This window comes from Ferrimonas futtsuensis DSM 18154 (assembly GCF_000422645.1).
Lineage (GTDB): Bacteria > Pseudomonadota > Gammaproteobacteria > Enterobacterales > Shewanellaceae > Ferrimonas > Ferrimonas futtsuensis.
The window spans coordinates 55,472-106,915 of record NZ_AUGL01000019.1 but is presented as its reverse complement, the minus strand read 5'-3'; the positions used below and the strand labels follow the sequence as shown (position 1 = coordinate 106,915).

General features: G+C 59.1%; 47 protein-coding genes. 26 read left to right on the top strand and 21 right to left on the bottom strand.

Features of this window, described 5'->3' with window-relative positions:
* The first annotated feature begins 232 nt into the window (after nt 1–232).
* A complete protein-coding gene (locus tag G505_RS0113355; RefSeq protein WP_028110014.1) occupies nt 233–610 on the top strand; it encodes a PH domain-containing protein in 378 nt (125 codons plus the stop codon).
* Between the two features lie 12 nt (nt 611–622).
* Here the strand turns inward: G505_RS0113355 and G505_RS0113350 are convergent, their stop codons facing one another.
* The gene (locus tag G505_RS0113350) at nt 623–1,513 is read right to left on the bottom strand and encodes an AraC family transcriptional regulator (protein ID WP_028110013.1); all 891 of its coding nucleotides are present in this window, start codon (nt 1,511–1,513) and stop codon (nt 623–625) included.
* Nucleotides 1,514–1,637: 124 nt separating this feature from the next.
* On the opposite strand from G505_RS0113350, the gene G505_RS0113345 reads away from it, so the two are divergent.
* Both G505_RS0113345 and G505_RS23465 read left to right on the top strand, forming a co-directional pair.
* On the top strand, nt 1,638–2,027 hold the full coding sequence (locus G505_RS0113345; protein ID WP_035385395.1) for a hypothetical protein: 390 nt from the start codon (nt 1,638–1,640) through the stop codon (nt 2,025–2,027).
* Nucleotides 2,028–2,158: 131 nt separating this feature from the next.
* Complete coding sequence (locus tag G505_RS23465) at nt 2,159–2,386, top strand: zinc ribbon domain-containing protein (protein ID WP_084643990.1); 228 nt, start codon at nt 2,159–2,161, stop codon at nt 2,384–2,386.
* A 59-nt stretch (nt 2,387–2,445) separates the two neighbouring features.
* Here G505_RS23465 and G505_RS0113335 read toward each other — a convergent pair whose 3' ends face one another.
* Genes G505_RS0113335 through G505_RS0113325 form a run of 3 tightly spaced genes read right to left on the bottom strand, consistent with a single transcriptional unit; the run spans nt 2,446 to nt 6,684 of the window.
* Complete coding sequence (locus tag G505_RS0113335; RefSeq protein WP_028110011.1) at nt 2,446–3,186, bottom strand: phosphoadenylyl-sulfate reductase; 741 nt, start codon at nt 3,184–3,186, stop codon at nt 2,446–2,448.
* On the bottom strand, nt 3,179–4,906 hold the full coding sequence (cysI, locus tag G505_RS0113330; RefSeq protein WP_028110010.1) for an assimilatory sulfite reductase (NADPH) hemoprotein subunit: 1,728 nt from the start codon (nt 4,904–4,906) through the stop codon (nt 3,179–3,181). Before cysI ends, G505_RS0113335 begins: the two co-directional genes overlap by 8 nt.
* Nucleotides 4,906–6,684: an assimilatory sulfite reductase (NADPH) flavoprotein subunit gene (locus tag G505_RS0113325; RefSeq protein ID WP_028110009.1), complete on the bottom strand. Its 1,779-nt coding sequence runs from the start codon at nt 6,682–6,684 to the stop codon at nt 4,906–4,908. Before G505_RS0113325 ends, cysI begins: the two co-directional genes overlap by 1 nt.
* Nucleotides 6,685–7,106: 422 nt before the next feature.
* On the opposite strand from G505_RS0113325, the gene G505_RS0113320 reads away from it, so the two are divergent.
* The 6 genes from G505_RS0113320 (at nt 7,107) to G505_RS0113295 (ending at nt 13,074) form a co-directional block, all read left to right on the top strand.
* Nucleotides 7,107–8,276 (top strand): NAD(P) transhydrogenase subunit alpha, encoded by a 1,170-nt coding sequence (locus tag G505_RS0113320; protein ID WP_035385394.1) that lies wholly within the window; start codon nt 7,107–7,109, stop codon nt 8,274–8,276.
* A complete protein-coding gene (locus G505_RS0113315; RefSeq protein WP_028110007.1) occupies nt 8,277–8,555 on the top strand; it encodes an NAD(P) transhydrogenase subunit alpha part 2 in 279 nt (92 codons plus the stop codon).
* 6 nt (nt 8,556–8,561) lie between these two features.
* Nucleotides 8,562–9,941, top strand: a complete 1,380-nt coding sequence (locus G505_RS0113310; protein ID WP_028110006.1) for an NAD(P)(+) transhydrogenase (Re/Si-specific) subunit beta — start codon at nt 8,562–8,564, stop codon at nt 9,939–9,941.
* 529 nt (nt 9,942–10,470) lie between these two features.
* A complete protein-coding gene (locus G505_RS0113305; protein ID WP_157509204.1) occupies nt 10,471–11,118 on the top strand; it encodes a hypothetical protein in 648 nt (215 codons plus the stop codon).
* Nucleotides 11,119–11,130: 12 nt separating this feature from the next.
* Nucleotides 11,131–11,529, top strand: a complete 399-nt coding sequence (locus G505_RS0113300) for a hypothetical protein (RefSeq protein WP_157509201.1) — start codon at nt 11,131–11,133, stop codon at nt 11,527–11,529.
* 354 nt (nt 11,530–11,883) lie between these two features.
* Complete coding sequence (locus tag G505_RS0113295) at nt 11,884–13,074, top strand: carbohydrate porin (protein ID WP_084643989.1); 1,191 nt, start codon at nt 11,884–11,886, stop codon at nt 13,072–13,074.
* Nucleotides 13,075–13,159: 85 nt separating this feature from the next.
* Here G505_RS0113295 and G505_RS0113290 read toward each other — a convergent pair whose 3' ends face one another.
* The 5 genes from G505_RS0113290 to G505_RS0113270 form a co-directional block, all read right to left on the bottom strand.
* Nucleotides 13,160–14,305 carry a winged helix-turn-helix domain-containing protein gene (locus G505_RS0113290; protein ID WP_028110002.1) on the bottom strand — a complete coding sequence of 382 codons (1,146 nt, stop codon included), beginning with the start codon at nt 14,303–14,305 and terminating at the stop codon, nt 13,160–13,162.
* A gap of 108 nt (nt 14,306–14,413) precedes the next feature.
* Nucleotides 14,414–14,662 carry a hypothetical protein gene (locus tag G505_RS0113285; protein ID WP_028110001.1) on the bottom strand — a complete coding sequence of 83 codons (249 nt, stop codon included), beginning with the start codon at nt 14,660–14,662 and terminating at the stop codon, nt 14,414–14,416.
* A gap of 90 nt (nt 14,663–14,752) precedes the next feature.
* Nucleotides 14,753–15,088 (bottom strand): hypothetical protein, encoded by a 336-nt coding sequence (locus G505_RS0113280; protein ID WP_028110000.1) that lies wholly within the window; start codon nt 15,086–15,088, stop codon nt 14,753–14,755.
* A 9-nt stretch (nt 15,089–15,097) separates the two neighbouring features.
* Nucleotides 15,098–15,340 (bottom strand): hypothetical protein, encoded by a 243-nt coding sequence (locus tag G505_RS21550; protein WP_035385393.1) that lies wholly within the window; start codon nt 15,338–15,340, stop codon nt 15,098–15,100.
* A gap of 225 nt (nt 15,341–15,565) precedes the next feature.
* Nucleotides 15,566–16,390 (bottom strand): hypothetical protein, encoded by an 825-nt coding sequence (locus tag G505_RS0113270; RefSeq protein ID WP_028109999.1) that lies wholly within the window; start codon nt 16,388–16,390, stop codon nt 15,566–15,568.
* Between the two features lie 140 nt (nt 16,391–16,530).
* On the opposite strand from G505_RS0113270, the gene lpxL reads away from it, so the two are divergent.
* On the top strand, nt 16,531–17,454 hold the full coding sequence (gene lpxL / locus G505_RS0113265) for an LpxL/LpxP family Kdo(2)-lipid IV(A) lauroyl/palmitoleoyl acyltransferase (protein WP_028109998.1): 924 nt from the start codon (nt 16,531–16,533) through the stop codon (nt 17,452–17,454).
* Nucleotides 17,455–17,570: 116 nt separating this feature from the next.
* On the opposite strand, the gene G505_RS0113260 is transcribed toward lpxL, so the two are convergent.
* The 3 genes from G505_RS0113260 to glnE all read right to left on the bottom strand — a co-directional run bounded on the left by G505_RS0113260 (nt 17,571) and on the right by glnE (nt 21,426).
* Nucleotides 17,571–17,975 carry a PPC domain-containing DNA-binding protein gene (locus G505_RS0113260; RefSeq protein WP_028109997.1) on the bottom strand — a complete coding sequence of 135 codons (405 nt, stop codon included), beginning with the start codon at nt 17,973–17,975 and terminating at the stop codon, nt 17,571–17,573.
* Between the two features lie 98 nt (nt 17,976–18,073).
* Entirely contained in the window at nt 18,074–18,544 is a 471-nt protein-coding gene (locus G505_RS0113255; RefSeq protein WP_028109996.1) for a hotdog fold domain-containing protein, read from the bottom strand.
* Between the two features lie 38 nt (nt 18,545–18,582).
* A complete protein-coding gene (gene glnE, locus G505_RS0113250) occupies nt 18,583–21,426 on the bottom strand; it encodes a bifunctional [glutamate--ammonia ligase]-adenylyl-L-tyrosine phosphorylase/[glutamate--ammonia-ligase] adenylyltransferase (protein WP_028109995.1) in 2,844 nt (947 codons plus the stop codon).
* Between the two features lie 73 nt (nt 21,427–21,499).
* Here glnE and G505_RS0113245 point away from each other — a divergent pair, with 73 nt between their 5' ends.
* Both G505_RS0113245 and G505_RS21545 read left to right on the top strand, forming a co-directional pair.
* Complete coding sequence (locus G505_RS0113245; protein ID WP_028109994.1) at nt 21,500–22,384, top strand: DUF350 domain-containing protein; 885 nt, start codon at nt 21,500–21,502, stop codon at nt 22,382–22,384.
* Nucleotides 22,385–22,391: 7 nt separating this feature from the next.
* Nucleotides 22,392–23,210 (top strand): potassium channel family protein, encoded by an 819-nt coding sequence (locus G505_RS21545; RefSeq protein WP_051216201.1) that lies wholly within the window; start codon nt 22,392–22,394, stop codon nt 23,208–23,210.
* Here G505_RS21545 and G505_RS21540 read toward each other — a convergent pair.
* Complete coding sequence (locus tag G505_RS21540) at nt 23,137–24,051, bottom strand: CYTH domain-containing protein (protein WP_028109993.1); 915 nt, start codon at nt 24,049–24,051, stop codon at nt 23,137–23,139. The genes G505_RS21545 and G505_RS21540 overlap by 74 nt on opposite strands.
* Before the next feature lie 233 nt (nt 24,052–24,284).
* On the opposite strand from G505_RS21540, the gene G505_RS0113230 reads away from it, so the two are divergent.
* From G505_RS0113230 to putA, 4 genes are all read left to right on the top strand, one after another.
* Nucleotides 24,285–24,965, top strand: coding sequence for a TIGR00153 family protein (locus tag G505_RS0113230; RefSeq protein ID WP_028109992.1), 681 nt, complete (start codon nt 24,285–24,287; stop codon nt 24,963–24,965).
* 32 nt (nt 24,966–24,997) lie between these two features.
* Nucleotides 24,998–26,266 carry an inorganic phosphate transporter gene (locus G505_RS0113225; protein WP_028109991.1) on the top strand — a complete coding sequence of 423 codons (1,269 nt, stop codon included), beginning with the start codon at nt 24,998–25,000 and terminating at the stop codon, nt 26,264–26,266.
* 66 nt (nt 26,267–26,332) lie between these two features.
* On the top strand, nt 26,333–26,962 hold the full coding sequence (locus G505_RS0113220; RefSeq protein ID WP_035385392.1) for a TIGR04211 family SH3 domain-containing protein: 630 nt from the start codon (nt 26,333–26,335) through the stop codon (nt 26,960–26,962).
* Between the two features lie 249 nt (nt 26,963–27,211).
* A complete protein-coding gene (gene putA / locus G505_RS0113215) occupies nt 27,212–30,382 on the top strand; it encodes a bifunctional proline dehydrogenase/L-glutamate gamma-semialdehyde dehydrogenase PutA (protein ID WP_028109989.1) in 3,171 nt (1,056 codons plus the stop codon).
* 79 nt (nt 30,383–30,461) lie between these two features.
* On the opposite strand, the gene G505_RS0113210 is transcribed toward putA, so the two are convergent.
* The 3 genes from G505_RS0113210 to G505_RS0113200 all read right to left on the bottom strand — a co-directional run bounded on the left by G505_RS0113210 (nt 30,462) and on the right by G505_RS0113200 (nt 35,969).
* Complete coding sequence (locus G505_RS0113210; protein ID WP_028109988.1) at nt 30,462–33,338, bottom strand: DUF748 domain-containing protein; 2,877 nt, start codon at nt 33,336–33,338, stop codon at nt 30,462–30,464.
* A 223-nt stretch (nt 33,339–33,561) separates the two neighbouring features.
* Nucleotides 33,562–34,425 carry a general secretion pathway protein GspB gene (locus tag G505_RS22490; RefSeq protein ID WP_028109987.1) on the bottom strand — a complete coding sequence of 288 codons (864 nt, stop codon included), beginning with the start codon at nt 34,423–34,425 and terminating at the stop codon, nt 33,562–33,564.
* Nucleotides 34,425–35,969, bottom strand: coding sequence for an ExeA family protein (locus G505_RS0113200; protein ID WP_028109986.1), 1,545 nt, complete (start codon nt 35,967–35,969; stop codon nt 34,425–34,427). Before G505_RS0113200 ends, G505_RS22490 begins: the two co-directional genes overlap by 1 nt.
* Nucleotides 35,970–36,078: 109 nt before the next feature.
* On the opposite strand from G505_RS0113200, the gene G505_RS0113195 reads away from it, so the two are divergent.
* The 4 genes from G505_RS0113195 to G505_RS0113180 all read left to right on the top strand — a co-directional run bounded on the left by G505_RS0113195 (nt 36,079) and on the right by G505_RS0113180 (nt 41,143).
* Nucleotides 36,079–37,293: a multifunctional CCA addition/repair protein gene (locus G505_RS0113195; protein ID WP_028109985.1), complete on the top strand. Its 1,215-nt coding sequence runs from the start codon at nt 36,079–36,081 to the stop codon at nt 37,291–37,293.
* Between the two features lie 118 nt (nt 37,294–37,411).
* Nucleotides 37,412–39,361: a RecQ family ATP-dependent DNA helicase gene (locus G505_RS0113190; protein WP_028109984.1), complete on the top strand. Its 1,950-nt coding sequence runs from the start codon at nt 37,412–37,414 to the stop codon at nt 39,359–39,361.
* Nucleotides 39,362–39,513: 152 nt separating this feature from the next.
* Entirely contained in the window at nt 39,514–40,623 is a 1,110-nt protein-coding gene (locus G505_RS0113185; RefSeq protein WP_028109983.1) for a GGDEF domain-containing protein, read from the top strand.
* A 4-nt stretch (nt 40,624–40,627) separates the two neighbouring features.
* A complete protein-coding gene (locus G505_RS0113180; protein ID WP_157509199.1) occupies nt 40,628–41,143 on the top strand; it encodes a hypothetical protein in 516 nt (171 codons plus the stop codon).
* 58 nt (nt 41,144–41,201) lie between these two features.
* Here the strand turns inward: G505_RS0113180 and G505_RS21530 are convergent, their stop codons facing one another.
* Entirely contained in the window at nt 41,202–41,699 is a 498-nt protein-coding gene (locus G505_RS21530) for a DUF1842 domain-containing protein (RefSeq protein WP_051216199.1), read from the bottom strand.
* A gap of 363 nt (nt 41,700–42,062) precedes the next feature.
* Between G505_RS21530 and G505_RS0113170 the strand changes: the two genes are divergently transcribed.
* The gene (locus G505_RS0113170; protein WP_028109981.1) at nt 42,063–44,045 is read left to right on the top strand and encodes a TonB-dependent copper receptor; all 1,983 of its coding nucleotides are present in this window, start codon (nt 42,063–42,065) and stop codon (nt 44,043–44,045) included.
* Nucleotides 44,046–44,179: 134 nt separating this feature from the next.
* Complete coding sequence (gene yegS, locus G505_RS0113165) at nt 44,180–45,070, top strand: lipid kinase YegS (RefSeq protein ID WP_028109980.1); 891 nt, start codon at nt 44,180–44,182, stop codon at nt 45,068–45,070.
* Between the two features lie 90 nt (nt 45,071–45,160).
* On the opposite strand, the gene G505_RS0113160 is transcribed toward yegS, so the two are convergent.
* Genes G505_RS0113160 through folB form a run of 3 tightly spaced genes read right to left on the bottom strand, consistent with a single transcriptional unit; the run spans nt 45,161 to nt 46,827 of the window.
* Nucleotides 45,161–45,955 (bottom strand): undecaprenyl-diphosphate phosphatase, encoded by a 795-nt coding sequence (locus G505_RS0113160; protein WP_028109979.1) that lies wholly within the window; start codon nt 45,953–45,955, stop codon nt 45,161–45,163.
* Entirely contained in the window at nt 45,956–46,462 is a 507-nt protein-coding gene (gene folK / locus G505_RS0113155; protein WP_028109978.1) for a 2-amino-4-hydroxy-6-hydroxymethyldihydropteridine diphosphokinase, read from the bottom strand.
* Nucleotides 46,459–46,827 carry a dihydroneopterin aldolase gene (gene folB / locus G505_RS0113150; protein WP_028109977.1) on the bottom strand — a complete coding sequence of 123 codons (369 nt, stop codon included), beginning with the start codon at nt 46,825–46,827 and terminating at the stop codon, nt 46,459–46,461. The genes folK and folB overlap by 4 nt, the downstream gene beginning before the upstream one ends.
* A 146-nt stretch (nt 46,828–46,973) precedes the next feature.
* Here folB and plsY point away from each other — a divergent pair, with 146 nt between their 5' ends.
* Nucleotides 46,974–47,585, top strand: coding sequence for a glycerol-3-phosphate 1-O-acyltransferase PlsY (gene plsY, locus G505_RS0113145; RefSeq protein WP_035385391.1), 612 nt, complete (start codon nt 46,974–46,976; stop codon nt 47,583–47,585).
* Here plsY and tsaD read toward each other — a convergent pair.
* Nucleotides 47,563–48,585, bottom strand: a complete 1,023-nt coding sequence (gene tsaD / locus G505_RS0113140) for a tRNA (adenosine(37)-N6)-threonylcarbamoyltransferase complex transferase subunit TsaD (RefSeq protein WP_028109975.1) — start codon at nt 48,583–48,585, stop codon at nt 47,563–47,565. The two genes, plsY and tsaD, sit on opposite strands and share 23 nt — an antisense overlap.
* A gap of 299 nt (nt 48,586–48,884) precedes the next feature.
* Here tsaD and rpsU point away from each other — a divergent pair, with 299 nt between their 5' ends.
* The 3 genes from rpsU (at nt 48,885) to dnaG (ending at nt 51,405) form a co-directional block, all read left to right on the top strand.
* Complete coding sequence (gene rpsU / locus G505_RS22775) at nt 48,885–49,100, top strand: 30S ribosomal protein S21 (RefSeq protein ID WP_084144540.1); 216 nt, start codon at nt 48,885–48,887, stop codon at nt 49,098–49,100.
* A gap of 12 nt (nt 49,101–49,112) precedes the next feature.
* Nucleotides 49,113–49,556, top strand: a complete 444-nt coding sequence (locus tag G505_RS0113135) for a GatB/YqeY domain-containing protein (protein WP_028109974.1) — start codon at nt 49,113–49,115, stop codon at nt 49,554–49,556.
* A gap of 85 nt (nt 49,557–49,641) precedes the next feature.
* Nucleotides 49,642–51,405, top strand: a complete 1,764-nt coding sequence (gene dnaG / locus G505_RS0113130) for a DNA primase (protein ID WP_028109973.1) — start codon at nt 49,642–49,644, stop codon at nt 51,403–51,405.
* Nucleotides 51,406–51,444 lie beyond the last annotated feature (39 nt).

Here is a 51,444-nt window from a genome sequence, read left to right as displayed (position 1 = left end):
ATCACCGACCACCTTACGAAGCCCTGCTCTCTGAGCAGGGCTTTTTCGTATCTGAAGCACAACTACGTTGTGCGGGTCAGAGGCCTAGGCGGCCCAACAGGCCGAACCGACCGACGCCCAAAGGAAGAATGAGGCAACGGAGAGAAAACAGAATGAATTTCAGTTCTTTGAGGAAGAGCTATACTCTTGGTAAATCAGTGCCATATCTATCATTTAACTCAAGGGACAGACCATGATCGACTTTCAGGAATCCTCCGTCTTTAAGCTCAAGCCCATAGAGATCGCCGACTCCAGAGAAGACTTTCACAAGTTCATCATCGAAGGCGAGTCGATCTTCGCCGCCTTCAAGACCATTCGCGATCAGGTGGTGTTCACCGACAAACGCATCATCGCCGCCAATGTGCAGGGGCTGACCGGCTCCAAGGTGGACTACACCTCCCTGCCCTACAACAAAATTCAGGCGTTTTCGGTGGAATCCTCAGGCACCCTGGATATGGATTGTGAAATTGAGGTCTACCTCAGCGGTCTGGGGCGGGTGCGGTTCGAGATCCGAGGCTCCTTCGACCTCATCTCCTTCAACAAGTACATCAGTGAGTGCATCCTGAACTGATATGGATCTGGGTTATCCCCTGCGCCTCGTCTGGCCAGGGGGCTCCCCCATCACGCTGCGGTACGCCTTGCGAAACGCCACCTCCGACTGATAACCGCAGGCCTCAGCAATGTCCAGCATGGAGCGCTCCGTGGTCAGCAGCAGCTCCCTGGCACGTTGCATCCGCCACTGGCTGAGGTATTTCATCGGCGTCTGCCCCACCAGCTGGTGAAAACGCTCGGCGAAACTGGTGCGCCCCATGGCGGCGGCTTGCGCCAGGGTCACCAGGGACCAGTGGGCGTCAGGCCGGGTGTGGATGGCGTCCAGGGCCCGGCTGATGCGGCGGTCAAACAGAGCCGCCAGCAAACCGGTTTCCAGCCCCTTGGCAATCTGCAACCTGAGTACCTGGATGAACAGCAGGTAACACAGTTGATTCACCACCGCATAACTGCCGGGCTCGGAGAGCTCCAGCTCCGCCACCATCAACTGAATCAGGGTGCGAATGTTGGGGTGTCGCCCCTGCTCCCCCAGTTCCAGCACTATCACCTGAGGCAGAGCATCCAGCAATGGCGAGTTCCCCAGGTTGTCGAAATCGAAGAAGCCGCACAGCAGGTTGGTCGCCGGGCCATCGGACTCACTGCCAGGATCATTCAGGCGAGTCTCGGCATTGGGGTGAGGCTCACTGGAAACCCGGTGTTTCACGTCATGGGGAAACAGCACCAGGTCACCGACCCTGAGCAGCCTGGGCTCGCAGCCCTCGATATGGAGCCACCCCTGACCGGACCCCAGCATATGAAAGGGAATTCTTCGCTGGCCCGAGGTATCCACCGCCCAGTGGCCACAGAAGTCGGCGTGAACATAGACCTCCGCCCGCAGCTTGAGGCTGCGCAGCAGTTCACTCAATGAGTCCTGATTCTTTAACATGGCCTTCCGTACTTATGGTTATATTTTGCGAACTAACAGGCATTATTAATACACCGCTATCGAAATATAGTCTCTCTCGAACGGCAACAAATCTACCTGATACCCCTGACGAGAGGACGACTCAATGACCATTTTCAACATCCTGAAACGCGCCACTGCAGTCCTGGCCATCGCCTTCACCGCCGTTGCCGGCGTGCAGGCAGACACCCCCACCACCCGTGCCGATGGCGTAACGGTGATTCACCTGGATGAGTACAACGGCTACTTCTCTGCCAAGGAAACCGTGGCAGGCCTGAAATCCGGTGAGTACGAGTTCGTGATCACCAACAAGGCGGACAAGCTGGTGGGCTTCCAGATCCAGAGCCTGGCCGACCGTGAGACCCTGGACATGTTCCCATTGGAGCCCGGCGAAACCCGCACCAGTCGCGTCACCATTGGTGAAGATGGCGTTCGTTTCCGCTGCCCCATCAACCCCACGCCTTGGTATGACTTGGACGTAATAAAGAAAGGTTAATCTGGCTCCCTGTTCTCACCCCTCCTTTTGCAGCCCGGTGGTTATACCGAGCTGCTTTTTTGTGTCTGAACCACACATCCACACTCCTCACCACCCTCACATGACGCCAAACATTTCATATGTTATGAAAAATATGGATTAATGCATCGCGCCAGGGCAGCGAGCTCAAGTGCGTAAAGTGCGGATTCGGAGGCTGCCAGACATCGGACATCTATGTGTCACTGAGCCGGGAGGAGAGCATCATGGACGTTGAGTCCGGCAAGTTCTTTTCGGTCAGCTGCATAGAGTGTGGCTATACGGAGTTCTACCGGCGGCAAGCCAGCATCGCCGGGGCGATGATGGATCTATTTGTCCGATGACAGAGAAAACAGAGGCTCCCGTAGGAGCCTCTGCTTATTTCGGGACCTGAGGTCTCCGGCTAGATGTCGTAATGGAGTCCGCACTCCCGGCGGAAGCCTGAGAAGCGGCTGTCCTCTTCGCTCATTCCCAGCTCCATGGGACGGCTGGTGTGGATGTCCCCGACCGAGGCATAACCCTGATGCCACAGGGGGTGGTAGGGCAGGCCGTGCTCCTCCAGGTAGTAGTGCACATCCTTGTTGGTCCAGTCCAGAATGGGCAACAGCTTGAACCGGCCTGAGCGGATCTCCAGAAACGGCAGATCCGCCCTGGAACTGGCCTGCTGACGGCGCAATCCGGCAAACCAGCTGCCCACATTCAGCTCGTTGAGCGCCCGCTGCATCGGCTCCACCTTGTTGAGGCGGTTATACTGGTTCAGTCCCTCCTGCCCCTGCTCCCACAGCTGGCCGAAGCGGGCCTCCTGCCAGGCCGGATTCATCTCAGAGCGGTACACCTTGAGATTCAACTTCAGCTTGTCGGTGAGCTCATCGATAAAGCGGTAGGTCTCAGGAAACAGGTAGCCGGTGTCGGTGAGCACCACGGGAATCTCGGGCTTGGCCTGGGTCACCAGGTGCAGCATCACCGCCCCCTGGATACCGAAACTGGAGGAGAGAATCGCCTCACCGTGCAGGTGTTTCAATCCCCAGGCCACCCGTTCCTGAGCGCTGAGCGCCGCCAGGGTGTCATTGGCCCGGGCCAGCCAGGCCTGATGCGCCTCTGCGTCTGGGTTGGCCGCCACGGCGGCCAGGTCGATGTCAGCCATGGAAGTCCACCTTCGCCGTGATCACCTCGGGCACCACCTGGGCACGGATCAGGAAGTCACCGAAGCCCTCACCCTGATGACGTTCACCCACCCAGCGCCCGACCAGTTGGTCCAGCTCGGCCAGGATGCTCTCCTCGTCCAGGTTCTCCTTGTACATCTTGGGGATGCGGGTGCCTTCTCGGTTGCCCCCCAGGTGCAGGTTGTAACGGCCCGGGCCCTTACCCACCAGGCCCACCTCAGCCAGCATGGCGCGGCCACAACCGTTGGGGCAGCCGGTGACCCGGAAGATGATCGATTCATCACCGATGCCGTGGGTCGCCAATACACCCTCGATGCGATCCACAAAGCCGGGCAGGACACGTTCCGCCTCGGCCATGGCCAGGGGGCAGGTGGGCAGGGAGACACAGGCCATGGAGTCTTTGCGCTGATTGGAGACACTGTCATCCATCAGCCCATGCTCCCGCGCCAGGGCCTCAATCTGCGCCTTGTCCTGCTCCGCCACCCCGGCCACCACCAGATTCTGGTTGGCGGTCATTCGGAACTCCCCCTGGTGTATCTGGGCGATGGCCGCCATGCCGCTCTTCAGGGGCTTGCCGGGGAAGTCGAGGATGCGGCCGTTTTCGATAAATAGGGTCAGGTTGTGCTTACCGTCGATGCCAGCGGTCCAGCCGAAGCCGTCGCCTCGGTCAGTCAGCGCATAGGGGCGATTGGGCTCGAAGCGAATGCCGGCGCGGCGCTCCACCTCCGCCTTGAAGGTGTCGACCCCCACCCTGTCCAGGGTGTACTTGGTCTTGGCGTTCTTGCGGTTGACCCGATTGCCCAGGTCTCGCTGGGTGGCCACCACTGCCTCGGCCACCGCCAGGGTGTGCTCCAGGGGCAGGTAGCCGAACTCATCCGCCTTGCGGGGATAGGTGCTGGTGTCGCCATGAGTCATCCCCAGGCCACCGCCCACCAGCAGGTTGAAGCCCACCAGCTTGCCGTTGTCGGCCACGGCGATGAAGTTCATGTCGTTGGCGTGGATGTCCACGTCATTGTGAGGGGGCACCACCACGGTGGTTTTGAATTTACGGGGCAGGTAGGTGCGACCGAGGATCGGCTCCTCCTCCTGGGTGCTCTCCACCTTTTCGCCATCGAGCCAGATCTCCGCATAGGCCCGGGTTTTGGGCAGCAGATGCTCAGAGATCTTCTTCGCCCACTCGTAGGCTTCGGCGTGCAGCTCCGACTGCTCCGGGTTGGAGGTGCACAGCACATTGCGGTTTACGTCGCCGGCGGTGGCGATGGAGTCGATACCGATGCTGTTCAGCATCTGATGCATCGGCTTGATGTGACGTTTGAGCACCCCGTGAAACTGGAAGGTCTGACGGGTGGTCAGCCGGATGCTGCCGGCGTGAGTGTTGCTGGCAGCGAACTCGTCGATGGCCAGCCACTGCTGCGGGCTGATCACCCCGCCAGGCATCCGCGCCCTCAACATCACTGTGTGCAGCGGTTCCAGCTTCTGCTCGTTACGCTCGGCGCGAATGTCACGGTCATCCTGCTGATACATGCCGTGGAAGCGGATCAGCTGGAAGTTGTCGGCGGTGAAGCCTCCGGTGAGGGGATCGGCCAGATCCGCTTCGATGGTGCCCCGAAGCAGGTTGCTCTCGCCCTTGAGGCGTTCGTTGTCCGCCAGCTTACCCTGCACCTGCAGTTCGCTGAGATCTGGGGTTTTCTGGTCACTCATCAGTACACATCCTTCTGGTATCTCTTGCTTGCACGCAGCGCCTCAAGGTATTGCTCGGCCTGCTCGCGGCTCTTGCCACCATGTTCGGTCACCACTTCAATCAGGGCGGCTTCCACATCGACGGCCATGCGCTCGGCGTCACCACAGAGATAGAGGTGGGCGCCCCGCTCCAGCCACTGATAGAGATCGGCGCCGGCTTCCCGCACCCGATCCTGAACGTAGATCTTGTGTGCCTGATCCCGGGAAAACGCCAGGCTGATGCGACTCAGCAGCCCGCTCTTTACATAGCCCTGCCACTCCACCTGATAGAGGAAGTCCTCAGTAAAGGTGGGGTTACCGAAGAACAACCAGTTGTCCCCTTCGGCGCCCTGGGCCTCCCGCTGCTGCATGAAACCGCGGAAGGGGGCGATGCCGGTTCCGGGACCGATCATGATCACCGGAGTGTCGCCGGATTCAGGCAGACGGAAATTCTGGTTAGGCTCCACATAGACCTTCACCTCATCCCCCTCCTGCAGCCTGCGGGCAAAGGCACCGGAGACGGTACCCAGGTGCGACTCGCCGTCGCGCTCCGCTTCCACCAGGGCCACGGTCAGGTGCACCTCCTCCTCCACTTCCGCCTGACTGGAGGCGATGGAGTAGAGGCGGGGGGTCAGCTTACGCAGCAGCCCAACCAGGGTCTCGGCGTCCGGCTTGGCCGGATAGCGTCTGGCCAGGTCCAGCAGCTGGTGCTGGTGGATAAACTGCTTGAGCGCGTCGCCATCGTCGGCGATCTGAGCCAGTTCGCCGCTGCCTGCCAGCTCCGCCCAGCCCTTCACCAGGGCCGGATGCAGCAGGGTCAGCTCAAAGGTCTCGGTAAGGGCCTGGGACAGAGGCACGCTGGCCTCTTTAACCTGGACACTCTCCTCACCGCTGAGGCCGACCGCAGCCAGAATCTCGGCCACCAGGGCGGGATCGTTGTCCATCCACACCCCCAGGGCGTCACCGGGCTGATAGCGGATGCCGGACTCCTCCAGGCTCAGTTCCACATGGCGGGTGTCCTTGATGGAGTCCCGGCCGGTGATCTTCTGGCTGGCCAACAGAGTGGCGCTGAATGGGTTGCTGCGGCTGTAGCTGCTGATGGCGCTGGCCGGGGCTGGCGCCGGCGCACCTGCGGTGGCCGGGGCCAGATCCGCCAGCTTGGCCAGGGCCTGAGCTATCCAGGCCTCGGCGCTGTCTTCGAAGTCCACATCACAGTCTGCCCGCTCGAGCAGACGATTGCCGCCCAGCTCCGCCAGCCGGGCATCGAACTCCTTACCGGTCTGGCAGAAGTGCTCATAGCTGGAGTCGCCCAGGGCGAGCACCCCAAAGTGGACGCCGTCGAGCTTAGGGGCACGGTTGGAGAACAGGAACTTGTGCAGGGCAATGGCGTCATCGGGCGGCTCACCCTCCCCGTGGGTGCTGACCACCACCAGCAGTTGCTGCTCCTCTTTAAGCCTCTTGGGCTTGTACTCGGACATGGAGACCAGGGCCACCTCTCTGCCCTGGCCCCTGGCGGCATCGGCCAGTTGCTGGGCCACAGAGCGGCTGTTGCCGGTCTGGCTGCCATAGAGGATGGTCAGTGAACTCTGGGCCGGTGCCTGAGGCTGCGGCTGGCCACCGGCAAGATTGGCGGACGCGGCCAGGTAACCGCTGACCCAGGCCAGTTGAAGGGGGGAGAGATCGGAGGTCAGCTGCTGTAACTGTGACAGCTTCGCCGGCTCCAATACCCCGGCCCCTGCGTGTAACTCGGATAACTGCATGCTCTGCGCTCGTGACTGTGGACAATTGCAACAGGGTAGGCGCCGGGCTTCTTTATAAAAAAGAATTAAAAAATTTTTTTTATACGATAAATGAATATGCGGGGATCGACGAAAAACTGTTCACATTTCACAAAAAATGCATTAAATGTAATAAGGCCGGAATATTTGATAAAAATGTGATCAATAACAGAGAGGTTGATGACGCCAGTGTGACAGGGGCCCTTTTGGGACCAGCATACTCTGCCATAAATTCCGGCGGCAACGGCGCGATGACACAACGACCTCCATTCATTGAGACGATTGTGGTGATTCATTAAATCGACTTAGCATTGGATTTCTAATAGTCCACAATGCTCAGTGATTTACGCTTTGGTATCACCAAGATAGAACCGATAAACCCAATTCTGCTAGAGGATAGCGTTGTGAAGATCGCCGTGATCAAGGAGCATCTCGTCGGGGAAACCCGCGTGGCCCTGTTACCCGCCAACGTTGCCAAGCTCGCCAAGGCGGGCTGTGAGGTAACGATTGAAACCCAGGCCGGTTTGGAAGCCGGTTTTACCGATCAGGACTATCTCGACAGTGGAGCTCGAATCGGTACCGACCGCGCCCAGACCCTCGAGGGCGCCGAACTGGTGCTGACTCTGCACGCCAAGGGCGAAGAGTTTGACCAACTGCTTAAAGATCTGAAGCCGAACCAGACCCTGATGGGGATGATGGATCCGCTGATGCACCCGGAGAACGCCCAGAAGGCGGCCGAGCTGGGCATCAACACCGTCGCCCTTGAACTGATTCCCCGCATCACCCGGGCCCAAAGCATGGATGTGCTCTCCTCCAACGCCACCATCGCCGGTTACAAGGCAGTGATCCAGGCGGCGGAGCTGACCCCCAGGCTGCTGCCGATGATGATGACCGCCGCAGGCACACTGAAGCCCTCCCGCACCTTCATCATGGGTGCCGGTGTCGCCGGCCTGCAGGCTTGTGCCACCGCCAAGCGCCTGGGCGCGGTGGTGGAAGCCTACGACATCCGCCCTGCCGCCCGGGAGCAGATCCTATCTGTGGGTGCCCGGCCGGTAGAGCTAGAAATTGAGGATGCCGACACCGAATCCAGCGGCGGCTACGCCAAGGAGCAATCCGCCGAGTTCATCGCCAAGCAGCAGCAGGCGATGGCCAATGTGCTGGCTCAACAGGATATCGTCATCACCACTGCCGCCATTCCCGGTCGCAAAGCCCCGACCCTGATCACCAAGGAGATGGTGGCTCAGATGAAGCCCGGTTCGGTGATCGTCGACCTGGCCGCAGAAACCGGCGGCAACTGCGAACTGACTCAACTGGGTAAGGTGATCAACGTCAATGGCGTCATCATCTCCGGCCCGGCCAACATCGTGGCCTCCACCGCCAACCATGGCAGCCAGATGTTCGGCACCAACCTGGAGAACCTGATCCGTCATCTTATCGACGATGAAGGCAAGCTGGTGTTCGACTTCGACGATGAGATTGTCCACGACACCGTCACCGCCTATAAGGGCGAGGTGGTGAACCCTCGCATCCGGGATCTGCTCGGACTCAACACTGAAGTCAAGGAGGAGGCGTAAATGGAAACCCTGCTGTTACTGCTCACCCTGTTCGTGATCGCCATCTTCCTGGGCGTGGAACTGATCACCAAGGTTCCGCCCACACTGCACACCCCGCTGATGTCCGGCTCTAACGCCATTTCAGGCATCACCCTGGTGGGTGCTCTTCTGTCCGCGGGCAGCGGCTCCGGCATTCTGGTGAATGTCCTGGGCTTTATCGCTGTGACCCTGGCCACCATCAACGTGGTGGGTGGCTACATGGTCACCAACCGCATGCTGGGTATGTTCAAGAGGAAGTAACCGACCATGAATACTGCTGTAATTTACCTGGCCTACCTGGTGGCCGCGGTCTTCTTCGTGCTCGGCATCAAGAACATGACCAAGCCCCGTACTGCGGTACGTGGTAACCAGATCTCCTCCGTGGGTATGCTGATCGCCGTAGTGGTCACCCTGCTGGATCAGGCAATCCTGAGCTTCGAGTGGATCATCGCCGGTATGGTGCTCGGTGGCCTGATAGGCGCCACCCTGGCCAAGAAGGTGCAGATGACCTCCATGCCTCAGATGGTGGCGGCCCTGAATGGCTTCGGGGGTGGTGCCTCACTGTTCGTGGCCCTGGCCAATTACATGGATCCGGCAGCAGCCACCTCCCTGGTGGCGCAGATCTCCGTGGGCGCCACCGTACTGATCGGTGCGGTAACCCTGTCCGGCTCCTTTATCGCCTTCGGTAAGCTGCAAGAGATCATCTCCGGCAAATCCATCGCCGTACCCGGCAACACCCTAGTCAACGCCCTGCTGGCCATCGTGTCCGTGGCCCTGGTGGTCGCTCTGGTGATCAGCCCCTCGCCGATGCTGATCTACGCCCTGGTGGCAGTCGCTCTGCTGCTGGGTATCCTGCTGGTGCTGCCCATCGGCGGCGCCGACATGCCGGTGGTAATTGCCCTGCTGAACTCCTACTCGGGTATTGCCGCGGCCACCGCCGGCTTTATCTCCAACAACACCGTGCTGATCGTTTCCGGCTCCCTGGTGGGTGCCTCCGGTCTCATCCTGACCCAGATCATGTGTAAGGCGATGAACCGCAGCCTGACCAACGTTCTGTTCGGTGTGATGGCGGAAGCCGGCGAGATCATCGATGCCGATGAGGTATATCAGGGCAAGGTGAAATCCTCCACGCCGGAGGAGATCTCCATGATGCTGGAAACCGCCGAGCGGGTGGTTATTGTTCCCGGCTTCGGCCTGGCCATGGCCCAGGCCCAGCACGCCGTGCGCGAACTGGCCGACGTACTGGAAGCCCGTGGCACCGACGTGAAGTACGCCATCCACCCGGTTGCCGGTCGCATGCCCGGTCATATGAACGTATTGCTGGCAGAGGCGGAAGTGCCCTATGAGCAACTGGTGGAGATGGACGCCATCAACCCCCAGTTTGAGCAGACCGACGTGGCCATCGTCATCGGCGCCAACGATGTGACCAACCCCATGGCTCGCGAGGACAAGGGCAGCCCCATTTACGGCATGCCTATCCTCAACGTCGACAAGGCCCGTACCGTGGTGGTGGTGAAACGCTCCCTGAGCCCGGGCTTTGCCGGCCTGCCCAACCCACTGTTCGCCAGGGACAACACCCTGATGCTGTTCGGCGACGGCAAGAAGGCGATCATCGATCTGACCTCCAGCCTCAACGAAGCCGACTGATGTTTTGCTAGCGCGGCAACACCCAAAGCGGAGCCAATTGGCTCCGTTTTTTTTGCCCCGTACTGACAAGAAAACAAACCAAACATCAACTACCGCCTCCCCCGATTCTGAAACCCTTTATTCCCAGATTACAATCTATAAACGAACCCTCACAAAGTCGCCAAAGAGTCATTACCTCACATGACTCCTTATGTAAACTGCTCATAGCCAAACTATCTGTCCAAGCATACTTAGGTGCTCAACCTAGGGCGGAGCTTGCCCCAGGGTTTTCTCAAGAACAAGAACAGCCCATTTAAATCAAAAACTTAAATGCTTGTGAGCACTTACATACATGGAGCTGAAAAGGAATCTTTCAACGTATATGCGGTGCCTTAAACAACATTCATCAATGGAATCATGATATTTATCTAGCGAAGATCATTCATAGAAAAATAATCTTGAGTTTTTTCACTGACTCTTTCGATTACCGTCAAGGCACTTGGTCGCTAATCAGCATTTAACATCATCCAATACAGGATCAATGATCTATATGAAAAACTTCATGATAAGAAATTCCCTAATAGCATTATTCCTAATAATCTCAGGTTGCTCTGCAGGTATTAGTGGCCTAGATAGAGACTTTTCTGTCAAGAATGAGAAGATCGAAGCAATTGCTATTATAAAGATAGACTCTTCCAGCGAGGGTGCTGAAGTAACAAAAGTCCGCTTCAAGAAATTCGGCCTAGATAAAGACGGACTGTATGACCGCTTTATATTCACTGACAAAGATAATACTTCCGATGTTGTATCAACAGCGGATGGATATTTTGTTTTCAAGGTTAATGTAGTTTCCGATGGCACCGCCAACACTTTTGACTCCATATATGAGACAAATAAGATCAATTCAAATGAAAAGCTCTATTACAGTACTGATTGTGGAGGAGAAATGATGGCATTTCAAATAAAAGAGCCTGGCATTCATTACCTTGGGGAGTTGTCTTATAAAGAAGAGGTATCACCCATAGGTGAGGTTAAGCTCGAATATAAAGTAAACTATAACCAAACAGAGCTTAAGCAATTTCTAGCAAAACACCACCCGAACATAAACGTCAATAACATCAAAAAGTCGGAAATCAAAAAATACTGGAACAGAACCCAGTGCCCCCCCGGAACAACATATATAACTATTACCATTTAAGAGGAATTTGAAATGAGACTACTTCTAATGGCACTCATGGTTTCCATTTTATCAGGTTGCGTAGGAGTTCATTATCAGTATGGTGACATAAAGCCAAAAGATAATGAAATAGCCAAATTAAGGAAATCTCCAGAAAACAGCATGTGGACCCCACTGCTTGCTGATTATATTGAGTTGGAAAATAAGCCCTCAAAGTGGAAGACGGTTGGCGACGAATGGATAGGGTACCCTGTTGGAATGAACATGTTGCCCGGAAAGTACCGAATCAGGTTCAAGTGTTCAAGTGCGAGCAATTATGCATTCCCATATGCTGATGTTCATGCTGAGGCGGGCAAAACCTATACGGCCAGGTGCTTTAAGGCCGCAAATGACATGGTCGGTGTGGAAATTAAGGAATCACCAAAAACGTAAATTAGTAGCCAAAATATAGAAGACAATGCTCATATGTCTTCATGATCACTGAGCGACTACATGCTCAATGACCGACAGCACAGTTCAACTGGTTGAAAACGGAGCCAACAGGCTCCGTTTTTTTGTCTGATCGGGTCCATTGCGCCGTGTCACCTCTTGAGTCTCGGAAATGAGCATTTAGGGACGATGGTTCGTACCAATTCATCATGGCAATCAAATGCCGAATAACACTCGCTTTCCATGGCAATTTGCCATTCCTCTACTAGGCTTTTTACCCGAGCCCTACTCACTATGGGTTAGTGCACAGCCGCAGCCCCGGATTAAGATCGTCGATCTGCTTATCGAGGACCAGCCATGCTGAATACTCAACGCCTCCCTACTCTGTTGTTCGTCCTGTTGCTGCTTCTGGCCATGCGCCAGGCCTTGGCCAGCGACACCAATTTCGGCGGGCCTGACGCCGTTGACAACCAGATCAGCGCCGACAAAGGGGAGCTGCAAGAACCGCTCAGGGAGCAGTGGTCCGCCAAAGGGGTTGAGTTTGGCCTCGACTATTCGGCAGTCGGCCTGTACAGCGACACCGTCCTGCCCGGCTCGGACAAGGAGGCCTTCAGCGGCATGGTGCGCTTCTATGGCTCCTGGCGCCCTCAGGGGCAGCAGGAGACCGGGGGCGGCTCACTGGTGTGGAAGGTAGAACACAGGCACAGCTTCACCGACACCTCGGTGAAAAACTTCGAGTTTGGCGCTGGCGGCCTGGGGCTGGTCACCCCCAACTTCAGCGATGAAAAGGGGCGACTGACCAACCTCTACTGGAAACAGAAGCTGTCTGATGGCCAGGGCACCCTGATAACCGGCTTTATGGACGTGACTGACTATGTGGATGTGTACGCCGCTGCCAGCCCCTGGACCGGCTTTATGAACTTCGCCTTCAGCACCGGCACCAACACCATCGCCCTGCCCAGTGATGCCACCTTCGGGGTTGCCATGGGTCATATGCTCACCGACAGCCTGTTTGTCATCGCCGGCATCAGCGACATGGAGGCGGACCCTACCAAGCCGTTTAAAAGTGTCGACAATTTCTTCAGCGACAACCGCTACTTCAAGAGCCTTGAGCTTGGCTGGACTTCCTCTCAGGAGCAGATCTACCTCAATAACCTTCACCTGACACTGTGGGAGTCGGACCGCAGCGACTTCCTCAACCAGGCCTCCGACAAGGGATTCAACCTGTCGGCCTCGATGATGAAAGACAACTGGCTGCCCTTTATTCGCTATGGCAACGCCCAGGATGGCAGCCTTTTGGGCATCAAGGAGTCATTGAGCCTGGGCTTCGTCTACTACGGCATGCTGGCGCCTCAAAACAACTTCGGCTTCGCCCTCAACTGGGCAGACGCCGGCAGTGACCAGTACACCGCCGAAGCCTTCTATTTTATGAAGCTGAATAAGCACTTCGAGCTGACCCCCGACATCCAGCTGATTGTCGATCCCGCCCTGAACCCGGGCAAAGATCAGATCTGGATCGCCGGCATCCGGGCACGGATCTTCTGGTGAGGGGCGCCGATCTCAACTCCGGTGAACGCCGGCTCGTCAGATAAAGCGGAGCCCGTTGGCTCCGTTGCTGTGACAGAACGACGTGCTAACGCACCTGGCCGATGGATACCGAATCACAGTGATTGAATTCGGCAAAATCTGACAGCTCCTGTTCCAGCGCCTGCATAAAGGCGTCTCTACGACGAAGGCCCTGCTCCATATGCAATGACATCACCTCCAAATGCCTCTGTTGCCGGTGGGCCTTGCAGTCCGCCCTGGCCACCAGCCGACCATCCCAGAGGACAGGCAGGCAGAAATAGCCGTACTGGCGCTTGGCCTTGGGCAGATAGCACTCCAGCTGGTAATCGAAGCCAAACAGGGCACTGACTCGCTTTCTCTGAATCAGCAGGTTATCGAAGGGGGAGAGAATTTTGGCCTCCTTCCTGGACAGGCGCCGCTCCAGCAGTGCCAGAGCCAGATCTGTGGTGAAGTAGGGAGCACCACCTACTTCCACCGGCTGAACAATCCCCTCCTCCACCATCTCAGCAACCGCCAGAGCCACGCAAGGTTTCACTCCCTTCAGCAGATAGGTGAACTCCGCCATGGACCCCAATCCATGGGCACGAAGATAACTGAGCACCAGAAACCGGGCGTACTCAGTGCTGTCCGGAGTTCGGGTATCCACCCCATCAGGCAGCGCCCTCTCGGTGAGGTCATACACCTTGTGAAACCTCTCCCTGGCCACCACCATCAGATCCCCCTGCATAAACAGGTTCTGCAGGGCAGCCTTAAATGGCGTGCCACTCCACTCATGGCGCTGACTGCCTGGGGAGTCGAAGTCCCTCGCCATCAGGGGCCCTTCGGCTCGAATCCTCTCCAGCACCTGAGTCATCAATTGGTGGTCTTTCCGGTGCCAATGATTCTGCTCACCGGTGCGCAACGCCGCTTTTCTCGGCAGGGAAAAACGGTATTGAGACATGGGCAGGTAGGCGGCGGCGTGAGACCAGTACTCAAACACCTGCTTACGTTCGACCAGCCTGTCCAGATGCTCCAGACGGTATCCCGGATTGCGACTCCAAAGCAGATGATGATGAGCCCGCTGGACCACGGAGAGGGTATCGATCTGCACATACCCCAACTGCTCAATGGCCGCCAGGGTCTTGTTGATTCCCGCCGCCTTGAAGGCGCCCGCAGACAATCCCTGACTCAACAGGGCCAGCTTGCGCGCTTCGGGTAGGGACAGTGAGGACATACAAATAAAGAATCAGTGATTTGATTCTAAAGGATACTGCGATGGCTGGCCTTATAGTGTCAACCTAGTTGCGAACAGAGCCAATGGCACAGATGCAACAAAATCCCACTACTCCTTCGGCAACCCCTGAGGCAGCTCATCGAAGATGCGATGGAACTGCTCACGCTCCTCGGCCAGAGCCGCCTGTTTCAGGGCAAAGGCGCGCTTGCACTCCTCCACCCAGGCGGCGCGACTGGACTCGCCACTTCTGGCCAGGGCTTCCACCGCCTTGCGATAGGCTTCACCGGCCTCCTTCGAGGCCTGGCGACACTCAATCAGATGTTCAAAATCCGCAGGTTCGATCTCCACTTTGGTCATGCCAAGGCCCTCGATATCAGATGTCTCTACTCCTTATAGTCGAGGGAATTGGCTTAGTCGAAACTGGTTGGGCCGGATCCCTGGCCGGGCCTACATCTTACGAAAGGCTTCCCGTGTCTGGTAGCCGCTGTCGGTGATGAGACGCTCCAGGGTTTCAATCCGCGCCCGGTCCCGCTCAGCCTGAATCTTCAGCTGCTCCAGCTCTTGCTGAAGCGCCTCCAGGCGCCGGTCGGCGCCGTTGCCCATACCGTCATCCATTCCCGAGTCGTCCCCCATGCCTCCAAGATCCAGTGTCGTGCTGGCCTTGGCGGCGTATTTGTCATACAGGGCCTTGAGTTTGCCCTTGTTGCTGTCGTTCAGAATGACGCTGCCGACGCCCCAGAGCACCAGCCCGGCAAACACCAGAAATAGAATCAACGAATCCATTGGGGCTCCTTATCCCAGTCGGGAGATCTCCTCACGCAAATCAAACCCAGAGTCGGTGACGATCTTCTCCAACACAACCACCCTCTCCTCCAGGGCCTTGCACTGGGTTTGGGTGCTCTTCAATTCGCTCTCCAGCTGCTTGAATTGCTCAAGGTTCGCCTGAGCCTCACTCTTATGCTTACTCCTAGTCATGGCAACCAGGCATCCCATCACAATGGCTACGATGGCAACGATGGATCCTGAGGTCAGCATCTAATTCTCCTTATGCTGTTGTTATTTTTGGGCGCCAACCGACACCGAACACTGAGCTCGGTGTCGGAGGGCGATGGGTATCGTCAAAGTCTGGGCTTTCCCAGTCACCACCAGAGGTCAAGCCGATGGTTACTTTAATGTAGCAAGTTCTGAACCAACTAACTAAGTCATTGATTTATAAACATATCACAAAAAGACATTGGCCGAAATAAGGAGAATTGACCGCTAGTTAGCGGAATTCACCAACATCAGGCGATGGTGATGCAGACGATAGCCCCCGAAATCGTCCCCCATCAACAGCGCCAGACTTGGGGACAACATCTGCCACCAGCGCTCCACCAACCGGGGAGGCACATAGGGATAGGCACCACGACCCGGCCCAAACTGACGGCGGCCCAGGGTACGGAAATGGGGAAGGTCAGAGACGGGAATGACACTTTGAGTCAGAACCTGTTCAAAGCTGAGCTGAGCCAGTTGAACACCCCGTTCTGAAGAGAGCAGCCAGGGCAGCAGCACAGGGGTGGTCCAGTGCGCCCAGTCCTGCGCGGCCCCCATCAGGTTAAAATTACGCAGGTGCACCAGGTTCCACCCCTGTTGCAACCGATCTTGCCGCGCCAGCAACCAGAGGGCGTGCAGATCAGCAATCACCTCCTCTTCCCACAGGGCAGGCCAATAGGCGAATCGAAAAGGTTGGCGAAAAGACTCGGAAATCTCCACAAGATGCCCCCGCTCATGAAGCAAAGCCAAAGAGAGGGAGTGCACAGAAGGCCGCTCATACACCTTATGACCCACCAACAGAATATGTGGCTGACTGATGCGCCTGGCGTCGGTGAGGATCAGTGCCTGGTTGTCCAAGGTCAGGGTGACCGCTCCCTGTCCCGCCAACTGCTGGCTGAATGTCACGGCTAACTCCTCTGGGGGGAGTTGCCAGTGTTCAGAGAAGGCGGATACCAGAGGCCTGGGCAGACGCTGAAGGCACTGAGGCAATTCACTGCGATCGCACACCGATGCCGCAGCCCCCAGGCTCGCCGCCAGCATCAGGCTCAGCACCACCGCCTCCAACCAGCGGGGTAAGCCGGATGAAAGGCAAATTTCTTCAGGATCTGAGAGAAGTACATGGCGCCAAAGTGTATCACAGGGACCATTTCGGCTGTTAGAATAGCCGGCTCACTGATTGTTACGGAAACACCATGGTTACCTCAGCTGAATTCGACCGGGCCTTCTACCACCCCAGATACTGGCCAATGTGGCTGGGCCTCGCCCTGATGAAACTGCTGACCTTCCTGCCTCTTAAAGCGCAGTGGTGGCTGGGCAGTGGCCTGGGCAGACTCCTCCAAGCCACCCTGAAGAAGCGGGTGCACGTGGCACGCACCAATTTACGCCTCTGTTTCCCTGAGAAGAGCGAGGCGGAGCGGGAAGCGCTGCTGCGGGACAACTTCAACCAGACCGGCATGGCCCTGTTTGACAGCGTCAACGGCTGGTGGTGGAGCGACGAGCGCATCCAGAAACACATGACCATCAAGGGCATCGAACATATCGAGCAGGCCAAAGCCGACGGCCAGGGAGTGATCCTCTTTGCCGCCCACTGCCTGATGCTGGAGGCCGGGGCCCGGGTGTTTGGTCAGAAGTGCCCGGGCGTCGGTGTCTACCGCCCCCACAACAACAAATTTATGGAGTACCTGCAGGTACAGGGCCGACTGCGCTCCAACAAGGGACTGATCCCCAAGCGGGAGGTGCGGCAGATGGTCAAGGCGCTGCGAAGCGGCGAGGTGATCTGGTACACCGCCGATCAGGATGCCGGTCGCAAAGGCGCAGTGTTTGCCCCCTTCTTCGCCGTGGAGGAAGCGGTCACGGTAACCGGGGCCAGCACCCTGGCGAAACTGGGTAAAGCCAAGGTGATGCCCTTCTTCGTCGAACGCAACAAAGACAACTCAGGCTACACCATAGAGATCCTGCCTCCGCTGGAGGATTTCCCCAGTGGGGATGAGATGACCGATGCGGTGCGTGGCAACCAGATTTTGGAGCAGTTGATCCGCCGCCGCCCCGAGCAGTACATGTGGCTGCACCGCCGCTTTAAGACCCGGCCGCAGAAGAGCGATCCCAGCCTCTATTGAGCAGCGAGTAAAACGAACAGAATCAGAGGGCGGAGCACCAGGGTGCTCCGCCCTTTTTGATCTCCTAACCTGGCCAGGTCCGCTCAAGCACACCACCGGATTAGAGGCTCAGCACCTCACTGGCCTTGGGGGCCAACGGTCAGCTCGGTAAATCCCGTGTGCGGGTCCGGTTCGCGGCCAAAGCTCAAGTTGTGATACTGGTGAATGATCAGTTCCGCGGTGGTGTCGATCACACAGCCTTCCAGCAGGTGGCCGCCGACAACATCACCGCTGCGCTTGGCAACAGAGAGATGAATATGTTGATGGTCAGGAGTGAGCGTCCCCATCACAGACACGATCTCGACAGACTCTGTGAGCATCAGCACCTCTGTGGCACCAGCCAGGCGTACCTGGAGATGGGTTAAACACCCAACACAAGAGGCGATACTGCCTGCTTGGATGCCATGTTCAGCCACTAACTGCTGAATGCACTTTTTCAGGTCATCGCCCTTGGTTAAGCGGATGGCTATGGGAGTGATCAATGTCTGCCTGTCCTGTCTGGAAAAACGTTTTCGTAAACCGGCTCCATTTTACCGGCTTTCACGTTTCTTCGGCCACAGCGGCGTGATGCCCATCAACGTTAATGCTTCTTGGGCTTTTCCGACAGCCACAGGTTGATGGTGCCCTTGACCACCACGGTACCCTGATCGTCATAGGCGGTCACCCGCACCGGCAGATCCCCCGGCTGCCAGGCGTCCGGGTCGGTCTCCGCCACACAGCGAATGTCACTGCCCGCCTTGGCGGTGTATTGCACGTCCATCCCCTTGGGGATCCAGCGCAGGTGTTTGGGGATGGAGGCTTCTGCCATCATTCCCATGGCCAGCTCCAGGCCGTTACAGATGGCAATCACATGGACGGTGCCGATGTGATTCTCCACCCGACGTTTCTTGCTGATGATGCAGCTGACGTGATTGGGGCGAAGCGCCTCCAGTCGCGTCGGTATGGTTTTAAAGTAGGGGGCCTTGTTGGCCACAATACGCGTCATCAGCCAATCACTGAAGGGCAGCTTCTGCACCCTCTTGTGAATGTTCAGCAGGTAGTTATCGGACATCCTCTTCCTCACAACTGGTCTGATCAGTTACAGGACAATTATTCCCCCTTTGTGTGATCATTGTCAAAAAATCGTGACCACAAGGCCGCCACCGCCTCGCAGCCAGAGGGCTTCTGATCCTGAGGCAGGAGACCACTCAACCCCGCCAGAACCCTGTGATGGTTGGTGTCGCGGATCTCCGTGTAGGTACGCACCAACAGGTCCGCCTCTTCGGCACTGAGCAGCTGCAGCTGCAGCGCCACCTCCAGGATGCGGACGTTGTCGGGCCAACGGGTCATCTGAGGCATCGCCTCGCTGTGGGCCAGCACCAGGTACTGGGTGATAAACTCGATATCGGTGATGCCACCGGGCCCTTGCTTGAGATCGAACTCTGCATCATTGCCTTTATGCAGATGATTACGCATCTTCTCCCGCATTTCGCTCACCTGGGTGTTGAGCTCTTGCTGCTCCCTGTGGATGGCCAGTACCGACTCTCGGATTTCGTTGAACCGCTTCACCATGGCCGGTTCGCCATACACCACCCTCGCCCGAACCAGGGCCTGATGTTCCCAGGTCCAAGCCTCCTGACGCTGGTACTCATGGTAGCGATCGATGTGGCTCACCAGCAGGCCGGAGGCCCCGGAGGGGCGCAAACGCATGTCCACCTCATAGAGGATTCCCGACAGGGTCCGGGTGGAGAACAGATGCAGAACCCGCTGGGCCAGCTTCAGGTAGAAGTGGTTGTTGTCGATCTGCTTGTCGCCATCCGTATAACCGCTGTCGGCCCGGTGGAGGAACACCAGATCCAGATCGGAACCATATCCCAGCTCAAGACCGCCCATCTTGCCGTAGGCGACCACGGCAAACCCCTTGTGCTCGCCGGCGCAGGAGGGCACACCATGGCGAGTCACCAACTGATTCCAGGCCAGTTGCACCACTTGGTCGACAATGGCTTCCGCCAGCCAGGTCAGGTGATCGCTGACCTTCATCACCGGCAGCACTCCGGTAACGTCGGCAGCGGCAATATGCAGCTGACTGATCTGCTTGAATTGCCGCAGCGCCTCCATCTGCTGCTCCAGATCCTCTTCAGGCACTCGCATCAGGAACTCCCTCAGTCCGGCGGCGTAGCCGTCCGGGGGCAGCACCTGATAGAGGGACATGGGGTCGATGAGCTCATCCAGCAAAATGGGATAAGCTGCCAGTTGATCGGCAATCCAGGGGCTGGCTGAACAGAGGCGTACCAGTTGCTGGCGAGCCGCCAGGTTCTCCAGCAGCAACTCCAGATAGGTGGTGCGGGTCAGAATGGTGCCCACCACTTTCATCACCCGACTCATCAGTTCGGGTTGATTCAGCTTGCCTGCCAGTTCGCCCAATAGTCTGGGCATCAGCTTATCCAGGGTATCCCGCCCACGGGGTCCGATGGTGCGCCGGGCAAACTCGCTGCGAAGCTGCATCAGCGGCCCGGCCAGGGCGGTGTCCAGGCCACTCTCCTGAAGGATCTCGTCCACATCCGGGTCCGGGTGCTGCCACAGGGCAGGCAACTCTCCCAGCTCCTCCTCCTCCTGCTCATCACCGCCAATGGTCTCCTTGAACACCAGGTGGATGTTCGCCATGTGCTCGGCCAGGGCCTGTCGCAGGTTGTCCCATCCCTCGAAGCCCATGCTCAGGGCCAGACGCAACTGGTCATCGGCACTGTCGGGCAGGGTCTGGGTCTGCTTGTCATCCAGGGCCTGCAACAGATTCTCCAGGCGGCGGAGGAAACGGTACCCTTCCAGCAGCCGCTTGTGATCGCGGCCATTGATGCAGTTGCTGCGGGCCAGTTCCGCCAGCACCGGCATCAGCGGCTGGCGACGCAGTGCCGGCTGACGGCCGCCGCGGATCAGCTGATGGGTTTGCACCACAAATTCCACCTCGCGGATGCCACCCCGGCCCAGCTTGATGTTGTTGGTGAGGCTGCTGCGACGCAGCTGGGATTCGATCAGCGCCTTCATCCGCCTCAGGGCATCGATGGCGGAGAAATCCAGGTAACGGCGGTAGATAAAGGGCCGGAGCAGGCTGTGCAGATCGACGGCATCGTCGCACTCTCCCATCACCCTGGCCTTGACCATGGCGTAACGTTCCCACTCCCGCCCCTGCTCCTGGTAATAATCCTCTACTGCATCGAAGCTGACCGCCAGCGGCCCAGCTTCGCCAAAAGGACGCAGCCGCATGTCCACCCGGAAACAGAACCCTTCCGGGTCCACATCGGCCAGCAACCCAATCAGTTTTTGTCCCAGGCGGATAAAGTACTGCTGGTTGTCCAGCTGCTTGTTGCCGTCGGTGCTGCCGTTTTCCGGGTAGGTAAAGATAAGGTCGATGTCTGAGGAGAAGTTCAGCTCACCACCACCGAGCTTACCCATTCCCAGGATCAACAGAGGCTGCTGCCCCCCTGTGGGACCTCTGGGGTAGCCAAAGCGTGGCGCCAGATGCTCGGTGAGCCAGTCCCGGGCGGCCAGAATCAGGGTTTCCGCCATCTGAGACAGGTGAGCCAGAGATTCATCCAGAGGAGCCAGATTGAGAAAGTCCCGGGCAGCGATAAGCATCATCTGCCGGTGACGGAAACGGCGCAGCACCCGCTTGGCCGACGCTTCGTCCGAGCAGGCCGAGAGCGCCTCATCCAGGGTGGTGCGAAACTGGGGGTGGCGCAAATGCTGCGGCAGCTGCTGAAAAAACTCTGGCAACCAGTCGCTGTCCCGGCTCAGGCGGCCGCCAATAAACTGGGACATGGCAAACAGGTAATTAAGCCTCTGCTGCTGCTCCTCGTTCAGGGCACTCCAGGGCACCTCCCCCAACACCTCTCGATAGTGATCGGCCTGTTGGCGCAGGCTGGCAGGGAGGTTGTCGAACAGGGGCGGCAGGCTCATAATAACTTCCTGTGTATGCGGATTTTTCTCGGATTACCTTAGCAGAAAGCGGTTAAGAAGGCAGCGGTCGGATATGGCAGAGTGGTTGCAATGGGATTGGATTCACCTGGCCCTGGAGATAGGAGGCAGCCTGCTGCTGTTTACCCTGCTTCGTTTCAGTCAGGGGTGGTGGGAAGGGGTCAGCAGCCAAAAGGAGCTGGCAGAAAGGGATAACGTCGCCTTCGGCATCAGCACCGCCGGTTCGCTGCTGGCCATGGCCCTGGTGATCAGCTCGGTGATGCCCCGCCAGGGCCACCTCAGCTACACCCAGCAGGGGATCAACCTGGTGGTCTTCGGCCTCATCGGCCTGCTGCTGATTCGGGTCAGCCTCTGGGTCAATGATCGCTTTGCCATCAATCGCATCGATAAGAAGCAGCATATTCTCAGCGGCAATGTGGCCATGGCCCTGACCGATGCCAGCGCCGCCCTCAGCGCCGCCTTCATCATTCAGGCCCTGCTCACCAAGCTGCATCAGGCGCCCTCGCTGATGGGGGTGATCAGCTATGGTCTTATCTACATCGCCAGTCTGGTGATGCTCACTGGAATCAGCCACTGGATGCAGCGCCTCCATGACCGCAATGGTTACGGCCCCTTCCAGCAGGCGATCGAACAGGATCAACGCTCCGTTGCCCTGAATCACTCCGGTGTGGTGATCGCCTGCTCGCTGATAATGGCGGCGTCGGTGCATCTGCCCGATGTGGCCGTGGACCAGCCCCTGACCCTGCTCTGGAGCTGGTTTGGGTTCGCCCTGGGAGGCCTTCTACTGCTGACCCTGTGGCAAAGGCTGCTTAGCGCCTGGGTTATGATAAAAATAAATCCGGACAGGGAGATCGCCCTGCAGGACAACAGCGGCATTGCCGCTCTGGAAGCGGCTCAGTGGGTCGGGGTCGCCCTGCTGCTGAGCGCCATGATTGATTGAGAGAACGATGCCAAAAGAGTCTATAAGCCCCAGGGAAACGGGGATGATGATGTTGTCGGTGCTGTCGGTGATCGTCGTGCTGGTCATCGCCTTCAACGACGAAACCAAAGAGGCGATCCGCCTGTTGCTCTACGTCGATTTCGCCATCTGCATGGTGTTTATCGTCAACTTCTTCTGGGGGCTGGCCAGGGCAGACAACCGCAAGCAGTTCTTCACCCAACACTGGATCGACCTGGTGGCCTCCATTCCGGTGATTGAGCCTCTGCGCTTTGCCCGGATTTTCCAGGTGCTGCGGGTGATTCGCCTGATGCGCATGAGCCGCTCCCTGCTCAAAGCCTACAGCCACCACAAGCGGGAGACCACCGCCACCAGCCTGCTGGTGGCCCTGATCACCGTGCTCACCTTCTCCTCGGTGATGATACTGCTGTTTGAGGATGGGGTGCCCGGCTCCAACATCAACGACGCCGAATCGGCCATCTGGTGGTCCCTGGTGACCATCTCCACCGTGGGGTACGGTGACTACTACCCGGTCACCACCGAGGGGCGAGTGATTGGAGCCATGGTGATCATCTGCGGCGTCAGCTTTTTCGGCATCGTCGCGGGCTACCTGGCCTCCATCTTCGTCTCTCCCGAGGAGCAGGAGAAACTGGACGAGCAGAATAAACAGTTGCAGATGCGATCCGATGCGCTGGAAGCCAGATTGGCGGCCCTGACTGACCAGAACCGCCAGATTTTGGCCAAACTGGAAGCCCTTACTCCCCCTGAAACTCCGGCAGCAGCGCCAGAAGCGCCAGCTGAGCCTGACCATAAACGGGAGACGCCATAAGCTGGGCGAGTCGCGCCCTGGGATCCGGGGCGTCCATCAATCCCTGCCCCAGGGCGGCCAGGCGCACCGCCAGGGCAGGCTCGCGGTCGAACAGCTGCTGTGACAGGCCACTGAGCTGGGTAACCAGGGCCTCCAGGGCGCCTTGGGTCCCCAACATCAGGTGGTGCTCATTGCACTGCCACCCTGCCAGCCCTTTGGCCAGATCCTTGGGCTGGTCAGACTGAATTGGGGGCTGAGGCGACAAGCCAGCCAGTCGATAGCCGCGGGCTGCCTTGGAGGCCTGGCCCAGACGCACATTGAACTGCTCAGCCAGCCGCTGAGCCAGCTGCAGCGCCTCACCCAGATCGCCACGAACCAACTCCAGCTCCAGCTCATCGATCACCTCACTCTTGCCCGAGGCCAATACCTCACCGGAGTCCAGCGCCACTTCCAGCAGGGTTCCCCCCGCCAGTTCCAACTCCAGGGCGTGACGACGAAAATTGGTGGCAAACTGCTCGATGAGCCGCCGCTGCAGAGCGGCCACATCCTCCCCCTGCCACACATCGCTCGGAAACAGCGCCAGATCAGGCCAGTCACCGTCGATGTCGACGTTGTACTCCGGACGACGGTGTACACCGGTATCGCTGCTGCCGGCGGTTTTCACCGTCTGTTCCCGATGCGCTCCCTTCTGACGGACCCGCATACCGATGTCCAGGTGACGCAGGGTCAACTCCGGCGTGTCAAAGTAGCGATTCACCAGAAAGTGAGCCTGATCACTTTTTGTTCGACCCGCTTGTTTCAGCGCCGAAACCAGTTCATTCTGGTTGACGTCGGTAAGCAGCAACTTCAGTTCGATTTCCATAAGTCCATAAGTTTCTTTAAAAATTCATACTGTTGTCAGTAAAGTGAAAGAATGTCATATAAGTGTCACATTACTGGCATAGGATGCTCCCAGCCTTGATTCGTCGGGATTTTTATAGCCAGCGGTTATAATTACTCCACAGAAGGCCAGATTTTTGATGTTGCTTATATTGGTGCATAGGGTAACATGCGCCCGCCAATGCTATTGAGAGCAAAGCAGAAGGTTCTTTGGCTATGCCAGTAAATACGATCTTAGGTGTCTTCGCGAAGTCACCCATTAAACCGCTTCAAGAGCACATGCATAAGGTGCACGAAGCGTCCAAGATGCTGATTCCTTTTATGGAAGCAGTTATTGACCAAAAGTGGGAACGTGCCCGCGAACTCCAGGGCGAAGTAAGCCGTCTGGAGCGTGAAGCGGATGTTCTCAAGCGGGAGATCCGTCTGACCCTGCCAGGTGGCCTGTTTATGCCGGTGGAACGCACCGACATGCTCGAGCTACTGACTCAGCAGGACAAGATCGCCAACAAGGCGAAAGACATCGCCGGCCGTATCATCGGTCGTGAAATGGTGATGCCCGCCGATCTTCAGGACGATCTCAAATCCTACCTGCAGCGCTGCGTTGACGCAGTGTCTCAAGCCTCCAAGGCCATCAACGAGCTGGATGACCTTCTGGAAACCGGTTTCCGGGGACGGGAAGTAAATCTGGTTGAAGAGATGATCCAACAACTGGACCGCATCGAAGACGACACCGATCACATGCAGATCAGCCTGCGCCGTCGTCTGTTCAGCATTGAGAAAGACCTCAATCCTGTGGATGTGATGTTCCTGTACAAGATTCTCGAGTGGGCCGGAGATCTGGCCGACCAGGCAGAGCGGGTTGGCTCTCGTCTGGAACTCATGTTAGCTCGCGCTTAAGTCGAGACAATACAAAAAGTTAAGGGTTTACCATGGTAGAAGTACTGGTAAATTACGGCCCCATTTTGATTGTGGTGGCCGCATTATTCGGTTTTCTGATGGCTTACGGTATTGGCGCAAACGACGTCGCCAATGCCATGGGGACTTCGGTTGGCTCAGGCGCTCTGACCATCAAACAGGCGATCGTCATTGCGATGATCTTCGAGTTTGCCGGCGCTTATCTGGCCGGGGGAGAGGTAACCTCCACCATTCGTAAAGGGATCATCGATTCCGCCTTCTTTATCGACCAGCCCGAATTGCTGGTGTACGGCATGATCTCCGCCCTGTTGGCTGCAGGTATTTGGCTGGTTGCTGCCTCCATCCTGGGTTGGCCGGTGTCCACCACCCACTCCATCATCGGTGCCATTATCGGTTTCGCCGCTGTCGGCGTGGGCGTAGACAGCGTCAACTGGGGTAAGGTTGCTGGCATCGTAGGTTCCTGGATTGTGACCCCAGCGATCGCCGGTTTCATCGCCTACGTCATCTTCCAGAGTGCCCAGAAGCTGATCTTCGATACCGAAGACCCGCTGAAGAATGCCAAGCGCTACGTGCCCTTCTACATGGGTCTGGCGGGCATGGTGCTCTCTCTGGTGACCATCAAGAAGGGCCTGAAACACGTTGGTCTGCATTTTGACAACCTCGAAGCCTGGGGCCTGGCCATCGCCATCTCCATCACCGTTGCCCTGATTGGTAAGTTCTTCATCGGCCGACTGAAGCTGGATCCCAGCGCCGACCGTGAAATGCACTTTGCCAACGTGGAGAAGGTCTTCGCCCTGCTGATGGTGGTGACCGCCTGTGGCATGGCCTTCGCACACGGCTCCAACGACGTGGCCAACGCCATTGGTCCTCTGGCCGCAGTAGTGTCCATCGTTCACGCTCAAGGTGAGATTGTGGCCAAGGCACCTCTGGTCTGGTGGATTCTGCCTCTGGGCGGCGTGGGTATCGTAATCGGTCTGGCCACTCTGGGTAGCCGGGTGATCATGACCATCGGCAAGAACATCACCCACCTGACCCCAAGCCGCGGCTTCGCCGCCGAGCTGGCTGCCGCGTCTACCGTGGTCATCGCTTCCGGTACCGGTCTGCCCATCTCCACCACTCAGACACTGGTTGGTGCGGTTCTGGGTGTGGGTATGGCACGTGGCATCGCCGCACTGAACCTGGGTGTTGTTCGCAACATCGTGGTCTCCTGGGTCATCACCCTGCCTGCCGGTGCCGGTCTGTCCATTGCGATTTTCTACTTGATTCGCGCCGTGCTGGGTTAATATCCTTAGCTGATATCACCCGCTGTCTTAACGGGCAGCGGGTTTTCTGTATTAAGGGTTCTGAATATGTCGCACAAACCTCTGGCCATCGCCGCGCTGCTCAGCGCTGCCCTGCTGGCCCCGCAAGTCACCGCCGCTGAGAGCAACTACAGCATCTCAGAGGAGATCTATATCTACCTGCACTCGGGGCCGGGCACTCAGTTCCGCATTCTGGGGTCCGTGAAGGCTGGTATGCCTGTAGTGCTGACGGGACAGAAGCAGGGCGACTATGTGCAGATCGTCGACGACAAGGAGCGCACCGGTTGGGTTCAGCAAACCCAGTTGACCCAAGAGGAGAGCTTCCGTCTGGCGGTGCCTCGGTTGAATGGCGAAGTGGCCAGTCTCAAGCAACAGCTGGAGCAGGAACAGTCCCGCACCGGTGAGTTGCTGGAGCAGGTCTCCCAGCTCAACAGTCAACTGGAAACCACTCAGCGTGATGCCACCAATATCGAAGCTGACCTTAGGACCACTCTGGAATCACTCTCTGCCGAAAATGAGCAGCTTAAGGAAGAGAATCAGAGCATGCAGAACAGCGAGCGCTGGCAATGGCTGCAACAGGGCGGCATGGTGGCCGGTGCCGGGCTGGTACTGGGGCTGATCATCGCCTACCTGCCCAGGCCCAAGCGCCGTAGTCGCGGCCAGAGTGGCTGGGTTTAACCGCTGCTGCCCGCCACAACCTTGAAATCAGAAACTAAGCCGATAATTTTTATCGGCTTTTTAATTCCTGGCACCCACGCCACGCCCCTTTGCACTTCCAATTGAACCCCAGGTGCACAAAACGCCCACAAAGCCTGTTTCACTTCACAGTTTAACGATATACTGTGCGCGCCGTTGGCGCGGATTGTATACAAAAACAAAGCAGATCACAGATTGCCGCGCCGCCCCATGGATTACGAGGGACACGCGATGTTTAAAGCAAGCCAAGTACTGGCTAATGGAGTATCCACCGATCTGGCGAGCCTGAAAGAGGCGATCAGCGTCAACCACGGCGCAGACGAGTCGGATTATCTCAGCGAGTTGCTGCAGCTGGTGCCGCAAGACCAGGCAAGCATCGACCGCATCACCAAGAAGGCGGCCAATCTGGTTACCGAAGTCCGTAGCGTCGAGAAACGTGGACTGGCGGTGGGTATCGATGCCTTCCTGCAGCAATACAGCCTGGAGACCCAGGAGGGGATCATCCTGATGTGTCTGGCGGAAGCCCTGTTGCGCATCCCCGATGCCGCCACCGCCGATGCACTGATTGAAGACAAGCTCTCCGGTGCCGACTGGGCCAGCCACCTCAAGGGATCAGACTCGGTACTGGTCAACGCGTCAACCTGGGGACTGATGCTGACCGGTAAAGTGGTCACCCTGGACAAAACCCTCGACGGCAACCCCAATAACCTGCTGGCCCGCCTGGTCAACCGTGTGGGCGAACCCATCATCCGCAAGGCGATGTACACCGCCATGAAGATCATGGGGAAGCAGTTTGTCCTGGGTCGCAACATCAGCGAAGCCCTGAAGAACAGCGAAGACAACCGCGGCCTGGGATACACCCACTCCTACGACATGCTGGGTGAAGGCGCCCTGACCATGGATGACGCCAAACGCCACTTTCAGGAGTACCTGGACGCCATCCACAATCTGGGCAACCACCAGTACAAACACAGCGACGGCCCCCTGCCCACCATTTCGGTGAAGCTCACCGCCATCCACCCCAAGTTTGAGGCCGCGCACCGGGAGTTGGTGCTGGACGAACTGTACAGCTGGATGATTGAGCTGATTCGCCAAGGTCGACAATTCGGCGTCGGCATCACCATGGATGCCGAAGAAGCCGACCGGCTGGAACTCTACCTCGAACTGTTCGAAAAGCTCTATCGCAGCGAGGACGCCAAGGGCTGGGGCAACTTCGGTGTGGTGGTTCAGGCCTACGCCAAAACCGCCCTGCCGGTATTGTGCTGGCTCAACGCCCTGGCCGATGAACAGGGTGATCGCATTCCTGTGCGCTTGGTAAAAGGAGCGTACTGGGACAGTGAGATCAAACACTGTCAGCAGCTGGGGGTGGACAACTACCCGGTATTTACCCGCAAATCCGCCACCGATGTCTCTTATCTGGCCTGCACCCGCTACCTGCTGTCCGATCTGACCAGAGGCAACATCTACCCTCAATTCGCCAGTCACAACGCCCACACCGTTGCGGCGGTGATGGACATGGCCGGCGACCGCGAGATTGAGTTCCAGCGACTGCACGGCATGGGTCAGGAGCTGTACGACCCGGTGCTGTCCAAACACCACCAGTCAGTGCGCATCTATGCGCCGGTGGGTGCCCACGAAGATCTGCTGCCCTACCTGGTACGCCGGCTGCTGGAGAACGGCGCCAACTCCTCCTTCGTACACAAGGTCGTGGACCCCAATACTCCGGTAGAGAGCCTGATCGAACACCCGGTAACGACCCTGACCGCCTGCCCCACCCTGCATAACAACAAGATTGTCCTGCCAGAGGCCATCTTTGGCAGTGAGCGACGCAACTCGAAAGGAATCAACATGAACATTGCTGCCGAATCTCGCACCTTCTTTGCCAAGCTGGACAGCTTCAAGGAGACCCAGTGGCACGCCGCCCCCCTGATCGGTGGTGAGATCATCCGCTGTGGTGACCCCATCGCCGTGACCAGCCCCCAGGATCGCAGTCGCAGTGTTGGTCAGGTACATTTCGCCGACGCCAATGCCATCGAGCAAGCCGTGAAGGTAACCAACGCGGCCTTCCCGGCGTGGAACCGCACCGACGTCGATGTGCGGGCCACTGCCATCGATAAGCTGGCCGACCTGCTGGAAACCCACAGGGAGGAGCTTATCGCCCTGTGCACCCGCGAAGCGGGCAAGACCCTGCAGGATGGCATCGACGAGGTGCGTGAAGCGGTGGACTTCTGTCGCTACTACGCAGTGCAGGCCCGTAAGATGCAAGGGGAAACCACGATACTCCCCGGCCCCACCGGCGAACTGAACGAACTCTTTGTCCAGGGCCGCGGCACCTTCCTGTGCATCAGCCCCTGGAACTTCCCCCTGGCAATCTTCCTCGGTCAGGTGGTGGCCGCCCTGGTCACCGGCAACACCGTCATCGCCAAGCCCGCCGAACAAACCAGTCTGGTGGCCTACCGCGCCGTGCAACTGGCCCACGAAGCCGGGGTGCCCGGCGACGCCCTGGCCCTGTTGCCGGGCAGCGGCGCCCTGGTAGGAGGAACCCTGACGGCCGATGACCGCATCGGAGGCGTCTGCTTTACCGGCTCCACCCAGACCGCCAAGGTGATCAACCGCTCCCTGGCGGGACGAGACGGCGCCATCGTGCCCCTGGTGGCGGAGACCGGCGGCCAGAACGCCATGGTGGTGGACTCCACCTCTCTGCCTGAGCAGGTGGTCAAGGATGTGGTCCAGTCTGCCTTCGCCAGTGCCGGTCAGCGCTGTTCGGCCTTGCGGGTACTCTACGTTCAGGATGACATCGCCGATAAGGTGACTGAACTGCTCAAGGGCGCCATGGCTCAGCTGCACGTGGGCAACCCGGCCTTGCATAAGACCGACCTGGGTCCGGTCATCGATGAGACCGCCCAGAACAACCTGCTGGCCCACATCGACCGCATCTCCAAAGAGGGCAAACTGATCTGCCAGGCGCCCCTCTCCTCCGAGTGTGGCAACGGCACCTTCATCCAGCCCACCGCCGTGGAGATCCGCCACATCGGCCAGCTGGAGAAGGAGCATTTCGGCCCCATCCTCCACCTGATTCGCTACAAGAGCAGTGATCTGAATAAGGTGGTCGAGGAGATCAACAGCACCGGCTTCGGCCTGACCCTGGGGATCCACAGCCGCAACGAATCCCATGCACTGAAGATCGCCGATCAGGTGAATGTGGGTAACGCCTACATCAACCGCAATCAGATCGGCGCCGTGGTGGGCGTTCAGCCCTTCGGTGGCCAGGGCCTCTCCGGCACCGGCCCCAAGGCGGGCGGGCCCCACTACCTGACCCGCTTTGTTACCGAAAAGACCCGCACCAACAACATCACCGCCATCGGTGGCAATGCCACCCTGCTGACCCTGGGTGATGGCTAGGGATTCCAGGCGACAGCCAGAAACAACACAGGCCGCCAAATGGGCGGCCTGTCTGTTTCTGGGTTATCGCTACGCTGCTCTAGAGTGCTTCCAGGGACATCACTACCTTGGGCCCGCTCTGATCAAGCTCCAGACGACTTTCACGAACAAACACCCGCTCGGCGCTGAGACCCAGTTGAGTGATCAGCAACCGCTTAACCTCTTCAGCCCTGGATGCCGCCAACTCCGGCAACGCGTCCAGTGGCAGGTTTACCCTGGCAAGCATCTGGTTATACAGCCCCTGCTGCCACTCCTGCGGAGGCTGGCCTTCCGGTGGCGGTGGAGCACTGCCGATGCCAAACCGGCGCTCATACGCCGCCACCAGCAGTGTCTGCTGTTCGGTTGTCAGTCCCTCGGCCGGGGTTGTGTCAAACCCCAGCTCACCGGCCAGGGCCGAGGCCGCCAGGGCACTGCGATCGGCGGCAACAGACACCGCTCCACTGAGCGACAGGCTCAGTCCTGGCCGCTGACCCAAGCCCTTGGCCAGCTGCGTCAACTGATCCTGTGCCCGCGCCGACAGGACCGCAGTCCCCGGCTCAAACAGCACCTCGGAAGGAGGCTCTTCCCCTTCGAGCAGAGAACCCAGCAGGGAGAAGGGCGAGGTCACCACCTTGGTGATGGCATTGAACAGCGCCTTGCCCACCAAGGGGCCGATGGCAAAACTGGGATCGTCCACGTCGCCCTGGACTTCCAGCCCCAGGTCGATGACGCCGTTGCTGTCCTGCAGCAGAGCCACAGCCAGGGCCACCGGCAAAGTGGTGGCCTTGTCGGAATCACTGCGCTTACCCAGCTTCAGCTTGTCCACCACCGCCCGGTTGCTGCCCACCATCTTACGGTTCTCAAGCTTGTAGTTGAGGTAGAGATCCAGCTGGCCCTGATCGATGTAGTAACCGGCATAGGTGCCGGAATAGGCGTTCAGGGAGATGAGATCCACGTTGTCGAAGGTCAGGGCCATATCCAGATAGCTGTCAGGCACCAGAGGCTGCAGCTCACCGGTCAGGCTCATGGGTGCGTAGCGATCCACCTGGCCATGGATATCCACCTTGGCGCGGGAGGCTGGGTCTGAATTCAGCCCGGTGATGCTGCCTCCCAGAGTCTCAATGCCGGTGGCAAATTTCGGGGTCAGGCTGTTGTCGGCAAAAAAGGCCGCCCCGTCCACCAATTCTATGGTGTTCACGCTCAGCTGCAGCGGCTCAGTCTCACCACTCTCGTCGATGGTGGCACTGGCCTCCACCTCTTCGGGCTGAGCCTCGGCCCCCAGCAGCTGCTGAATGTTGGTGCTGCCATCCTCGTCAATGATCACCCTGGCGTAGGGCTGAGCAACAGAGACAGTATCCAGGACAACCGACAGCGGAGCGGTGCCCACCGTCATGCGGTTCACATCCAGCTGCTGCCATTTGACGAAATCCCGGTCCTGAGCCGGATCCTGGGTCACCAGCTCCTGGATTGCCAACTGCCCCTCATAACTCAGATCCAGGGGGTCAACACCGGACAGGGTCAGAGTACCGCCACTGGTCAGGCTGCCGGACGTCAACTTCAGTGGCACCAGCTGCTGCCAGTAGGGAATGGTCGCCATCAGAGGGAAACGCTCCAGATTCAGCTCAAACTGGGCATTGAGGGTGTCTGGCACCAGCTCTCCTTTGGCCCGGAACGCCGCATCGTCATTGATTCGGCTGAGCAGCTCCAGCGCGATGGGCTGACTCAGATCATTGAAGACCGGCCCCGCCGTAACCCGATCCAGATCCAGGATCCAGCTCGTCGCCTCGCTCGGTACCTGATCCTCCAGAGTCAGGCGAAACTGTTCGACACTGCTTCCCGCCAGCTTCACCCGCCAGGGCGTCTCGGGCTCAGTGTCCGGGGCCTCAGGCGCCGGCTGAGAATCGGTTCCCTCGGCAGCCACCGGCCGAAACAGAGTCACCCAATCCAGTCCCTGCTCGCTGTTCACGCCGATGATCTGCCCCTGCTCAAGGGCCAGTTTATCGATCTCCAGGGTGCGATCCGCCAGATCCAGGTTTATCCCCTCCACCCGGGTTTTCGCCAGGGTCAGCAGCGGGCCCAGTTCACTGGAGAGATTCAGGCCGGACAGCTCAATGGCTCCCTCATTCAGCGTCAGAGAGGAGTCATTGCCGTCCCGCTGAAATCGCACTGAGGTGTGCAGATCCAGCCGTCCCTGATCCAGCTGGAAATGGAACAGGTCTTTGATAAAGGGCCAGTAACGGGTCAGGTCCAGATCATCCAGGGCCAGTTGCATCTGAATGTCCGCTGGCGCCAGTGACGCGGTCGCCTCAATCAACAGGCGGCCCCCGCCTGAGCCGGACAGTGCCAGAGCCACCTTATTGTCTGCCCCCGCCAGGGCCAGATCCTGGGCATTCAGCTCCAGGTCGGTGAACTGGGTGCTCGCCCCATCGTGGCGGCGATAGCTCACCACGCCACTCTCCAGTTTGAGGTCGGCGATATACAGTTGCGGTACGGTGAGCTCCTGAGGCTCGGCCTCAGGGGCAGCACTGGATTCAGTCAGAGGTTTGAGCAGGACGCCCAGATTACTCCGTCCCTGGCCCAGCTCACTGACCGCCAGCTCGGGCCCCTTCAGTGAGAGGGTCTTGATGCGACCGCTCCAGGTGAACAGTGAATGCATGGGATCGAGATCCAGCACCAGTTGTTGCAGGCCCATCACCCGCTCGCCATCGTCCCCCTCCAGGCGGACACCATCGACCTGCAATCGCCAGGCAAAGGGGTGAAAAGCCACCTTGTCCAGGGTGAGCTGACCATTGAGGTTCTCGGCCACCCACTTGGGAGCCTGGCTCTGAATCAACCGGGGCAGTCCCCAGCCGGTGAGCAGAAGATAGATAAGCAGGACCAGCAGGCCCCAAGTACCCCGACGAATCCAGGGGTTACTCCATAGGGTTTGGATATTCACGGGACTCCCTACTCCGGGCTTTTAGTGACTTTTCCCGAGAGACAGTGAACGCAATAATCATAGTCTCTCCCGCCGATGACTCGGAAGCAAGATACAGCAATTTTGGGCCAGTATATCAGGAATACCTGGCCCAACATGCTGTTTTAACATGTGAAGATGGAAGGGGGGCGACGCTCCCCTTCCAGGCTTTATAGAATCGTTGCAGGCAGTGCGCTGCGACTGTTCAGAGCTGGCCCAGGGCGGGCACGCTGAATGCCTGGCCCGACATCTCCAGGATCACCTCATTGGGGCGTATCTCTCGCAGCATCACCCCGGGTGCCACACTGTCTCCCTCCTGCAGCTCCCTGCCGTTGGCCCTGAGCCAGCGATTTTCCACTTCCGAGGAGTAGACATGGGCGGTGATGTTGATGTCAGGCAGCCGCTTCTGGAAGTTCCAGGGCAGACTGCCCAGCTTGGGCACCTCGGCCGGTACCGTCGCCGCACTGGCCTGTGGATTGAGCAGAGACTCGGCACTGATCTCGGGCTCGGGGGCCGGCTCGGGCTCTGTGACCACCTCGGGCTCCAGTTCGAGATCGGCCACTGCACGCTCGAAGGCCGCCAGCAGCTTGGCATTGGCAGGCTCAGCCTCCTTCGCAGCCGTCGGTGGAACCTCCCTGGTCGCTGGCGCGGCCACTTGAGGCTTGGCCTCGGCAGAGGGGTTATCTTGGTCAATCAATTGGCGATCCTGGGTGAGCACCTCGGCCTTGAACTCGGCATCGGTGATCTCAGGTGCAATCTGATCCTCCCGAGGCTTGTAGACATATTGGGGCTCAGCCGCCTGGACATGTTGCTCCCAGGCCACGGGAATGGGCATCACCACCTGTTTGACCACCTGCAGTTCCGGAGCAGCCACCGCCTCCACGGGCTCGGGGTGGGGCTGCAGGCTGACGGCCAACCAGCCAAGTCCCACGCCAAGGGCTGTGCCAATCAACGGCCAGCCATAGTGCCAGGGCAAGGTGCGTTTCGGTGCCAGCGGCGCCGCCAAGGCAGGATCCAGCTGACCCTGTTGCTGTTTCTCGCGGCCTACCGCATCCAACAGATAGGACATCAGGCGTCTCCTCCGCGGCTGAGTCTGGGCCCCTGTTCACTGCTCATCAGGCTGAGCAGCTCCAGAGTTTGTCGTCCGGCGATGCCATCCACCTCCAGGCCAAAGCGGCGCTGGAAACTCATCACCTGTTGTTTCAGCTCCAGATCGTAGCTGCCAAGCATTCGGGCCGAGCGATGCTGCAACCGGCTCAGGGTGTTCTCCAGCCACTGAACCTGACCTTGGGGGCTGCCTTCGCCCACCAGTCTTGGTAACTGGCCGGACGGTTGCCAAATCAGGCTGTAGTGGCCATCGAAATGGCTTATAAACCAAGACTTACTGGCCGATACCCACTGATCGCCGAACTGCAGAGTCAGCGGCGAGTCGGCTTGGTCGCCGGTGCTGAGCAAGGCACCATAGAAGAGAGCACCATCCTGGCCCCGCAGACTGACCACCGCCGGATAGTCCATCTCCAGCAACTGCTGCCAGCTGCTGACGCCATCCAGGCACGCCAGGCCCCGGGACCCGGCAAACTCACAGGGCGCGGTGGCTGGCACCGGTTGCTGCCAATGATGCAGCAGGGCCTGATAGGCCTGAAGATCATCGGCAAACCGGCTCAACTGAGGGACCGCTACCTTAGGCTGGGACTGGACTGGGGGCACGAACTCCGGCTTGGGTGTCAGGGCATAAACCACGGCAGCGGCGGCAATACCGGCGGCCAGCGTGCCCGCCATCCAGGGCCAACGCCCTTTGGCTTTGGCCTTGATGCCCAACACCTCTGCCGCAGCGGACTCCACCTCTCTGCGCCCCAGGTAGATCTTCTGGTGCGCATAGCCTCCCATCAGGGCCCGCTCACACAGCAGGTTGATCACCCTGGGCACCCCGCCACTGTACTGGTGCAGTGCCTTGATGGCACCGGACTTGAACAGGGGCTGAGCCCTTCCCGCCACCTGCAGGCGGTGCTGAACATAGTGAGACACCTCCTCTTTGGTCAGAGGCAGCAGGTGGTAACGGGCGGTAATGCGCTGAGCCAGCTGGCGCAGCTCGCGACGCTGCAGCAACTCCTGCAGCTCTGGCTGGCCGATGAGGATCACCTGCAACAGCTTGCGGGTGTCGGTCTCCAGGTTGGTCAGCAATCGCAGCTGCTCCAGCACTTCAGGCTTAAGGTGCTGAGCCTCGTCGATGATCATCACCGTATTGCGGCCCGCCTTATGGTTGGCCAGCAGGAAGGCACTGATCTTGTCGGTCAGCTGCTTGAGCGTCGGCTCGGGGTCATAGGGGATCGTCAGCTCATCACACAGGGTCGCCAACAGCTCCAGCTCTGTCAGGGCCGGATTGAGGATAAAGGCGGTGTCAGTGTCATCCGGCAGCTGCTTGAGCAGGCTGCGGGACACTGTGGTCTTGCCGGTTCCCACCTCTCCGGTCAGCAGCACGAAGCCACCATTCTCCCCCAGACCATAGGTCAGGTGAGCCAGGGCCTCACGATGTCGGCCACTGAGAAACAGGAAAGCGGGGTTGGGAGCGATGGAGAAGGGGCTCTCCGCTAGCCCATAAAATCCCTTATACATAGCTTTTGCGCGGTTCTTGGTCGAATTCGCCCAAGGTAAGGTGTGTCATCTGGCTTGTCAAAGCCACCAGGCCATATAATGACGAAACAGCGATTTTTAGGAGAAAAAGGTGGAGATCTACCTGGTAGGCGGTGCGGTGCGCGATCAGCTGTTGGGGCTGGAGGTGAAGGACAGGGATCATCTGGTGGTGGGTGCCACCCCGGAGCAGATGCTGGCGCAGGGTTACCAGAGCGTGGGCAAGAGCTTTCCGGTTTTTTTGCACCCGCAGACCCATGAGGAGTACGCCCTGGCCCGCACCGAGACCAAATCCGGCCATGGCTACACCGGGTTCGAGGTCTGTTCCGACCCGGACGTGACTCTCGAGCAGGACCTGCTACGCCGCGATCTGACGGTCAACGCCATCGCCATGGACAGCGAGGGCCAGTTGCACGATCCCTATCAGGGCCGGGCGGACCTGGAGGCCAGAGTGCTGCGCCACGTCTCCCCCGCCTTTGTGGAAGATCCTCTTCGGGTGCTGCGGGTGGCCCGCTTTGCCGCCCGATTCCACCCCCAGGGCTTTGCGGTGGCGGATGAAACCCTGGCACTGATGGCGGACCTCGCCGGGTCCGGAGAACTGTCCCACCTGACCCCGGAGCGGGTCTGGAGTGAAACCGAGCGTGCCCTGGCCGGCCCCTGCCCCTGGGTATTCTTCGAGGTGCTGCATCGCTGTGGCGCTCTGCAGGTGCTGATGCCGGAGCTGTCCGCCCTGGATGGAGTCCCTCAGCCCGAGGTCCATCACCCAGAGATCGATTCCCTGGTTCACACCCTGATGGTACTCAAGCGAGCCTCTGACCTGTCCGAATCTGTGGCCGTGCGCTTCGCCGCCCTGACCCATGATCTGGGCAAGGCGCTGACCCCTCCGTCGGAGTGGCCCAGACACATCGCCCATGAAACACGGGGCCTGGCTCCCCTGGCAGTGCTTTGCCAGCGACTGAAGGTCCCCAACACGCCGAGGGAGCTGGCAGAGATTGGCTGCCGCTGGCACCTGCACGGCCACCGGGCCCTGGAGCTCAAGCCCACTACGCTGTTGAAGCTGTTCGATGGCGTCGATGCCTGGCGCAAGCCGGAGCGGTTTGAGCAGTTCATCCTGGTGTGTCAGGCTGACGCCCAGGGCAGGTTGGGCCTTGAGCAAGAATCTTACCCCCAGGCCGCATGGCTGAGGGAGGCGTTGGCCCGGGTCAATCAGGTTGAGGTGAAACCCATCATCCAGGCAGGTTTCAAAGGGGGCGACATCAAGGCGGAACTGACCCGAAGGCGGACGCAAGCACTCATGGATGCCCGATGATCGCCTCGGCATGATGTAAGAGCTACGCCCGGGGTGACCAACGCCCGGGCTGAAATCTATCTGCCCTCTCAAGTCAACGACATAAACTGAAATGACCCCATTCCATCAGGAGCCCTTAATGCCCAGGCAACTGCTCAAGCAACACTTTGGATTTGACCAATTTCGTCCCGGTCAGGAACCGGTGATTCAGCGGCTGCTGGATGGCAACAGTGCCGTGGCGATCTTCCCCACTGGCTCCGGCAAATCCCTGTGCTATCAACTGCCGGCACTGACCCTGCCCCACCTCACCCTGGTGATCTCTCCGCTGCTGGCCCTGATGCAGGATCAACTGGCCTTCCTGCGGCGCCGCGGTATTCCTGCCGCCGCCATCGACTCCAGCCAGAGTTTCGAACAGAGCCGGGATGTGATGCAGCAGGCTCAGCGAGGGGAGCTGAAGATCCTGATGGTGTCGGTAGAGCGCCTGAAGAATGAGCGTTTCCGCCGCTTCATCAGTCAGGTTCCGCTGTCGATGCTGGTGGTGGATGAAGCCCACTGCATCTCCGAATGGGGTCATAACTTCCGACCCGATTACCTGAAGCTGCCCGACTACCGGCGCTGGCTGAAGATACCCCAGGTGCTGCTGCTCACGGCCACGGCCACCCCCAGGGTGATAGAGGACATGTGCGCCCGATTTGAGATCCCAGAGAGCGGGGTAGAAACCACCGGCTTCTATCGCCCCAACCTGGATCTGACGGTGAGGGCCGTCAGCGGAGCCCAGAAACGCACGGCCCTGCTCGATGCGCTGGCCGCAGCACCCGAGGCGCCCACCATCGTCTATGTCACCCAACAGGCCAGCGCCGATGATCTGGCCCAGTGGCTGAGCCAGCACGGGGTCGCCGCTCAGGCTTACCATGCCGGCATGGACCATGATAAACGCGGTGCCTGCCAACAGGCCTTTATGGCGGGCAGGCTCCCGGTGGTGGTGGCCACCATCGCCTTCGGCATGGGGGTGGACAAGGCCGACATCCGACGGGTCATCCACTTCGATCTCCCCAAGTCGGTGGAAAACTACTCTCAGGAGATCGGTCGGGCGGGGCGCGATGGCCAACTGTCTCACTGCCTGCTGCTGGCAGACACCAGCAATCGCACCCTGCTGGAGAACTTTGTCTTCGGCGACACGCCGGAACTGTCCGGAATCCAGATGGTGCTCGACTCTCTGGCGGAGGCAGGCGCCCAGTGGGAACTGATGCCCAACTCCCTGTCGACCCTGAGCAACATCCGCCAGCTCCCCCTGCGTACCCTGCTGGTCTACCTGGAGATGGCGGGGATCATTGAGCCCCAATACAGCTACTTTGCCGAAATCAAGTTCAAGCTGCTGGTCGAGGAAGCCAGCCTGCTCACCCGTTTCGAGGGCGAACGCCAGCAATTCCTTCGAGCCCTGTTGCAACACAGCCACAAGGCGCGTACCTGGTATCAACCGGAGTTTGATGCCCTGCATGCCCAGTACGGCTCCGACCGCAACCGCGCCATGACCGCCCTGGAATACCTGGCCCAGCAGCATCTGGTGGAGCTGCAAACCCGACAGATGACCGAGGTATTCAGGGTGCGCTCTCCCCTGCCGGACCTGCCGTCCCTGGCCACTCAACTGCATCAGCAGTTTATCGACAAACAGCAACAGGAGGTGGCCCGCATCGACCAGATGCTGCTACTGCTGCAAGAGCCGGTCTGTCTGAGTCATGCCCTGGCTCGCTATTTCGGCGACACCCAGGCTCCTGAACGCTGCAACCACTGCTCGGCGTGCCGTGGTGAAGCCACCGCCCTGCCACAACCCCAGCCTGTGGCCATGCCAGATGCCGAGCAGCTGCAGCGCTGGATAACCCCTCTGGCCGATAAGCTGCAGCAGGGGCTGCAACACCCCTTGACCCCCGAACTGGCTGCCCGCTTCCTGTCCGGCCTGCCCACCCCTTGGCTGACCAAGGTACGAGCAAGACAGCTGGCCGGTTTTGGTGCTCTGGAGAACCACCCCTTCCGGGACCTGCTCACCCTGTGCCAGGCCACCCTGACACCGGAGCTTGCCCGACAGGGCTGAATCGACACCATGAAGTTAAGTCGATGAAAAATCAAAAAATGTTTCAACCACGCGCCTGGTGATATTATGAATTCTGTCGGGTAACACATAGGCATTGACCTTTCGAGTGGCTAGTATGAATTTAAGCTTTACCACTCAAATACAATACGCGGATGAAATCCTTCAACTGGAACAAAAACTTCGTTACCGGCTTCGACAGTGTCGACAGCCAACATCAAGAGCTGGTCAGCCTGATCAATGGATTGGGCAACCTTCTCGCAGAAAACAGGTTCGATGAACCGCGCGCCCAGGAGCTGATTCAGAAACTGGCGGATTATGCCCACGACCACTTTCAGGATGAAGAGGCCCTGATGGCGGCCCGGGGCATCGACAGCCGCCACCTGAAACATCACATCGACGACCATCGCCACTTCCTTCAGGAGGTCGCCATACTGCAGCAGTCGGTGAGTACCGAAACCTCCGCCACCTACATGCTGGAATTTCTGATCCACTGGCTGGCTTACCATATCCTGGGCCAGGACCAGAATATGGCCCGTCAGCTGGAGCAGATGGAGGCGGGAGCCTCGGCGGCAGACGCCTTCGACGAGCAGCAGCGCAGCCAGGACCCCGCCACCAGCACCCTGCTCGACGCCATCGGCAGACTGTTTAAACAGGTGTCCGCCCGCAATCTGGAGCTGCAGGAGCTCAATCTCACTCTGGAGGAGAAGGTGGCCAAACGCACCCAGGAACTCAGTGAAGCCAATCGGCATCTGGAGGTGCTCTCCCTCACCGACACCCTGACTCAACTGCCCAACCGGCGTCACGCCATGCAAACCCTGGACGCGTTGTGGCAGGAGGGGCGGAAGACGGAATCGCCAATTGCCGCCATGCTGGTGGATGCGGATTACTTCAAACAGGTTAATGACACCTATGGCCATGACGCCGGCGACCGGGTACTCATCGAGCTGTCCCGGACCCTCAAAGGCGCGGTGCGCACCGACGACCTGGTGTGCCGCCTAGGCGGCGACGAGTTCCTGGTACTCTGCCCCAACACCGATCTAATTGGCGCCCGAAACCTGGCAGAGCAACTGGTGGCCAAGGTAGCAGCCCTCAGGGTGCCCACCGGCGCCGCTCAGTGGCGGGGCAGCATCAGTCTGGGCTTCGCCAGTCAGATACCAGAGACAGACAACTACGAAGCCCTGATCAAGGCCGCCGACCTGGGGGTCTACGCCGCCAAACAGGCGGGAAGGGGCTGCGCCAGGACCACTGCAGCCATTGGGTAAGCTGATGAACCGAGACAAGCTGCTGCAAGCCACAAAGCCCGGCCAAATGATTCATCTTGATATCGGTGAAGATGACCATTTAATTGGTGAGCTGCTGAGTGTGCAATCCGACTATCTCACTATTCATCAGGCCACAGACTTTCACTTTGACGGTTTTGCTCATGTCAGACTTGAGAGCATTCATCACCTCATCGACGATGAGCAAAGCCGTTTCTATTCAGAGCTTTTCGAAAAAACAAACCACGCTCCACCGTCCGAGGAACTTCAATCCCTCCCTGGAACCTTTGATAGGCTACTGGCGCGTATCATCAGCAACAGATTGATCGTCTCCTACCACATCAAAGATATGATGTTGCTTGGGGAAACCCTGGGCTACCTGGATGAAATGATCACCATCCGTCCCATCAATACACTGGGAAAGGTGGGAGAAGCTGAAACCATCTCCAAGAAAGAACTCTTATGTATTCAGGAGCGTACTGAATACGCTCGAGCCTACGCCTGGCATCACCTCAACTCCTGAGAACCATCTCCGTCGCAAGCCACCGCCGGAGCGGTGGCTTGTATCACTCCGTTAGCCGCTAGGCTTCCACGATTGGCTTTTTCTCATGGGCCTTCTCAACCAGCCTCCTACTGCTCTGCTGAGCATCAATGTTCACCAACTCTACCCGGGCCCCCTCCACTTCGTGCCACTGACCGCGGGCAAAGAAGGAGAAGTTGGCCACCCCGGACTGCCAGTCTTCGTTCATCACCATCCTCAGTTTGGCGTTCTTATGCTCAATGGGGTGACCACCCACCAGCAGCGGGCTGATGTCGAACCCTTCCGCCACCACCAGGATGTGGCACTCCTTCATGGTGCACATGTAGGACCACTCTCCGATGAACTGGGACACCACATTGATGGGTGGGCTGACAGGCTGAAAGATGTGGCCCACACCGGACGTGCTCTTATTGACGGTGTCCACCAGCAGTTTGAGGGTCAGGGACGCCCCGCCGAGAATCGGCGTCTCCTTGGTGCCAAGGGCAATCTGATAGGAAACGGGAAACAGGCCGGTTTGAATATCCTTGGAAGTGTTCATAGTTCAATCCTTTGTACTTGATGGATAATCTGAGGCCAGTCGCTGACCTCAGGCACCGCAAGTCTAGGAGTGGGCCTCTGCCCCCGCCACCCTCTGGGATAAAACCAGAGATCCCCCCCGGATTTCGAGCGCCATTCTCCTACAGGGATTGCAACGACGGATCCTCCACAGGGTGATAGGGCGCCGTGGAATAGCAGCCTCAGCGTATAAAAACTCCTAAAAAAACCTCACCAAAGATAACGACTCCTCAACGGCTGCGACCGATTGTCGCACTTCGCCTCTTCATCGTTGCCGAACCCGCCTCATCACGAAAATAATGCGCGCCAACAAACTCTTATAATGAATTCGCTCAGGATGCACACCATGAAATCGACGCTGCTGCCCACGGCCACCGCCGTTGCCGCCATTCTCTCCCTGCCCACCTTCGCCGCAGAAGCAGACCGTCACTGTGACAAAAAACGTTGTGACGAAGTGATTGTGGTGACCGCCGAGCCCATGCAGTCTCCCCTGACCGTGGTCATTGACCCGAAGAAACCCAGGCAACCCATTCCCGCTTTCGACGGTTCCGGCTACCTGCGCACCATTCCCGGCTTTACGGTGACTCGGAAAGGGGGCGCGGGGGGCGACATCAGCTTGCGCGGCATGGCGGGCTCGCGGATCAGCATAGTGAACAACGGCCAGCAGATGCAGGGCACCTGTGGCGGACGGATGGACCCGCCCACCAACTACATCTCTCCGGAAACCTACGAAGAGGTCAGGGTGATCAAGGGGCCTCAGACGGTGAAATATGGCCCGGTGGGCAGCGCCGGCACCGTGGTGTTCTCCCGCGACAGCTATGGCCTCAGTGAAGCGGGCACCGAGGGGCGGGCCAGCATCACCGGCGGCAGTTTCGATCGCAAAGACTACCTGATGGAGCTGCTCACCGGCAGCGAGGACTCCTACTGGCAACTGGACATCAACGGCTCCCAGAGTGACGACTATGAAGATGGCAACGGCGAGAAGATGCAGTCCGAGTACGACCGCCAGAGCGTCAACACCGCCTTTGGCTGGACCCCGAGTCAGGGTCAGGTGGTGGAGCTGAGCTACGGCTACTCCCAGGGCAGCGCCGAGTACGCCGACCGGGCCAACAAGGCCAGGCAGATAGACAACGAGAACCTGTCGCTGCTGATGCGCAGCGATCTGGAGAGTGACTGGGCCAGGTCCATCGAATTCCAAATCTACGCCAATCAAAACGATCACATCATGGATCAGTTCGATCGCCCCATCAGCGATCCGGACAACCTGCCCGTGGGGATGAACCCCAGGCGCACCACCTATGGCGGCCACCTCTGGCTGGATCTGGCACCGGACCAGCGGTGGCAGCTGACCCTGGGGCTGGATGCCCTGGACAGCACCCAGGATATGCGCGGCGGTAAGAGCCTGGATCAGCTGGAAGCGGCCCCCTTCAAGGAGGTGTTCAACCAGCAGAGTGTTGGCCTGTTCATCGAATCGGACTATCAGCTGAGCCAGGGGACGGTCAAGGCCGGTGTCCGTCTGGATCGGTGGGCCACCGAGTTGCGCGGCAGCTGGGCGGGCGACAACAAGGACAACAGCCGGGATGACACCCTGTTCTCCGGCTTTGCTCGTTATGAACTGACCCGGGGTCAGCATCAATGGTATGCCGGCTTCGGCCACGCCGAACGCATCGCCGACTACTGGGAGGTGATGAAGGCGGGTACCCATCTCACCCTGGATCCCGAAACCACCGATCAGCTGGATCTGGGTTGGATCCATCAGGGCCCGGTGGAACTGTCCCTGTCGCTGTTCTACGCCGAACTGAGCGATTACATCCTGATCGACAACAACAGCATGCCCTCCGCCCGCAACATCGACGCCACCCTGTGGGGCGGCGAGGCCGGCCTGACCTGGGCCTTCGCCGACCATTGGCAGTGGGTCACCACCCTGGCGTACAGCCGAGGGGAGAACGACAGTGAGGACCGCCCCCTGGGCCAGATCTCCCCCCTGGAGGCCAAGCTGGCACTGAACTATGAACGGGACGGCTGGAGTTTCGGCGCCCTGTGGCGACTGGTGGCCGAGCAGGACAGAGTGGCCGTCGGCCAGGGCAACATCGTTGGCCAGGATCTGGGGGAAACTGCGGGCTTTGGGGTGGTCTCCCTCAATGGCGCCTGGCGCTTCGCCGACGACTTCACCCTGAGCATGGGCATCGACAACCTGCTGGATAAGGCCTACGCCGAGCACATCAGCAAAAGCGGTGCCGGCAACGACCTGCTTCCGCCGGAAGAGCGTACCCGCCAGGTGAATGAGCCGGGGCGTACCCTGTGGGCCAAGCTGGACTATCAGTTCTGACCGCATTCGGGAGGCCGCCTGGCCTCCAACCCCCTCTCCAAGTGACTCGGCCCCGTCCTTTTGCAGTTGTTCACGTCGCCAAACTCCTCCTCATCCATTAGGGTTAACTCATCGACATGATCAGGGAGTGTCTGATGCGTCTTATCCTCAATGGCAAAAAAGCAAACCAGGATCCGGTTCGCCAGGGGATCCTGGTCCAGCGCCACCACGGCCCCATCGAAGTGCGAGTCACCTGGGAGGGGGACGACGTCGCCAGGCTGGTGGCAGAAGCGATCCAGGAGGGATGCCCCCGGCTGGTGGCTGGGGGAGGTGACGGTACGGTCAACGAGCTGGTATCGGCGCTGATGGCCCACCCCAGAGAGCGAAGACCACAGCTGGCGATCCTGCCCCTGGGCACCGCCAACGACTTTGCCACTGCCTGCGCCATTCCCACGGAGGTGGAAGCGGCACTGGCCCTGGCTCGCGATGGGCAATCTAGGCCGGTGGACGTGGCCAGTGCCAACGAGCGTTACTTCATCAACGTCGCCAGCGGCGGTTTTGGCGCCCGGGTCACCGCCACCACTCCGGTGGCCCTGAAGAACTTCCTCGGCGGAGGCGCCTACACCCTTAATGGCCTGCTGCAGGCGTTGAAGTTCGAACCCTACGAGGGGCAGTTACTCACCCCCAACGGCCCGCTGGAGAACCGCATCCTGGTCGGGGCGGTGTGCAACGGCCGTCAGGCCGGAGGCGGTCAGCCGCTGGCCCCTATGGCATGCATCGACGACGGCCTGCTGGACTTCGTCGGCCTCTCCGCCTTTACTCCCCAGGACCTGCCCCAGGTTCTGAAGGAGCTGGAGTCGCCGGCGCCGGACAACCACTTTGTCACCTGGATGCAACTGCCCTGGGCCGAGTACCAGGCCGACGATCCGATGCCAATGAACCTGGATGGCGAACCGATCCACGCCTCCCGGATCCGCTTCCAGGTCCATCCCGGCGCCGTCAACCTGGTGCTGCCACCGGACTGCCCCTGTGCGGGTGGCGGCTAGCACCCTCCCCTGGATTCTAGAAGGCGGCGTGTCTGTGACAGCCGGGTACAAAAAAGCGGCCCGATGGCCGCTTTTCTCATGCCGATACCGCTACACGAAGAAGGCAAACAGCAGGCCCGCCAGAACCAGGCGGTAGATGACGAAGGGCAGCATACCCATATTGCTGATCATCTTAAGGAAGTAGTGGATACACAGGTAGGCGGACACAAAGGCCACCACCAGGGACACACCCAAAGGCGCCCAATTCACCGGTTCCGGGTTGCCAATCAGGCCCAGAGCCTCGTAACCACCGGCCAGCGCCCCCACCGGGATCGCCAACAGGAAGGAGAACCGAGCGGCGGCGACCCGGTTCAGCCCCACCAACAGGGCCGCAGTGATGGTGACACCGGAACGGGAGGTTCCGGGAATCAATGCCATCGCCTGGGCGATACCGATAAACAGCACCAGCTGCCAGGTCAGATCCTCAATGCCCCGCTTCTCACTGGGCTTGGCGTCTGCCCACCACAGCAGCAGACCGAAGATCAGGGTGGAGCTGGCCACCACCAGGGTGCTGCGGAAATGGGTGCCGATGAAATCGTTGAACAGCAGGCCGGAGAGCCCGACGGGAATGGTGCCCAATATGATGAGCCAGGCGAGTTTGCTCTGATCACAGTGACGTCCGGTAAGCGAGCGCAACCAGGCGGCCAGCAGGGAAACCACATCCTGGCGGAAATAGATCACCACCGCCGCCAGGGTACCCAGGTTGACGATGGCATCAAAGGCCAGCCCCTGATCCGGCCAGCCCAGCAGCTGCGACGGCAAGATCAGATGCGCCGAGCTGGAGATGGGTAGAAATTCGGTGATCCCCTGAATCAGGGCGAGCCAGAAGGCTTGTATCAGATCCATTTACTGCATGTCTCCGGAGGGTAACCAGTGGAAAGCCACTGGCCACAGTTTCTGTTGAGTCTTATCAAAGTCCCGCCATCGCTGCGACAGGGGAGCATCATCGCCGGGCATCACCAGATCGGGAGCCAGTTCGGCCAGGGGCCACAACACAAAGGCGTTAAAACGAATCTCTGGCCTGGGCAACACCAGGGGCTGCTGGCACTGAGTCTCTCCGAACAGCAGCAGATCCAGATCGACAGTGCGACTGGAAAACTTCTGGGCATCCGGGGCGCGGCCGTGTTTAAGCTCTATCTGACGCAGCGCCGCTGCGGTAGCCGCCAGAGGGAGCTTGGAGTCGCAGGCCACAACAAAGTTCAGGAAGTTATCCCCGTCAAAACCCACCGCTTCACTTTCAAACACCCTGGACAGAGTCAGGGGGCCAAAGTGACGAAACAGGTCATCCAGGGCGGGAGGAATGTTCTCTCTGGGACAGATGTTGCTGCCGACACTGATGTAGATGCGGGTCACGGGTTGGTCCTGCTGCCCCGCTCAATACGCACCCCGAGGTTGGTGGCATTGCTCACCGCACCGGGTTTGTTGACCGTCACCTTGACCCAGTGCACGCCGAAGCGGCTGCGAATCAGCTCGGCCACTTTTTCAGCCACGGTTTCCACCAGCTCGTGGGGCGTCCCCTCCACCAGCTCGGTCACGGCCGTGGACACGGTGTCGTAACACAGGGCATGACGGTAGTCGTCCGAGGCGGCGGCCGGCCGGTTATCCCAACTCATCTCCAGGTCAATAAACAGGGTCTGGGTGATCGTCTTCTCCCAGTCGAAAACCCCGATGACCGCTTCACATTTCAGCTGGTCGACGAAAACCGTATCTGTTTGCAACTCTGGTACTCCAATCAAAGGTTAGATACCCTAATATCCTGTCCGTAGGCGGGTGTGGCGGAATCATAAAGCCTTTTACCCCATCGCGGCAAACCGCAACCACCACCGTCGGTGGCCATTTACGCAGAAAAGGACGCGCCGTGTCGATGACCCTGATGATGATCCTGTTTGCCTACCTGCTGGGTTCCGTATCCAGTGCGGTATTGGTGTGCAAGCTCAAAGGGTTACCCGATCCAAGAACCAGCGGCTCCAACAACCCGGGCGCCACCAATGTACTCAGGCTGGGAGGAAAGAGCGCGGCGGTAATGGTGCTGCTGTTCGACGTGCTCAAGGGCACCATTCCGGTGTGGACCAGCTACCACCTGGGCATTGACCCCCTGTCCCTGGCCTTTATCGGCATCGCCGCCTGCCTGGGCCACATCTACCCGGTGTTTTTCGGCTTTCGCGGCGGCAAGGGGGTCGCCACCGCGCTGGGCGCGCTGGCGCCCATCAGTGACTGGATGGGACTGCTGATCATCGCCACCTGGCTGGTGATCGTCTGGGTGACACAATACGCCTCCCTGGGTGCGGTGATCACCTCAATGCTGGCTCCCCTGTACACCTACCTGATCAAACCCCAGTACACCCTGTCGGTGGTGCTGCTGTGTCTGTTGATCATCTGGCGGCACCAGCCGAATCTGGTGCGCCTGTGGCAAGGCAAGGAGCCTAAGGTGTCGGAACGCCTGAAGGCGAAGGCTAAGCAACCCCCGGCGCCTTGAGGGTATCCAGAGGCCAGCGCGGCTGACACTTCACCGACAGGGGCTGAGTTTCTCCGGCCTTGAGCCGCTGCAGACCCGCGTAAGCGATCATCGCGCCATTGTCGGTACAGAACTCATTTCTGGGGTAATACACCTCACCCTTCTGCTTGGCCATCATCGCCGCCAACTGGGCTCGCAGATGTTTGTTGGCACTCACCCCCCCGGCGATTACCAGACGATTCAACCCGGTCTCCTTCAGGGCACGCCGGCATTTGATCGCCAGGGTGTCCACCACGGCGTCTTCGAACGCGCGGGCAATGTCGGCCCGGGTCTGCTCATCATCCCCTTCGGCGGCGATGGTGTTGGCAGCGAAGGTCTTGAGGCCTGAGAAACTGAAATCCAGGCCTGGTCGGTCACACATGGGACGGGGGAAGGTAAAGCGTCCCGGGGTGCCCTTCTCCGCCAGCTTAGCCAACAGCGGCCCCCCCGGGTAATCCAGCCCCATCAGCTTGGCGGTCTTGTCAAACGCCTCACCGGCCGCATCATCGATGGACTCCCCCAGTGCCTGGTACTGGCCGATGCCATCCACACGAACCAGCATGGTGTGGCCTCCAGAGACCAGCAGGGCCACAAAGGGGAACTCTGGCGGTGTCTCTTCCAGCATGGGCGCCAGCAGATGACCCTCCATATGGTGTACCGCCACCGCGGGAATGTTCCAGGCCAGGGCCAGACTGCGACCGACACAGGCACCCACCAGCAGGGCGCCAACCAGGCCGGGGCCTGCGGTATAGGCGATGCCGTCAATCTCGTCCGGGGTCAGGCCGGCATTGGCCACCGCCTCCTTGACCAGCGGCACAATCTTGCGCACATGGTCCCGGGAGGCCAGTTCCGGCACAACACCGCCATAATCTGCATGCAGTTTTACCTGACTGTAGAGGGCGTGTGATAACAGCCCACGCTCATCGTCGTAGATGGCGATTCCAGTTTCATCACAGGAAGTTTCGATTCCCAACAGCCGCATGCTAGACTCTCACATTAATAGTTGAAGGCGGCAATTCTACCTGCGCCTTGGCCAGGATACCAATCCCAGCCGGCACAACCGCCGTTAACCCGGGGAAACTCACCGGGCGCAACCGAAAATTTCCTTTCACCTTAATGGGTTGAGAGGCGGTTTTGTTTTGGTTGTTACCCAAGTTCCTCAAGACCGTTGAATGGCCCTTTACAAGGCAGTGCGGTTCAGAGTAGAATTTCGCACCATTTTGAACTTACGCCGGTCAAAAGATGACCAGCTCAAACCCAATTTATTGAGGTGAGTGGCAGATGCCAGTAATTAAAGTACGTGAAAACGAGCCCTTTGACGTAGCCCTGCGTCGCTTCAAGCGTTCCTGCGAGAAGGCAGGTATCCTGTCTGAAGTACGTCGCCGCGAGCACTATGAGAAGCCTACCACTGCACGTAAGCGCGCTAAAGCTGCTGCTTCCAAGCGTCACGCTAAGAAGCTGTCTCGCGAAAACGCTCGTCGTACTCGTCTGTACTAAGCAGAGTTTACGATGTCCGTAGTTGAGCGTCTTAAAGACGAGCAGAAAACTGCCATGCGTGCTAAAGATAAGGCACGCCTGGGCACCATCCGCCTGGCTCTGGCTGCGGTTAAGCAGCAAGAGGTGGACGGCCAGAAAACCCTGACCGACGATGAAGTCACCGTGGTTCTGACCAAGATGGTCAAACAGCGTCGCGACTCCATCAGTCAGTTTGAGGCCGCAGGCCGTCAGGATTTGGCCGACGTGGAAGCCGCCGAAGTTGTGGTGCTGCAGGAGTTTCTCCCTCAGCCTTTGACCGAGGAGGAGCTGAACGCTCTGGTAGACAAGGCACTGGCGGATTCCGGTGCCAGCTCAATGCAGGATATGGGCAAGGTGATGGGGCTTCTGAAGCCTCAGGTTCAGGGTCGTGCCGACATGGGCGCGGTCAGTGGTCTGATTAAGGCCCGTCTGAGCTGAGCCATCTTGCCTTAGCGTGAAACAAGCCGTGCCCTGCACGGCTTGTTCGTCTCTAATTGATAGCACCGCGGAGACTCATAAGTAAGTGGCAGGGCGTATCCCCAGAGATTTTATTGACCAGCTACTGGCCCGAGTCGACATTGTCGATCTGATCGACGCACGCGTAAAACTTAAGAAAGCAGGCAAGAATCACAGCGCCTGTTGCCCATTCCACAACGAAAAATCCCCCTCCTTCACCGTCAGCCAGGATAAGCAGTTCTATCACTGTTTTGGCTGTGGCGCCCACGGCAATGCCCTGGACTTTGTGATGGAGTATGACCGGCTGGAGTTTCTCGACGCCATCGAGGAGCTGTCGTCCACTGTGGGCCTAGAGGTCCCCAGGGAACAGGGCCTGAGCGCCCGCCAGCAACAGGCCCCCAAACTCACCAGCCACTACGAGCTGATGGACTGGGCCGCCCGCTTTTTCCAACTGCAGTTGCGCAAACACGCCCAGCGCCAGAAGGTGATCGACTACATTCGGGCCCGAGGCCTGGACGGCGATACCGTAAAGAAATTTGGCATCGGCTTCGCCCCGGATGGCTGGGACAACCTGCAGTCACAACACAAGCAGAACCCTACCGGCCTGAGCGTGCTGACCGAGTGTGGCATGCTGATCGCTAAGGAGGGGGGAGGCCGAAGCTACGACCGCTTCCGCGACCGGCTGATGTTTCCCATCCGTGACCGCCGAGGCCGGGTGGTGGCCTTCGGGGGCCGGGTATTGGGTGACGGCACCCCGAAATACCTGAACTCGCCAGAAACCCCCATCTTCCACAAGGGGCGCGAGCTCTATGGCCTGTATGAGCTGAAACAGCACGACAGGAACCCCACCAGAATTCTGGTGGTCGAAGGCTATATGGATGTGGTGGCCCTGGCCCAACATGGGGTTCCTTATGCGGTGGCCTCGCTGGGCACCTCCACCACCGCCGACCAGATGCAGCTGCTGGTCCGCACCAGCAAGCAGGTAATCTGCTGTTACGACGGCGATAATGCCGGCCGGGAAGCGGCCTGGCGCGCCATGGAAACCGCCCTGCCCTATCTGCGGGACGGTATCCAGCTGAAATTCATGTTCCTTCCCGATGGGGAGGATCCGGACAGCCTGGTTCGTAAACAGGGCAAGGAGGCGTTTGAAGCCTTGGTGGAGAAGGCGATGCCTCTCTCCGATTACCTGTTTGATACCCTGCTGTCCGACGCAGACCTCTCCAGCCAGGAGGGCAAGGCCCAACTGGCCAGCACCATGGAGCCACTCCTTAACAAGGTGCCCGACGGTCTGCTGAAGGAGAGTCTGTTTGCCCGGTTGCGCACCGAACTGGGCTGGGGAGCCGACTCGCTGCGACAACGCAGTGCTCCCCAGGTGGTTCAACCCACCGGGGCACAGGGGCGTGGAACGCCGGTTCGCCGGGCCATCGCCCTTCTGCAGCAACAACCTTCACTGGGCCACAATATGCCGGTGCAGGAGGAGTTACAGCACCTGGAGATGGCGGGTTTGCCGCTGCTTCGGGAGATGCTGGAGATCTGCCGCCCCGAACCACTGACCACAGGTCAGCTGATGGAGCGGTTCAGGGGCCGTCCTGAACACGGCACCTTGAGTAAGCTGCTGAACTGGAAACTGGAGCTCAGTGATGAGTCCGCTTTCCGCCAGGAGTTTACCGACTGTTTATTATGGTTAAACCAACGTTTTTTTGAACAGATGTCAGAGCAACTGCAACGTAAAGCGCGTGATGGTTCAATATCCACCGATGAGCTACGTCAATTGCAAGAGATGAATCTGTTATTACAGGGGCTTAAGGCCCCGGCAAAGGCTAGCGATTGAACCGCCGAAACGCTATAATTGGCTATTTGCGCGGCTGTC

Excerpts from the sequence above, each read along its gene's own strand:
- G505_RS0113355 (WP_028110014.1), top strand. The coding sequence starts at position 233 with ATGATCGACTTTCAGGAATCCTCCGTCTTTAAGCTCAAGCCCATAGAG.
- G505_RS0113350 (WP_028110013.1), bottom strand. The coding sequence starts at position 1,513 with ATGTTAAAGAATCAGGACTCATTGAGTGAACTGCTGCGCAGCCTCAAG.
- G505_RS0113345 (WP_035385395.1), top strand. The coding sequence starts at position 1,638 with ATGACCATTTTCAACATCCTGAAACGCGCCACTGCAGTCCTGGCCATC.
- G505_RS0113335 (WP_028110011.1), bottom strand. The coding sequence starts at position 3,186 with ATGGCTGACATCGACCTGGCCGCCGTGGCGGCCAACCCAGACGCAGAG.
- cysI (WP_028110010.1), bottom strand. The coding sequence starts at position 4,906 with ATGAGTGACCAGAAAACCCCAGATCTCAGCGAACTGCAGGTGCAGGGT.
- G505_RS0113325 (WP_028110009.1), bottom strand. The coding sequence starts at position 6,684 with ATGCAGTTATCCGAGTTACACGCAGGGGCCGGGGTATTGGAGCCGGCG.
- G505_RS0113315 (WP_028110007.1), top strand. The coding sequence starts at position 8,277 with ATGGAAACCCTGCTGTTACTGCTCACCCTGTTCGTGATCGCCATCTTC.
- G505_RS0113310 (WP_028110006.1), top strand. The coding sequence starts at position 8,562 with ATGAATACTGCTGTAATTTACCTGGCCTACCTGGTGGCCGCGGTCTTC.
- G505_RS0113305 (WP_157509204.1), top strand. The coding sequence starts at position 10,471 with ATGAAAAACTTCATGATAAGAAATTCCCTAATAGCATTATTCCTAATA.
- G505_RS0113300 (WP_157509201.1), top strand. The coding sequence starts at position 11,131 with ATGAGACTACTTCTAATGGCACTCATGGTTTCCATTTTATCAGGTTGC.
- G505_RS0113295 (WP_084643989.1), top strand. The coding sequence starts at position 11,884 with ATGCTGAATACTCAACGCCTCCCTACTCTGTTGTTCGTCCTGTTGCTG.
- G505_RS0113290 (WP_028110002.1), bottom strand. The coding sequence starts at position 14,305 with ATGTCCTCACTGTCCCTACCCGAAGCGCGCAAGCTGGCCCTGTTGAGT.
- G505_RS0113285 (WP_028110001.1), bottom strand. The coding sequence starts at position 14,662 with ATGACCAAAGTGGAGATCGAACCTGCGGATTTTGAACATCTGATTGAG.
- G505_RS0113280 (WP_028110000.1), bottom strand. The coding sequence starts at position 15,088 with ATGGATTCGTTGATTCTATTTCTGGTGTTTGCCGGGCTGGTGCTCTGG.
- G505_RS21550 (WP_035385393.1), bottom strand. The coding sequence starts at position 15,340 with ATGCTGACCTCAGGATCCATCGTTGCCATCGTAGCCATTGTGATGGGA.
- lpxL (WP_028109998.1), top strand. The coding sequence starts at position 16,531 with ATGGTTACCTCAGCTGAATTCGACCGGGCCTTCTACCACCCCAGATAC.
- G505_RS0113255 (WP_028109996.1), bottom strand. The coding sequence starts at position 18,544 with ATGTCCGATAACTACCTGCTGAACATTCACAAGAGGGTGCAGAAGCTG.
- glnE (WP_028109995.1), bottom strand. The coding sequence starts at position 21,426 with ATGAGCCTGCCGCCCCTGTTCGACAACCTCCCTGCCAGCCTGCGCCAA.
- G505_RS0113245 (WP_028109994.1), top strand. The coding sequence starts at position 21,500 with ATGGCAGAGTGGTTGCAATGGGATTGGATTCACCTGGCCCTGGAGATA.
- G505_RS21545 (WP_051216201.1), top strand. The coding sequence starts at position 22,392 with ATGCCAAAAGAGTCTATAAGCCCCAGGGAAACGGGGATGATGATGTTG.
- G505_RS21540 (WP_028109993.1), bottom strand. The coding sequence starts at position 24,051 with ATGGAAATCGAACTGAAGTTGCTGCTTACCGACGTCAACCAGAATGAA.
- G505_RS0113230 (WP_028109992.1), top strand. The coding sequence starts at position 24,285 with ATGCCAGTAAATACGATCTTAGGTGTCTTCGCGAAGTCACCCATTAAA.
- G505_RS0113225 (WP_028109991.1), top strand. The coding sequence starts at position 24,998 with ATGGTAGAAGTACTGGTAAATTACGGCCCCATTTTGATTGTGGTGGCC.
- G505_RS0113220 (WP_035385392.1), top strand. The coding sequence starts at position 26,333 with ATGTCGCACAAACCTCTGGCCATCGCCGCGCTGCTCAGCGCTGCCCTG.
- putA (WP_028109989.1), top strand. The coding sequence starts at position 27,212 with ATGTTTAAAGCAAGCCAAGTACTGGCTAATGGAGTATCCACCGATCTG.
- G505_RS22490 (WP_028109987.1), bottom strand. The coding sequence starts at position 34,425 with ATGTCCTATCTGTTGGATGCGGTAGGCCGCGAGAAACAGCAACAGGGT.
- G505_RS0113200 (WP_028109986.1), bottom strand. The coding sequence starts at position 35,969 with ATGTATAAGGGATTTTATGGGCTAGCGGAGAGCCCCTTCTCCATCGCT.
- G505_RS0113190 (WP_028109984.1), top strand. The coding sequence starts at position 37,412 with ATGCCCAGGCAACTGCTCAAGCAACACTTTGGATTTGACCAATTTCGT.
- G505_RS0113185 (WP_028109983.1), top strand. The coding sequence starts at position 39,514 with ATGAAATCCTTCAACTGGAACAAAAACTTCGTTACCGGCTTCGACAGT.
- G505_RS0113180 (WP_157509199.1), top strand. The coding sequence starts at position 40,628 with ATGAACCGAGACAAGCTGCTGCAAGCCACAAAGCCCGGCCAAATGATT.
- G505_RS21530 (WP_051216199.1), bottom strand. The coding sequence starts at position 41,699 with ATGAACACTTCCAAGGATATTCAAACCGGCCTGTTTCCCGTTTCCTAT.
- G505_RS0113170 (WP_028109981.1), top strand. The coding sequence starts at position 42,063 with ATGAAATCGACGCTGCTGCCCACGGCCACCGCCGTTGCCGCCATTCTC.
- yegS (WP_028109980.1), top strand. The coding sequence starts at position 44,180 with ATGCGTCTTATCCTCAATGGCAAAAAAGCAAACCAGGATCCGGTTCGC.
- G505_RS0113160 (WP_028109979.1), bottom strand. The coding sequence starts at position 45,955 with ATGGATCTGATACAAGCCTTCTGGCTCGCCCTGATTCAGGGGATCACC.
- plsY (WP_035385391.1), top strand. The coding sequence starts at position 46,974 with ATGACCCTGATGATGATCCTGTTTGCCTACCTGCTGGGTTCCGTATCC.
- tsaD (WP_028109975.1), bottom strand. The coding sequence starts at position 48,585 with ATGCGGCTGTTGGGAATCGAAACTTCCTGTGATGAAACTGGAATCGCC.
- rpsU (WP_084144540.1), top strand. The coding sequence starts at position 48,885 with ATGCCAGTAATTAAAGTACGTGAAAACGAGCCCTTTGACGTAGCCCTG.
- G505_RS0113135 (WP_028109974.1), top strand. The coding sequence starts at position 49,113 with ATGTCCGTAGTTGAGCGTCTTAAAGACGAGCAGAAAACTGCCATGCGT.